Source organism: Sphaerimonospora thailandensis (assembly GCF_016863115.1).
GTDB lineage: Bacteria > Actinomycetota > Actinomycetes > Streptosporangiales > Streptosporangiaceae > Sphaerimonospora > Sphaerimonospora cavernae.
The window spans coordinates 1-57671 of sequence record NZ_BOOG01000044.1; the positions used below are offsets into that span (position 1 = coordinate 1).

Below are 57671 nucleotides of genomic sequence, written 5' to 3' on the forward strand. Positions count from 1 at the left end.
GGGCTCAATATATGAGCGCCCAAAACCTGTTGTCCTCTCCGACTCGGAAATCACCGTAGAACTTGAGCAGGGCATCTCCTTGCTTCCTGTTCTGCACCCCGTTCAGGGCCCTCGCGGAATAGTTCCCTTGAGCGTAACTGGCTCCCTGCTTGGTCGAAGCGAATGGATACTCATCGCACTGATTGCCCATACCCTTGGGCAATTTATCGTCCCTCGTGGAAGGTCGGTACGCCTGTGGCATGTAGTACTTACAGTAGATGATGTAGAACCTGTGCGGGTGCTCCTCCTTCTCCTCCGGAGTCTCCCCTGGGATCAGCCAGTGCATCGCTCCAGGCCTTCCCACATTCATATGCATCTCGATCTGTGAGAAGTGCTTCCTGTTCTGAGCGTTGGTGATGCCGGGCGTTCCGCGTGTCAGTGGATGTCCTGCGGAATCTTCCCTGGGCGCGGCCCAGTTCCCGGGAATCGCCTTGTCCTGGGGTGCCGGGCGCGTACAGGGTGGCGGTCTCGGTGTTGCGTTCCGGGATCTCCACCCGCTTGCCGGACCTGGCCGCCCTGCTCTTGGCCGCCTCGATGGCCTTGGTCAACCACTGGAGTTCTGCTGGGCGGCCGGGAGGTGTTCTCCTTGGCCGTCGGTTCGGGGGCGGGGTGGGTTCTTGAGCCCAGGAGGGTACGGCGGGTTGCCCAGGTTCCGTGTTCCAAGTGACACGAGACGGGGTGACCTACTCATGGGCGGACGAGGAAGATCGCCGCCTCCACCTGCTTGTTCCTCCTCTGTGAGGGGCGGCAGGGCGGGGATCCTGCCGATAGGAAGATCTTGAGTCATGAATTGGCCTAGATTTTCGGGGTAAGGGATCCGGCGTGGGAGTGGTGGGGTCGATGGGCAGTGTCATGCGGGGCGCCGCGGCGGGGGCCGTCCTCCTCGCCGCGGTCGGATGTACGGCCCAGGCCGACGCCGGAGCGTCCGGCTCCCAATCCGGGACGGCGCAGCCCACGCCGACAGAGTCCGTACGGAGTTCCCGGCAGGACATTCGCGTCACGGTGGACCCGAAACGGATCGACGGCGGCTCGACCAAATCCAACGACATCACGGCGACCGTTCTCATCACGGCGGCGTGCCCGCTGCCGCGGGGTGGCCCTGAATATCGGGCGACCGCCAGGTCCGACGCCTTCACGGGCCTCGTCACGCTGGTGCCGCCGGCACGGCGGCCGGGGAAAACCGGCACGGCGACGTTCTCGCCCACCCCCGCTGCCATCGTGCCGGAGGTGCGCGGCAGCGCGGTGATCAGACCGAACGCCAAGCCGGGTGGCTACCGGGTGCAGGTGCGCTGCGAGGCCACCAACGACATCGGCGATGCCAGGTTCCGCATCGTCGAGCCCAAGCCTGAGCCTGAGTCGACTCCGACCAAGACGAAGAAATATCCCACCAGTGCGCCGCACGCGGGTGGCGGCGGCACGGCCGCGGGTGGCCCGGCCGACGATTCCGCCCTGCCGATAGGCCTGACCATCGCCGTGCTGCTGGCCGCCGCCGGCGTCGGCGTCGTCGTGGTACGCAGGCGTTCCGCGACCCATCGACCCGCGCCCCGCCGACGTTCTGGGGACTGACCTTGGCGGTTCCCACCCGGTGGGTGGTCGTGGCGGGCATCGTCACCGGGTTCGCGATGTTCGTGCTGGCCGGTCCCCAAGATGACACCGAGAGCGGTGCGGCCCGGCCCCGCCGGGCGGCGTACGTCGTGCCCGAGCGGATCGACATCCCGGCGCTGAAACTCCAGGCCCCGCTGGTGAAGCTCGGTCTGACGGCGGAGGGGGATGTCGAACTGCCGCCGTTCGACAAGCCGTCGGCCGCGGGTTGGTACACGGGCAGTGCCGTACCCGGCGATCCCGGCGCATCGGTGATCATCGGACATGTCGACACCAAGACGGCGCCCGCCGTGTTCTTCCACCTGCGCGATCTGAGCGCGGGCGCCGCGGTGAAGGTGCTGCGCAGCGACGGCACGACCGTGTCGTACCGGGTCGATTCGGTGGAACGCGTGCCCAAGGAGCGGTTCCCGGCCGAGCGTGTCTACGCGGAGGACGGCCTGCGGCTGATCACGTGTGGCGGTTCCTTCGACTGGTCGCGGCATGAATACCGGGACAACGTCATCGTCTACGCCTCCCGGGTCGGCTCCGCCTGATCCGCGCGCGATCCTGATCCGGCGACTGCGAGATCACGGGGGGAGTGGGGCGGGAATGGGATGGGGTGGGGCGGGTGAAGGACTACGCTTGACGTTCGTGCTTGTCTTGGCCTTCGACACCGCGACCCCCGCCGTCACCGCGGCCCTGCACGACGGCGATTATGTGGTGGCCGAGTCGACCACCGTCGACGCGCGCCGCCACGGCGAGCTGCTCGCTCCCGCGATCGAACAGGTCCTGCGAGACTCCGGCGTGAGACTCCGGGACGTCACCGCGATCGTCGCGGGGACCGGACCGGGGCCGTACACGGGCCTGCGGGTAGGCCTGATGACCGCCACGGCGCTCGCCACGACGATCGGGGCGCCGGCGTTCGGGGTGTGCACGCTCGACGCGATCGCGTACGCGACCGGGCAGACCGGGCAGACCGGAGAGATCGACGGGCCGTTCCTGGTCGCCACCGACGCGCGCCGCAAGGAGGTCTTCTGGGCGAGGTACGGCGACGCGGTGACCCGCCTCGACGGGCCGCGCGTCGACCGCCCGGACGACCTCCCGCCGGACCTGCCCGTGGTCGGGGCCGGTGCCCGCATGTACGCGGAGACGATCGGCGCCGACCGGGTCGCGGGCCCCGAGCATCCGTCGGCCGGCGCGCTGGCGGCCCTGGCGGCCGGGCGGCTCGCCGGGCTGACAGTCGAGGAGGCCGCCGAACTCGCCGAGATGCCGGACGGCCGCATCGACTCGGTGGAGAAGGCGCGTGAGCTGGGCGTGCTCGGCCCGCCCCGGCCGATCTATCTGCGCAGGCCGGACGCCCAGATCCCCGGAGCGCCCAAGCGCGTGACGGCGTGAGCGTGGTGGACCTGTGACCGACGGCACTTCGGGGCGGAGCGGCACGGCCGGACAGACCGTCGTGCTGCGCCAGATGCGCATTGAGGACCTGCCCGCGGTGATGGAGATCGAGCGCGGCACGTTCCCGGCCGACGCGTGGAGTGAGTCGATGATGCGAGGTGAGCTGCGGGACCAGCCGCGCACCCGGCACTATGTGGTCGCGGAGGCGGGTGGGGAGATCGTCGGATACGCCGGGCTCGCGGCCGCGGCCGACCAGGCCGACATCCAGACGATCGCGGTCCTGGCCGGGCACCGCCGCTCCGGTGTCGGCGCCGCGATGATGGACGCGCTGGTCGCGGAGGCCGTACGACGCGGCGCGCGGTCGGTGTTCCTCGAGGTGCGCGCCGACAACGCTCCCGCACAGGCGATGTATGAGCGGTTCGGTTTCCAGCCGCTCGGGCTGCGGCGACGCTACTACGACGACGGGACGGACGCGATAACGATGGTGAAGGAGCTGGATCGAACGGGGGAGCGCCATGAGCAGGACTGACGAGCCGATCGTCTTGGGGATCGAGACCTCCTGCGATGAGACCGGCGTGGGCATCGTCCGCGGTCACACGCTGCTGGCCAACACGATCGCCTCCAGCATGGACGAGCACGCCCGGTTCGGCGGCGTGGTCCCGGAGGTGGCCTCACGCGCCCACCTGGAGGCGATGGCGCCGACGGTGGAGGGCGCGCTGGCCGCGGCGGGCCTGCGGCTGTCCGACGTCGACGCGGTCGCGGTCACCGCCGGACCCGGCCTGGCGGGCGCTCTGCTGGTCGGGGTCGCCGCCGCCAAGGCGTACGCCATGGGCCTCGGCGTCCCGCTCTACGGGGTCAACCACCTCGCCGCGCACGTGGCCGTCGACCAACTCGAACACGGCCCGCTGCCCAAGCCGGCGATCGCGCTGCTGGTCTCCGGCGGCCACTCCTCGCTGCTGCTGGTGCCCGATGTCGCACAGGACGTGGTCTCGCTGGGCTCGACCGTGGACGACGCGGCCGGCGAGGCGTTCGACAAGGTCGCGCGCGTGCTCGGCCTGCCGTTCCCCGGTGGCCCGTACATCGACCGGGCCGCCCGTGAGGGCTCGGGTACGGCTGTCGCGTTCCCCAGGGGGAAGTACGACGACGGCACGCTGGACTTCTCCTTCTCCGGGCTGAAGACGGCGGTGGCCCGGTGGGTGGAGGCACGTGAGGCGGCAGGAGAGCCCGTGTCGGTGGCCGACGTGGCCGCGTCGTTCCAGGAGGCGGTCGTCGACGTGCTCACCCGCAAGGCGCTGCAGGCCTGCGCGCGGTACGACGTCAAGGATCTCCTGATCGGCGGCGGAGTGGCGGCCAACTCGCGGCTGCGGGTGCTGGCGCAGGAGCGCTGCGACGCGGCGGGAGTGCGGCTGCGGGTGCCTCGGCCCGGGCTGTGCACGGACAACGGCGCGATGGTCGCCGCGCTGGGGGCGAACCTGGTCGCGGCCGGTGTGGATCCGTCCTCGCTGGACATCCCGGCTGATTCATCCCTGCCGATCACGACCGTTCACGTCTGAGCGACCACCGGTCAAACCAGGCCCCGGCCCGTGATCTTGCAGTCGTGAGTGCAAGATCACGGGACTGGGCGGTGGGGTATTTTATTTGATCACGGGATCTTGGCCGGCCGGCAGAGCAGGGCATATGGGCGATCTTCGATTCGGGTAAGGGCGATTACCGCCGATTTCGCCCCGGAAAGCCGGAGGTCTTTACGCAGTCGTTCGATATCGACCGCCGATCCGCGTTTCTTGATGGTGACGTTCCCGATGCCCCGTTCCCGCAGCGCCGCGCGCAGCCGTTTGAGTGAGAAGGACATGACGTCGGTGATCTCATAGCATGCCGCCCATTCGGTCACGACGGCGTGGTCACCGGTGATGTAGGCGATCCGCGGGTCGAGCAGGTGTCCTTTGACGATTTCGGCGACCTCCGCCACCAGATGCGCCCGGATCGCGGCTCCGTCGGGCTCGTAGAGGTACCGTCCCACCGGTCCGGCGGCCACCTCGGCGCCGGTGGGCGTCAGCGTCGCCCCAGACGGCAGCAGCGTCGCCCGCCGGCCCTCCGTGCCCGTACCGGTCCAGATGGCCGCCTCCTTCACCTCGCCCTTGTAGGAGACCCATTCGGCCTCCGCGCCGTCCGGGATGAACTCGTACGGGATGCCGGGGGCGACCTTCACACAGGCGGCAGGCGCCCGGGCGACCAGTTCGAGCACCGCCGGCCAGGCGGGGGAGTAGGCCATCGGGTCGAAGACGCGGCCCCTGGCGCTCCGCCTGGCCGGATCGGCGAACATCAGGTCATATCCGCGGGGATCGCAATCGGCGGCGTCCGCCGTACGGACCCGGACCGGGGCGGGCAGGCCCGGTGAGGGCGGGCCCGGTGAGGACAGGCCCAGCGCGGCGGCGTTGGCGCGGGCGACCTCGGCGGTGAGCGGGTCGAGATCCACCGCGTCCACCGGGCAGCCGGCGCGGGCGAGCGCGACGAGGTCGCCGCCGATCCCACAGCACACGTCGAGCACCCTCGGCCCCGTTCCCGGCCCCGCTTCCGTCGCGATGGCCGACTGCGAGCCGAGTGCCGCGATCCGGCGGGCGCGGTGTGCGGCGACCTCGGCGCGGGTGGCCTGTTCGAGGCCATGTGGGGTGAAGTACATGGCGGCCGCGTGCGCGCCGAACTTGGCCTCGGCCCGGCGGCGCAGCGTCGCCTGGGTGAGCGCGGCCGAGGTCAGCGCGGGGGAGTACGTCCTGCGCAGCGCCGTGACCGCGGCGACCGGCTCGGCGCCGGCGGCCACGAGATCCACGGCCTGGGCCAGGGCCCGGCGTCCTTCGGGCGCGAGTAGTTCGCGAAATGCGTCGAGGTCCACGCCCACCGACGCTACCGCTGATCGGCGGCTTCCGGTCATGCCCCATCTGACCTGCGAGGCGGGTTCGTGTTGACTGTCCGGGCGCACTTGCATACTGTTTCGTGTTGGCACTCACCCATAGAGAGTGCCAACTGCGACGAGACTGGTCTGACACCCGCGACGGCAGGCCGCTGGTCGCCTCTTCAGCTCATTCATCGCAATCTGAAGGGGAGGTCCGATCGTGACGACCGCCACCAAGGTTCCCGTTAAGCCGCTTGGCGACCGCATCGTGGTCCAGCCGCTTGAGGCCGAGCAGACCACCGCCTCCGGCCTGGTCATCCCGGACACCGCCAAGGAGAAGCCGCAGGAGGGCAAGGTCCTCGCGGTGGGCCCGGGCAACTGGGACGAGGACGGCGAGAAGCGTATCCCGCTCGACGTCAAGGAGGGCGACGTCGTCCTCTACAGCAAGTACGGCGGCACCGAGGTCAAGTACGGCGGCGAGGAGTACCTGGTGCTCTCCGCTCGCGACGTGCTCGCCATCATCGAGAAGTAAGCCGCGTACGGCATGCGGAGCCCCGGGTCACGTGCCCGGGGCTCACTGCTCAGAAGGAGACGTGAATGCCCAAGATCCTGGAGTTCGAAGAGGACGCGCGGCGCGCTCTCGAGCGTGGCGTGAACGCCCTCGCCGACGCGGTCAAGGTGACCCTCGGCCCGCGCGGCCGCAACGTCGTCATCGACAAGAAGTTCGGCGCGCCCACCATCACCAACGACGGCGTGACGATCGCGCGTGAGGTCGAGCTCGACAAGCCGTACGAGAACCTCGGCGCGCAGCTCGCCAAGGAAGTCGCGACCAAGACCAACGACATCGCCGGCGACGGCACCACCACGGCGACCGTGCTGGCCCAGGCGATGGTCCGCGAGGGCCTGCGCAACGTCGCGGCCGGCGCCGCGCCGCTGGCGCTCAAGCGCGGCATCGACGTCGCCGCCAAGACCGTCAGCGAGCGGCTGCTCGACAGCGCCCGCCACGTCGAGGACAAGAAGGAGATCGCCAATGTCGCGACGATCTCCGCTCAGGACGCCAAGATCGGTGAGCTGATCGCCGAGGCGTTCGACAAGGTGGGCAAGGACGGTGTCATCACCGTCGAGGAGTCCAACGCGATGGGCCTGGAGCTGGAGTTCACCGAGGGCCTCCAGTTCGACAAGGGCTACCTGTCGCACTACATGGTGACCGACCCCGAGCGCATGGAGGCCGTGCTCGAGGAGCCGTACGTCCTGATCCACCAGGGCAAGATCTCCTCGATCGCCGACTTCCTGCCGCTGCTGGAGAAGGTCGCCCAGACCAAGCGGCAGCTGCTGGTCATCGCCGAGGACGTCGAGGGCGAGGCCCTGGCCGTCCTGGTGACCAACAAGATCCGCGGCACCTTCACCTCCGTCGCCGTCAAGGCGCCCGGTTTCGGCGACCGGCGCAAGGCCATGCTGCAGGACATCGCGATCCTCACCGGCGGCCAGGTCGTCAGCGAGGAGGTCGGCCTCAAGCTGGAGCACGTCGGCCTCGAGGTGCTCGGCACCGCCCGCCGCATCGTGATCAACAAGGACAACACCACGCTCGTCGACGGCGCCGGTGACGCGCAGGCGATCGAGGACCGGGTCCGCGAGATCAAGCTGGCGATCGAGCAGTCGGACTCCGACTGGGACCGCGAGAAGCTGCAGGAGCGGCTGGCGAAGCTCGCCGGCGGTGTCTGCGTGCTGCGGGTCGGCGCCGCCACCGAAGTGGAGCTCAAGGAGAAGAAGCACCGTCTCGAGGACGCGATCTCCGCGACCCGCGCCGCGATCGAGGAGGGCATCGTCTCCGGCGGCGGCTCCGCGCTGGTGCACGTGTCCAAGGAGCTGGACGACCTGGGCCTGTCGGGCGACGAGGCCACCGGTGTCGGCATCGTGCGCAAGGCGCTGGTCGAGCCCGCCCGCTGGATCGCGGAGAACGCCGGCATGGAGGGGTACGTCGTCGTCTCCAAGATCTCCGCGCTCAACGCGGGGGAGGGCCTCAACGCCGCGACGGGCGAGTACGGCGACCTGGTGACCCAGGGCGTCATCGACCCCGTCAAGGTGACCCGGTCGGCCGTGCAGAACGCCGCGTCCATCGCCGGCATGCTGCTGACGACCGAGGCGCTCGTGGTGGACAAGCCCGAGGAGGAGGCCCCCGCCGCCGCCGGCGGCCACGGTCACGGCCACGGTCACGGCCACTGAGCCTCAGCCCATGATGCGCTGATCATCGGACCGCGGTCCGGTGACGCGAGCCGCGTACGGCTCCCGCCTCCCGAGGCGGGAGCCGTACTTTTTTCCGGCCACCACCGGCCGAATAAGCGGCAATTAGGGACAGGCCGTTGGAATGTTCCAATGTTTAGTGGTCGTCCGATTACTTATTGTTATCGACGCGTCAATGTGACCAATCCGTAGCCGTCAACCATGACGACATGAACGATCGTGGCGGGCATCATGCCTAACGTGACCGAGGGACGCGTCGCCGACGCCGCAACTGGGGTAAGGCTTGCGACGAGATCGGATGAGTCCGACCTCAGGGAACTGACGAGCCTCGCCGTACGGGGAGATCGCGCCGCGATCGAGTCTTTGCTGGGACATCTGCGCCCGATGGTGGTTCGTTACTGCAGAGCCAGGCTCGGCAGGGTCTCGGGTCACTATCACATCGCGGACGATGTGGCCCAGGAGGTGTGCATCGCCGTGCTGTCGGCGCTGCCCCGTTACCGCGACATGGGGCGCCCGTTCGCGTCGTTCGTGTTCGGGATCGCCTCACACAAGGTCGCGGACGCGCTGCGCAGTTCGGTGCGCTCGGCGGTGCCGACGCAGGACCTGCCGGACGGGCCCGACGAGAGGCCTGGGCCCGAGGAGACCGTGGTGCGTTACATCGAGGCGCAACATGCGCGGGCCCTGCTCTCGCGGCTTCCCGAACACCAGCGGGAGCTCCTGATCCTGCGGGTGGTGTCGGGGCTCTCGGCCGAGGAGACCGGTAATGTACTGGGCATGTCACCAGGTGCCGTCCGGGTTGCCCAGCATCGCGCTCTCGCCAGATTGCGGCAGATCGCCGAGCTGGAGTCGATTGCTTGACCGCCCACGTGGAGGACGACACAGCGCTCACCGACACCGTCCTCGATGCTCTCGCACGTCGCGAGATCGTGGAGTCGGACGCCGACCCGGCCGTCCGGCTGCTCAGTGATCCCGCCATCCGGCTTCTCAGAGCGCTCGTCGCCGACGTCGACGAGACGGGCGAGGTGGCCGACTACCGGCTCTCCTCCGTGTCGATCACGCCGTCCACGTAGCCTCTGGCGTACTCCCAGCTGACGTAGTTGGCCGGGTCTGGTCGATAGGCCGGTTCGTGCACCTGTGGCCGGCCGTTGTCGATCATCTGCCGTAGGTTGCCGCGGAGCAGGTCCCAGTCGAAGTAATGCTGGTCGCCGCACTCCGGGCAGTCGAGAACCAGGCCGAGCACGCCCTGAGGCTCCAGCAGGGAGCGGAAGACCTCCACGTCGGCCAGGTCGGTCAGCGCCTCGTCGCGCTCGGCAAGGGTCAGCGGCTCGGGGTCGTCCGGCGCTCCGAGCTCCCCTGCGGGGTCGTTGGGGTCATCCGCGAAAGGATCGCGGGGGACGTCTTCCAGCACGCATCCCACCCTATGGCTACGACCGACCCAGCGGTGGAAAGTGAGCCCCGGCCGACCGGAGTCGGAGGGGCCGAACATTCGTGGCGTGCGCCCGCCGACGACGGACTTCGGCGTCGGCCCATGCCGGCTGTCAGATTCGCGGCGGCACCCACCCCCATGTCCAAATATTTCTTGTAAAAATCCGGAAATGTGGGCCGCCGTTTCTGGGCCGGCATCTATTTGATCTTCATGTCATGTCGTTCGCCCTCGCCGTCGTCGTGCCGCTGACTATGGCCGCCGCACACGTTCAGCGGATTTCCGCGCAGGCATTGCGCATTGACGGTCCGTGACGCATTATTGACTTTGCGTAAGCACGGTGGCCGCGTCACTCGGGCGCGGAGGGGGGTTCGATGGCTGCGGCCGGTGCGATGCCCGTGAAGGTGGGGGGATCATTCGTGATCCCCCCACTTTTGGTTTGCGCGCGACCCATAGACTGACGTCGGTGCTGCGGAACAACCCTCCCGCCAAGGCAGGACGGGTTGGCGCAGGAGGGGTCGGCGCAGGAGGGTTGGAGATGGCCAAGTTCACCGAACCGGGGCTCACGTTCGACGACGTGCTCCTCGTTCCCGCCTATTCGGATCTTCAGCCGGGTGAGGCCGACACCACGACTCGTCTGTCGCGGAGCATCATGCTGCGCATCCCTCTGGTGTCCGCGGCCATGGACACGGTGACCGAGGCCCGGATGGCCGTCGCGATGGCCCGTCAGGGCGGCATCGGGATCCTGCACCGCAACCTCTCGATCGAGGACCAGGCCCAGCAGGTCGACCTGGTCAAGCGTTCGGAGGCGGGGATGGTGACCAACCCGGTGACCTGCTCTCCGGATGACACGCTGGCCGATGTCGAGCGGCTGTGCGCCACGTACCGGATCTCCGGTGTACCGGTCATCGACGCCGACGGCATGCTGGTGGGGATCGTGACGAACCGGGACATGCGGTTCGAGACCGACCACAGCAGGCCGGTCCGCGAGGTCATGACCGCCATGCCGTTGGTGACGGCCCTCGTCGGGGTCTCCCGTGACGAGGCCTTCCTGCTGCTCCGGCAGAACAAGGTGGAGAAGCTCCCGCTGGTCGACGAGGCCGGGCGGCTGCGGGGCCTCATCACGGTCAAGGACTTCATCAAGAGCGAGCAGTATCCCCTCGCCACCAAGGACGCCAACGGGCGGCTCATGGTCGGCGCGGCCATCGGCGTCGCGGGCGACGCCGAGCAGCGTGCGGCGGCTCTCATCGAGGCCGGGGCCGACGTCATCGTGGTGGACGTCGCCCACGGGCACTCCCAGGGCCTGTGCGACATGGTCGCCAAGGTCAAGGCCAACGCCAACGGGCGGGTGGACGTGGTCGCGGGCAACGTGGCCACCCGGGCCGGGGCCCAGGCCCTGGTGGACGCGGGCGCCGACGCGGTCAAGGTGGGCGTGGGCCCCGGCTCCATCTGCACCACCCGCGTCGTCGCGGGCGTGGGAGCCCCCCAGCTCACCGCGATCTACGAGGCGGCCCGGGCCTGCGCACCGGCGGGCGTGCCGGTCATCGGCGACGGAGGCCTGCAGTACTCGGGGGACATCGCCAAGGCGCTGGCCGCCGGCGCCGACACGGTCATGCTGGGCTCGCTGCTCGCCGGGTGCGAGGAGTCGCCCGGCGACCTGATCTTCATCAACGGCAAGCAGTTCAAGTCCTACCGGGGCATGGGCTCGCTCGGCGCCGTACGGAACCGCGAGCGCGGCGGGGAGTCCTTCAGCAAGGACCGCTACGCCCAGGCCGAGGTGTCCGGGGAGGACAAGTACATCCCCGAGGGCATCGAGGGTCAGGTGCCCTATCGCGGCCCGGCCGCGGCGGTGGCCCACCAACTCGTCGGCGGGCTGTGCCAGGGCATGTGGTACACCGGCTCCCGGACGATCTCCGAGCTGCACGAGAAGGCGCAGCTCATGCCCATCACGGCGGCGGGCCTCAAAGAGAGCCACCCGCACGACATCCAGATGACGGTCGAGGCGCCGAACTACCACCGGCGCTGACACCACGTTCAACGGCCAGGAAGAAGAGAACAGGCGGCGATGAGTCAGGTGGAGATCGGGCGCGGCAAGAGCGGACGGCGGGCGTACGCACTGGACGAGATCGGCATCGTGCCATCCCGGCGCACCCGCGATCCCGAGGAGGTCTCGATCTCCTGGCAGATCGATGCCTACCGTTTCGGCCTGCCGCTGGTGGCGAGCCCGATGGACAGCGTGGTCTCCCCGGCCACGGCCATCGAGATCGGCCGGCTGGGCGGCCTGGCCGTGCTGGACCTGGAGGGGCTGTGGACGCGCTACGACGACCCCGCGCCGCTGCTGGAGGAGGTCGCCACCCTCGATGAGGCGGCCGCGACCCGGCGGCTGCAGGAGATCTACACCGCGCCGATCCGGGACGACCTGATCGGACGGCGGATCGAGGAGATCCGCGCCGGGGGCGTCACGGCGGCGGTACGGCTGTCGCCGCAGCGGACCGTTCAGCACCACAAGGCCGTGATCGACGCCGGCGTGGACATCTTCGTGATCCGCGGCACCACGGTCTCCGCCGAGCACGTGTCCGGCCGGGCCGAGCCACTGAACCTGAAGCAGTTCATCTACGAGCTCGACGTCCCGGTCATCGTCGGCGGCTGCGCGACGTACACGGCCGCGCTGCACCTCATGCGGACCGGCGCGGCGGGCGTGCTCGTCGGGTTCGGCGGCGGCGCCTCGCACACCACCCGTAACGTGCTGGGCGTGGCGGTGCCGATGGCCACGGCGATCTCCGACGTCGCGGCGGCCCGCCGCGACTACCTGGACGAGTCGGGCGGTCGGTATGTCCACGTGATCGCGGACGGCAGCATGGGCGGGTCGGGCGACATCGCCAAGGCCGTCGCCTGCGGCGCGGACGCCGTCATGGTGGGGTCGCCGCTCGCCAGGGCGACAGACGCCCCCGGCCGCGGGTTCCACTGGGGTTCGGAGGCGCATCACCCCGAGCTGCCGCGCGGCAGGCGGGTCGAGTTCGGCACGATCGGCACGCTGGAGCAGATCCTGCACGGCCCGTCCGTCGTGGCCGACGGTTCCATGAACCTGATGGGCGCCCTCAAGCGCACGATGGCCACCGCCGGCTACTCGGACCTCAAGGAGTTCCAGCGCGTCGAGGTCGTCGTCGCGCCGATCCAACCCTGAGCCGATCCAGCCCTGAGCCGATCCGACTCTGGCGTGACGCGCTGAAACGCGTGGGCGGGCGCCCGGTCTCGTGGACCGGGCGCCCGCCGCTGTTCAGCTGGGCTGAGTGATCCAGGTGCCGCGCTTCATGACGCCGTCGACCTGGAGATCGTCGCCGAGCACCACGAGATCGGCGTCCTTGCCGACCGAGATCGAGCCGACCCGGTGGTCCAGGCCGAGGACGCGGGCGGGCGTGAGCGACGCCATCAGCGCGGCGTCGACGAGTGAGGCCCCCATTTCCCGAACGGTCCGCCGGAACGCCACGTCCATGGTCAGCGTGCTCCCCGCGATCGAACCGCCCCCCGGATCGCCCCCGGCCAGTCGCGCCACGCCGTCCGTGACATCGACCGTCATCGGGCCGAGCCGGTAGCGCCCGTCGCCCATGCCCGCGGCGCCCATCGCGTCGGTGATGAGCGCCGTACGGCCCGGGCCCGCCTGGTGCGCGGCGAGCCGCAGCATGGCCGGGTGGACGTGGACGCCGTCGTTGATGAGCTCGACCGTGATCCGCTCGTCCTCGAGGAGGGCGGCGATCGGGCCGGGAGCGCGGTGGCCGAGCTGCGGCATCGCGTTGTAGAGGTGGGTCGCGACCGTGGCCCCCGCGTCGATGCCGGCGATCGTCTGCTCGTAGCCTGCGTCGCAGTGGCCGATGGCGGCGATCACCCCCTCGGCGGCGGCGTCCCTGATGACGTCAAGGGCATCGGGCAGCTCGGGGGCGATCGTGAGCATGCGGACGTGGCCCCGGCCGGCCTTGAGCAGCGCCCGGAACTCCGCCCGGTCCGGCTCGCGCAGCTTCGCGGGGTCGTGCGCGCCGCACCGGGACTTCGCGATGTACGGACCCTCGAAGTGGATGCCGGCGATGACTCCCTGCTCGCACAGGTCGGCCAGGGCGGAGGCCGCCCGGGTCAGCGCCTCCGGCGAGGCCGTGACCAGGCTGGCGATCGAGGTCGTCGAGCCGTGCCCGAGGTGGAAGGCCGCGACGGCGGCCGCGGACTCCGGATCCCCGTCGGGATAGGACCCGCCCGCCCCGCCGTGGGTGTGGATGTCGACGAACCCGGGCACGATCACCCGTCCGCCGAGGCTGTGGCCGTTGCCGTTCCGGGGGCCTGTCCCACGCCCGATGTGCGTGATCCGCCCGTCCTCGATCGTGAGCCAGCCGTCGTGCACCTCGTCCGGGGTCACTACGCGCAGATCCGAGAGAGTCATGCTCATGCGCCCCATCTTTCCGCTTCCGTGCGGCATCCGCCGTACTGGGTGGGCTCGCGTGGCACGGATAGATTTAGGGTGATCGCAAAATATCTCGCAGTGTGGAGAGTCGATGTCGCCGACAGAGGTTCAGTTGCTGCCCGGCACCGTCGGCGCCGATGCCCTGGCCGAGCTGACCGATATGGTCAACCGGGTGTACGCGGCCGCGGAAGCGGGCCTGTGGGTGGACGGCGCCGCCCGTACGACGGTCGAAGAGATGTCGGAGCTCGTCCGTGCCGGGGAGATCGTGGTGGCCCGGATGGACGGCCGGATCGTCGGCAGCGTCCGGGTGCAGCAGCTCGAGGACGGAGTGGGCGAGTTCGGCATGCTCGCCATGGAGCCCGAGCATCGCGGAGCCGGCATCGGCCGGCAGCTGATCGAGTTCGCCGAACGGCTGAGCCGTGAACGCGGGCTGGCGACCATGCAACTCGAGGTGCTGGTCCCCCGGGATTGGCGGCATCCGTTCAAGGAGTACCTGAACGGCTGGTACACCCGGATCGGCTACCGGATCGTGCGCATCGGCTCCCTCGAGGAGACCAACCCGGACCTCGTCCCGCTTCTCGCGACCTCCTGCGACCTCCGCATCTACCACAAGAACCTCAGCCCCGCGCCTGTTGGCGGCGAGCCGTGACCCCCCTCACGGAGACCCGACCCGAGTAGGTGCCGAGCACGTCGAGGTATTCCTGAGTTCGGCCCTCTCCGGGCTGTCCTTCATGCGCTTCATCGCCGCGGGATGACCGTCCAGGTCGGACCTTTACCCGAAACGAACGGTGGTGTCCGGTACGGCGATGCCGTACCATCCGTCTCATATACGAAATCGTAGACGACACTCTCCGTCCCCCAACCCGAGAACAGGTCCCCTCATGGAGATGACGCTCGACACCTCGGCAGGATCCGCACGGACACCGCGATTGCTCACCCCGGGCCGGCTCTTCATCGGCGGGGCATGGCGTCCGGCATCGGATGACCGGGTGTTCGCCACGGTGGACCCGGCGACCGGCGAGGAGATCGGCTCGGTCGCCGAAGCGACCCGGGCCGACGTCGGCGACGCGGTCGCCGCGGCGCGGTCGGCGCTGCACGACCCTGAGTGGGCGGGCATGTCCCCGGCGGCGCGCGGGCGGCTGCTATGGCGGCTGGCCGACCTGATCGAGGCCAACGCCGACGAACTGGCCCGCCTGGAGACCCACGACCAGGGACAGCCGTTCGGCATCGCGCGGCAGATCTCGGTCGGCGGCACGGCCGAGCACTTCCGCTACTTCGCCGGCTGGACCACCAAGATCGAGGGCGCGACGATCCCGGTGTCGTTGCCGAACGTCATGAACTACACGCGGCGTGAGCCCGTCGGCGTCTGCGCATTGATCACCCCATGGAACTTCCCGCTGATGATCCTCGCCTGGAAGCTCGCGCCCGCGCTGGCCTGCGGCAACACGGTGGTGATCAAGCCGGCCGAGCAGACCCCGCTGACCGCGCTGAAGCTGATGGAGCTGTGCGAGCAGGCGGGCATCCCCGCCGGAGTCGTCAACCTGCTCACCGGCGGCCCCGACGTCGGCGCGGCGCTGGTCTCCCACCCCGGCGTGGACAAGGTGTCGTTCACCGGCTCGACCGAGGTCGGGCGCAGCATCCTGCGCGCCTCGGCGGACAACCTGGCCCGCGTCACGCTCGAACTCGGCGGCAAGACTCCGGTGATCGTGGCGGCCGACGCCGACATCGAGCGGGCCGTGGCCGGCTGCGTCCAGGGCGCGATGTTCAACAGCGGCCAGGTGTGCGCGGCCTATTCCCGCTTCTACGTGGACGCCCGCCGCGCCGACGAGTTCGTCGAACGGGCCGCCGAGATGGCGGGCCGCATCGTGCTGGGCCCGGGCATCGCGCCCGACACGGAGGCCGGTCCGCTGGTCAGCGAGGAGCACCTGCGACAGGTCGACCGATACGTGCGCGAAGGGGTGGCCGCGGGGGCGGAACTCGTCGCCGGCGGTGGGCGCGCGGAGGGCCCGCTCGCGGACGGGTACTTCTACCGGCCCACGGTGTTCAGCGGCGTCGATGACGGGATGAGCATCGCCCGTGAGGAGATCTTCGGTCCCGTGATGTCGGTGCTGACCTACGACGATCCGGATGAGCTCGCCGGGCGGGTGAACGACAGCCCGTACGGCCTGGCCGCGTCGATCTGGACCGACGACCTGTCGACGGCGCACCGGATGGCCGCCGATGTCCGGGCCGGGGCGGTGTTCGTCAACATGCTGCACACGCCCGACCCGGCGGCGCCGTGGGGCGGCTTCAAGAGCAGCGGCTTCGGCCGCGAGATGGGCGCGTACGCGCTGGATGTGTACACCGAGGTCAAGGGTGTCTTCATCAACCTCGACCCGCACTGACGACCTCGACTCGAACTGGACGAAAGGATGAGCATGGCGACGAACCGGGAGATCATCGAAGCGCATTACGCCGCCTCGGCGCGTGGGGATCTCGACGGCATGTTGGCCGACTTCGCCGACGACATGAGCTGGACCGAGATGGCCGGCTTCCCGTACGCGGGCACGTACGTGGGCCTGGACGAGATCCGCGAGCAGGTGTTCGGCCGGCTCGGCGCGGACTGGGACGGTTTCGACGCCACGCCGGAGCAGGTGATCGACGGGGGTGACGGCAACGTGGTGACGCTCGGGCGCTACACGGGCACATACCGGGCGACGGGCAAGTCGATGACGGTGCGGTTCGCCCATTTCTGGCAGGTGCGAGACGGGCGCATCGTGCGCTTCGAGCAGGTGACCGACTCCCACCTGGTGCGCCAAGCCATGCAGTAGCAGCAGGTCTGCGTAATAACCGACATTTGGGTAGATCCTTGGGAAAGGGGGAGTTAACCAGGATTCCCGGCGTGCTACTCGCGGGTAGATTTACCACGGCAGAGGCGAAAAGCCGTACAGAGGGAGCCCTATGTCGGTGAGGATGGGCGCGGCGCGGCTCGGCCCCGCCGAACGCGCCTCCGCGTTGGCGCGGATGGAGTCGCAGGAACTCGACCTGGTGGTGATCGGCGGTGGCGTCGTCGGGGCCGGGGTGGCCCTGGACGCCGCGACCCGCGGCCTGTCCGTGGGGCTCGTCGAGGCGAGGGACTTCGCCTCCGGGACCTCGTCCCGGTCGTCCAAGCTGATCCACGGCGGGCTGCGCTACCTGGAGCAGTTCGACTTCGACCTGGTCAGGGAGGCCCTGCGGGAGCGGTCGATGCTCCTGCAGCGGATCGCCCCCCACCTGGTGCGGCCGGTGCCGTTCCTGTTCCCGCTGACCCATCCCGGCTGGGAACGGCCGTACATCGGAGCCGGGATGATCCTCTACGACACGCTCGGCTTCTCCTTCGGCGCCGGGCGCGGGGTGCCCGGGCATCGGCACCTGACCAGGAAGGCCGCCCTGCGGGTGGCCCCCGCGCTCAGGCGGTCCGCGTTCAGCGGGGCCGTGCAGTACTGGGACGCCCAGGTCGACGACGCGCGCTACGTGATGACGATGCTCAGGACGGCCGCGACGTACGGCGGGCACATCGCCTCGCGCGCACAGGCGATCGGCTTCCTGCGCGAGGGTGAGCGGGTCACCGGCGTTCGGGTACGCGATCTGGAGACCGGCGCCGAACTGGACCTGCGCGCCCGCCAGGTCGTCAACGCCACGGGGGTGTGGACCGACGAGATCCAGCAACTCGTCGGGGGACGCGGCCAGATCCACGTCAGGGCGTCCAAGGGCATCCACCTGGTGGTGCCCCGCGACCGGATCCACTCCCTCACCGGGATCATCATGCGCACCGAGAAGTCGGTGCTGTTCGTCATCCCGTGGGGTCGCCACTGGATCATCGGGACGACCGACACCGAGTGGACGCTCGACAAGGCGCGCCCGGCCGCGTCCCGGGCCGACATCGACTATCTGCTCGATCATGTCAACTCCGTGTTGTCGGTGCCGCTGACCAGGGACGACGTCGAGGGCGTCTACGCCGGGCTGCGGCCGCTGCTCGCCGGGGAGTCGGAGGAGACCTCCAAGCTCTCGCGCAAGCACGTGGTCGCGCATCCGGTGCCCGGACTGGTCATGGTGGCCGGCGGCAAGTTCACCACCTACCGGGTGATGGCCGCCGACGCGGTGGACGCGGTGGCCCACGGTCTCGACCAGCGGGTGCCGCAGTCCTGCACGCACCTGGTGCCGCTGGTCGGGGCCGAGGGCTTCCAGGCGCTGTGGAACTCCCGCCACCGTCTCGCCGGCTCGTCCGGCCTGCACGTCGCCAGGATCGAGCACCTGCTCAGACGCTACGGGTCCATGATCGACGAGGTGCTGGCGCTCATCGATCGGGACCCCTCGCTCGGCCGGCCGCTGACCGGCGCCGACGATCATCTCCGCGCCGAGATCGTGTACGCCGCGACGCACGAGGGCGCCCGGCACCTCAACGACGCGCTGACCCGGCGCACGCGGATCTCGATCGAGACCTTCCACCGGGGCGTGGCGGTCGCCCAGGAGGCCGCCGAGCTCATGGCGGGACCGCTCGGCTGGGACGCCGACCAGATCAAGCGCGAGGTCGATTACTACACCAAGCGCGTCGAGGCCGAGCGGGCCTCCCAGGAGCAGGACTCCGACCAGGAGGCCGACGCGATCCGTCTCGGCGCCCCCGAGATCGTCCCCATAGCCTGACCCCGTGTCGAGAACACCATGCAGGCTCGGCAGCCACTGAAATACGGTTAAGCGAACTGTATTTCAGTAGCGAGGTGATCGCTCGATGGTGGCCAAACCGGGACACATCTTCGACCGGGACTGGGAGTGGGAGGCGCTGACCTCCTTCGCGACCGGGGCTCAGGCGGAGGTCGCCTTCGGCGTAGTCAGCGGCCGGCGCAGGCAGGGCAAGACCTTCCTGCTCAAGAACCTGGCCGAGGCTCTCGGAGGCTTCTACTTCGAGGCGACGGAGGGCACGGAGATCGAGCTGCTCCGCCTGTTCGGGATGGCGCTGGCCAGGCACACCGGCTCCCCGGTGGGCTACCCGTTCGCGGACTGGCGGGACGCGCTCACCTTCTTCTTCTCGCTGCCCAGGGACCGTCCGATGCCACTGATCATCGACGAGTTCCCGTATCTGATGAAGGCGAACCCCGCGCTTCCGTCCATCCTCAAGCAGGAGATCGATCTGCGCGGCCGCACACATGGCGGAACCAGCAACGCACGGGTGCTGATCTGCGGTTCCGCGCTGTCGGTGATGGGCAAGATCCTCGCCGGTCAGGCCCCGCTGCGGGGGCGGGCCCGTCTGGAGCTCGTGGTCCAGTCTCTGCCCTACCGGGACGCCGCCGAGTTCTGGGGCGTGTCGGACGATCCACGCCTGGCGGCGATGCTCCACGCGATCGTCGGCGGCACCCCGGCCTACCGGGACGAGTTCGTGCTGGGAGACCGGCCGACGTCGGCCGAGGACTTCGACGGATGGGTGGTCCGCACGGTCCTCGATCGGCGGACGTCTCTCTTCCGTGAAGGCCGCTACCTGCTGGCGGAAGAGTCCGACATCCGTGACCCCGCCCTTTACCATTCGGTTCTCTCCGCGGTCGCGGAGGGGAACAACACCTGGGGCGGCATCGCGGGGCACATCGGCTACAAATCATCCGATATCGCCCATCCGCTCAATGTCCTCGAGGGCTGCGGGCTGCTGGTCAAGGAGAAGGACGCCTTCCGATCGGGACGGACGCGCTACCGGATCGCGGAACCGCTCATCACCTTCTATCAAGCGATCATGCGTCCGGAGTGGACGGACCTCGGCCTCGGCCTCGGCGAGGAGGTCTGGCGTCGCTCCCGGCAGCGCTTCCTGTCCAAGGTGATGGGGCCGCATTTCGAGACGCTCTGCCGGGAGTACGCGTTGCGCTATGGCAGGGAGCACTTCGGTGAGGGCGGCATCGGCGAGATCGCGGCCGGCACGGTGGCCGACCCCGCGGCCAAGACCCAGATCGACGTGGACGTGGCCGTCCTTGGCCCGGCCTACCCCGGCGAGCCCCGGACGATCAGATCCCTGGGCGAGGCCAAGTGGGACAAGGTGATGGGCCTGCGCCACCTGGAACGCCTCCGCCGAGCCCGCGACCTGCTGTCGGCCAAGGGCTACGACACCTCCGGAACCGCACTGGCCTGTTACAGCGGCGCCGGCTTCGACGGCGACCTCCGGGCCGAGGCCCGCAAGGACCCCGCCGTCCTCCTCGTGGACCTGCCCATGCTGTACGGCCAGGCCTGACAAGGAGTGCGTCTGATCGACGAGGGGTGGGACCGGTAGGAACAACTTTCAGCGAGCGTGCTCGTCGGCGTGACCGAGATTCAGCGCGACCGGTAAGCATCCGCCCGATGCTGAACAGAGGCCACCTGGACCACGACCTGGCCATCGTCGATCAGATACAGCACGCGGTAGTCGCCTCGACGCGCCGACCACTGCGGGGCCAGAGGCTCGTCCAGTGGCTTGCCCACGCGATGGGGGTTGTCCAGCAGCGGTCCTGTGATGAACTCCCACACGGCAGGCACGATCTTAGCCGGCAGTCTCTCGGCGAGATCCTGCTTGGCCCGGCGGGTGAGCCGGAGCTCGTACCGCTCACTCACAGACGACCAGACCGGCGAAGCTCGGCTTCCACCTCAGCCTGGGAGTACACCCGTCCGGCCGCCAGGTCGGCCAGTCCCTCCCGGATAGCGGCCACTGTCTCGTCATCGGCGAGGATCTCGATCATCTCGCGCATCGTGTCATAGTCGTCTGCCGAGAGAAGCACGGCAGCGGGCACGCCGTTGCGAGTGATCGTGAAACGCTCGTGTGTGCTTCCTGCTGATTCGACGATGCCGGACAGGCGGGCACGTGCGTCCGCCAGAGGAACTACTGTCGCTGTCATGTACAGAATTATAGACAAGTCGGTGATGGGATTCCAGCACGGCTCCCGTCGCCCGGGCGGGAGCCGTACGACATCGGTCAGGTGAAGGGGATCCACGTCTGGTCGGCGAGGGTGTCGATGGCGCTGACCTTGAGGCCGAGGTCGGAGACCGTCCACACGCTGTCGCCGATGACGACGCAGCGCCGGATGCCCTGGTCGGCGGGGGCGAAGTCGGTGCGCTGCGGCTTCGGGGCCGCCGGGTGCTCGATCAGGCCGGCCCTGGCGATGCCGTCGTCACCGACCCGCAGGACCAGCGCCGCGCTCCCGTTCGGGCCGTCGCCGGTCCAGTTCATGAGCGGGAGCATGGCCAGGCGGGACGGCTCCCAGTAGAGGAAGGCGTGCGGGTCCCACTCGACCTCGGAGCCCGAGTCCCGCTGGTGGAAGCGGGACAGGAGCCGGGGCCGGGCCGGGTCTGCCACGTCGAACAGCGAAATCTGGGTGCCCTGCGCGCGGCCCTGCTTGTCCGCCTCCTGACCGATGCCGATCAGCCGCCCGGGACCACCGGGATGGAGGTAGGCCGAAAAGCCGGTGATCTTCAGCTCTCCGGTGACCTTCGGCGCGGCCGGGTCGCGCAGGTCCAGCGTGTACAACGGGTCGGTCTGCCGGAACGTCACCACGTAACCGAGGTCGCCGATGAAACGGACCGAGTAGATCCGCTCGCCCCGGCCCAGGCCGGTCACCTCACCCTTTTGAGTCAGTGTGTCGGCGTTCAGCACGTAGACGCCGCTCTCGCTCCTGCCGGGGCTCGCGCCGAAGACCTCGGCGCCGCTGGTCGTCGCCACCCGCAGGTTGCCCGCGTTCTCGGACAGTGAGTACTGGTTGAGCAGCCGTCCGGGCACGCTCCCCGAGGCGACGTACCGCGGCGTGCCGATCCCGCTGACGTCGAACCGGTGCACCTCCGTACGCTCCGGCGGTTCGGCCGCCCCGCTCGCACGTGCCTCGCCGGAGGCCGCCGGCCCGCCGAACCACCACCGGGGGTTGCTGGTGACGTAGAGGCTGCTCCGCGTGCCGTACACGGTGTCGCCGTCGGCGGCCACACTGATCGGCGCGTCTGCGGCGAGCCCGCCGTTCAGGTCGCCGTTCAGGTCGATGGTGTGGATGGTCAGCATCGAGGTTCCGGTGAACTCGGCCGGGTGGCTCACCCGGTCGCAGCTCACCCGCTCGGTACGGCTCGCGCCGCCGGACTCGATCTCGTACGTCGGCAGCCACGCGTCGATGGGCGCGGCCAGCACCGCTTCGCGGTTGCGCTGGAGCAGCTTCGGCTCGGGCGTCTCCGGCTCCTGCTGCGGGAAGACGATCTCCGGCTGAGATCGTACGACGATCCGTACGGTCGACCCGACCTGGCGGGCGTCGACGTGCGAGCCGTTGACGGTCATCGCGCCGAGCACCTTCGGCTGCGCCCCGGACAGGTCCACCAGCACATAGCGCGGCCCGGTCGGCCCCGGGCGGACCTTCGCCGTCGCACCGAACGGCAGGATGCCGCCGCCCTCGAACAGCACGAGCGCGCGGTCCCCGGAGACGAGCAGATCGGCCGGGGCCCAGCTCTGCTCCTCAGGAACGAGTCGCAGCGTGCCGGTGACCTGCCGCGTCGCGGTGTCGATCACGCGGAGCACACCCCGGTTGACGATCATCAGCCGCTTGCCGTCGGTCTTCACCAGGTCCGGCTCGTCCACCCCGGCCTCGTGCACGTTGGTGGTGGAGTACGACTGGCCGCCGGTGTCGGAAAGGGCGGTCGGCAGCTGCTTGCCGGCGGCCACGCTCTCCCGGGCGAACATCGGAACCATGGTGTCGAGGCCCCACGGCGTCACGTGTTCCGCCGTGGCGGCACGCAACCCGCTGAGCATCTCGTCACAGTTCGGATAGGAAACCAGCCTGATCTGGCCGGTCAGGTCCACCGACGTGGGCTCGGCCGGGCCGGATGGCGGTGCCGTACGGCCTCCGGAGCATGCCGCGGTCAGCAGCCCGGCGAGGGCGAGCACGCCCGCCGTACGCATCAATGTCCTCATGCCCCTACCACGGATAGGTAGATCCGCCGGTTCGCCGTCCCGTCGTCTTGAAGGTTTTCTTACCGATCAGTAGCCAGTTTTTCGACGCCGGAATATTCTTCCGGTATGGCTGCCACGATTCGGGCACTCGACGCCGCGTTGGTCGATCGGGTCCTCAAACATGTCGCCTCAGAGGGTAAAACCACGGAGATCCCGGCGCCCTTCACCGGGGAGCCGCTGGCCGAGGTCCCGGTCTCCACAGCCGAAGACGTCCGTACGGCCCATGCCCGGGCCAGGGCGGCGCAGGAGGCATGGGCGGCGCTGCCGATCAGGGAGCGGATCGAGCCGTTCCTGCGCCTGCACGACGCGATGCTCGACCGCCGGGCGGAGCTGCTCGACATCGTGCAGTGGGAGACGGGCAAGGCGCGGCGGCACGCGTACGAGGAGGTGCTCGACGCCGCGGGCTGCACGCTCTATTACGCGCGTCGCGCACCGGGGCTGCTGTCGCCGCATCGGCGGCAGGGCATCTTCCCGATCGCCACCAGGGTCACCGAGCTGCGCCATCCCAAGGGCGTGGTCGCTGTGGTCAGCCCGTGGAACTACCCGCTGGCGCTGGGCGTGAGCGACGTGACCCCGGCGTTGATCGCGGGGAACGCGGTGGTGCACAAACCGGACACGCAGACCCCGCTGTCCGTGCTGTGGACGATCGACCTGCTGGTCGAACTGGGCATGCCGCGCGACATCTGGCAGGTGGTGCTGGGCGATCCGGCCGACATCGGCGATCCGCTGCTGGACGGCGCGGACTATGTCGCGTTCACCGGATCCACCCGGGCCGGTCGGAAGATCGCCGAGGAGGCCGCCAAGCGGCTCATCGGCTGTTCACTGGAGCTCGGCGGCAAGAACCCGATGATCGTGCTCGACGACGCCGACCTGGAGGTGGCCGTGCAAGGGGCCGTCCGGGCCTGTTTCACCAACGCCGGCCAGCTGTGCATCTCGATCGAACGGCTCTACGTGCACGAGTCGATCGCCGACGCGTACTGCGACAAACTGACGCGGACGGTGCGGAACATGAAGATCGGCGCGAGCCTGGACTGGGACCTGCAGATGGGCTCGCTCACTTACCGGCGGCAGCTTGAGGCGGTGTCCGCGCACGTGGCCGACGCCGTGGACAAGGGGGCCAGGGTGCTGGCCGGGGGCAGGGCGCGACCCGATCTCGGCCCGCTGTTCTACGAGCCGACGATCTTGGACGGGGTCACCGAGGAGATGTCCGTCTGCCGCGACGAGACGTTCGGCCCGGTCGTCTCGATCTACCGCTTCGCGGATGAGGACGAGGCCGCCGAGAAGGCCAACGACACGCCGTACGGCCTGAACGCGTCCATCTGGACCGGTGACCTCGCCAGGGGGCGGGCGCTCGCCGCCCGCCTCAGGGCCGGCACGGTCAACATCAACGAGGGGTACGCCTCGGCCTGGGGGTCGCATGACGCGCCGATGGGCGGGATGAAGGCGTCGGGCCTCGGCCGCCGCCACGGGACGGAGGGACTGCTCAAATACACCGAGGGCCAGACCATCGCCGGCCAGGCCACCTGGCTGGGGTTCGAGCCGATCCTCGGCATGACGTACGAGAAGTACGCCGACACCCTCGCCGTCGTCCTCAAGACGATGAAGCGCCTCCACCTCAGATGAAATCCTGAAAGGCTCGACATGGACTACGACGTCGTCGTCATCGGGTCGGGGTTCGGGGGGAGTGTCGCGGCGCTCAGGCTGACCGAGAAGGGATATTCGGTGGGCGTCGTCGAGGCCGGCCGGCGCTTCGACGAAAGATCGCTACCGAAGAACTCCTGGCGGGCCAGGGACTTCCTGTGGGCCCCCGCGCTCGGTCTGAAGGGCATCCAGCGCATCCACGTCCTGCGTGGCGCGAGCGGCGTCATGGTGCTGGCCGGAGCGGGAGTCGGCGGCGGTTCCCTCGTCTACGCCAACACCCTCTACCAGCCGCTCGACCCGTTCTTCGCCGACCCCCAGTGGAGCCACATCACCGACTGGAAGGCCGAGCTCGCCCCCTACTACGACCAGGCCGAACGGATGCTCGGCGCGGTCATCAACCCCACGATGACCCCGGCCGACGAGGTGATGCGCAAGGTCGCCGAGCGGATGGGCGTGGGCGACACCTTCCATCTCGCCCCGGTCGGCGTCTTCTTCGGCGAGCCCGGCGTGGAGGCCGACGATCCGTACTTCGGCGGGGTGGGACCACGTCGACGCGGCTGCACCGAGTGCGGCGAGTGCATGACCGGCTGCCGGCACGGCGCCAAGAACATGCTGATCAAGAACTACCTCTATCTGGCCGAGAAGGCCGGGGCGAAGGTCCATCCCGAGACCACGGTCACCGGTGTCCGCCCGATGGAGGGCGGCTACGAGATCGCGGTCCGCCGTACCGGCCCGTTCGGCCGCACCCGCACGCTCACCGCCCGCCAGGTGGTCTTCGCGGCCGGGACGTACGGAACCCAGCACCTGCTCCATCGGCTCAGGGCGACCACGCTGCCCCGGCTGTCACCCCGGCTGGGCGTGCTCACCCGGACGAACTCCGAGGCGCTGCTCGGCTTCGAACGCCTCACCCTCAAGGGCGACAAGCTCAACCGCGGCGTGGCGATCACCTCGTCCATCCACCCCGATCCGCAGACCCACATCGAGCCCGTCCGGTACGGCGACGGCTCCAACGCGATGGCCGCGCTGCGCACACTGCTGGTCGACGGGGGCGGGCGGGCGCCGCGCTGGCTGAAGTTCCTCGGCGCGGCCCTCCGGCGGCCTCACCTGCTGCCCCGGCTGTTCAACCTCAGGCGCTGGTCGGAGCGCGCGATCGTCGCCCTGGTCATGCAGGCCAAGAACAATTCCATCACCGTCACAGCACGACGTGGCCGGCTGCGGGCCGGACCCGGCCACGGCGAGCCGAACCCCACCTGGATCCCCGCCGGTCACGAGGCCGTACGGCACGCGGCGGAGGAGATCGGCGGCATGCCCGGGGGCAGCTGGCTCGACCTGTTCGACATTCCCGCGACCGCGCACTTCCTCGGCGGCTGCGCGATCGGCGACTCGCCGGACACCGGGGTCATCGACCCCTATCACCGCGTGTACGGCTATGAGGGGTTGCACATCGTGGACGGCTCGGCGATCTCCGCGAACCTGGGGGTGAACCCCTCGCTCACCATTACCGCCCAGGCGGAGCGGGCCATGGCGTTCTGGCCCAACAAGGGTGATCGCGATCCGCGTCCCGCGCTCGGCTCCGGTTACGTACGGCTCTCGCCCATCGCGCCGGCCCGTCCGGTCGTTCCGGCCTCCGCGCCGGGCGCGCTCCGCCTGCCCATCGTGGAGATCACCCACAGCCCGGGCTCTGGAGCCGGTGATCTGTCAGGACCTTGGCAGTGACAGGGCGGGCATCTGCGGCTGGCGGAGATACTGCCCACGCTAGAGGTGCTCTGTCCATCAGATCTACCTGGGGAATGCGCTCATCATTGCGGTAGCCCGTCAATCTGGAAGATCTCAGCGTCCCAGGTGTGCTCGTTCATGCCGTCAAAGAAGGACTGCCAGGGGGTGGCCGAGAAAGCGTCGCGCAACTGCTCGAAGTTCTCCAACGTCTTAGTCGCTGGCCTGCCCTGCTTTCTGATCTTCTGTTGTACCTTCACCGGTGTCACGCCCAGCCTCCTGAACACCCGGGCCAGGACGGCGTTCAAGCCCTGTGCCAGGTCTTCGTAGGTGATGGTGAGCGCGTTGTCGGGCATCGATCGCTGCTGGGCAAGCACGGCCTCGGCGGTGGAGGCGAACCAGTCATGGCAGTGCTTGGCATCGAGAGCGAACGTGACGGCGCTCGGCTGTGAGACGGCCTGGTCCGCCTCCACCATCCAGTTCCCAGTGCGGAGCGCGAGCGTGTGGGACACCAGCTGTTCGAGAAGGTTCCTGCGATACAGATGCAGCCGGGCCAGGGAGGAATCCTCCGCCAACAGCTCCCATACCTCGCTCCACGCCCGGCCGCCGCGCCCGTGGCCGAGGTGGAGAGGGAACCCGGCGGCCTGTACGCCATGCTCCTCTCGCCACAGCATCCGAAGGATGCTCCGGGCCGGCGTGGTGAGATCATAGGGGAAGTGGTGGACGGCCTTGTCGTTGAACGGCTCCCAGGCGCAGCGCACCCCCGGATGCTGCTCCAAGCTCGTGCGGAGCAGGTGGGTGCCGGTGCGCGCCTGGCAGAAGACGACGAATCTGTTCATGGATGGGGTCCGCGACACGCCTCAGCCAGAGCCCAGCAGGTGTTCGCGATTGGCGAGGATGTACTGAATGTCCTCCCGGTAGGCGTCGGTGTGCCGTTCGTCGCGCTGGCGGTCGAACCAGGGATCGCCCAGTCGGATCTTCGTCTCGATATAGGCGGCGATGGAGGAGAGTCGGACGATGAGCAGGTCGAGCAGCTCAGCCGGGGTAACGCCGCGCCCGTAGGCGTCGGCGAACAACCGCAGCCGTGCGGCTTGGTCGGGCACGAGGTCCCAGCCGAACGCCTTGGTGGAGCGGGGCGCGGAGAGCGGGACGAATCGGTGGGCGGCGTAGCACAGGTCCCAGATCCGGTTCGACGGCCCGGCGAAGTCCCAGTCGATGATCGCTGCCACCCTGGCCCCGTCGTAGACGACGTTGTAGGGTCCGAGGTCGTTGTGGCCGATGCAGTCGACGTCGGCGGGGATCGTGGTGCGGTACTGCCAATTGCCGGGCTCGGGAGACACGAACCCGGTCGTGGCGTCATGCATGGCCCGGATGGTGCGGGCGACCTGCGTCAGCGCCTCGTCTGAACGCTGCTGCTCGTTGAGCGGGTAGGTGCCGGGTTGACCCGTGATGTAGCTGAGCGTCTCGGTCGCGTCGTCGGTGGACAGGAACTTCGGTGCTTGGGTGAACCCCACACGTTCGAAGTGGCGCAGCAGTGCCTGGACGTTCGGACTCCACGCGCCGGCGGCTCGCACCACGGTGTCGCCGTGACGCACGGGAGCGGAGTGATAGCCGCCGCGCAGTTCGTCGGTCATCGCCGGTCCTCTCGATGATCGGCACCCGGGGTGGGTGTCGGAAACAGTGATGTCCGCCGTGGCAAAGGGCATCGGACGGGATACGCCTCATGGTTGTCGATCTCGATCCGGACGTCGTCCAAGTACAGGACGGAGAGCCCTTTGCGAAGGCAGAAGTTCATCGCCTGCGCCCCGGTCTCGATGATCGGCTCGTTGTGGTCGTTGAGTGAAGTGTTGCAGAGCAGAGGCACGCCTGTCTGCGCGGCAAACGCGCTGATCAGCTCATACAAGCCGACGTCGTCGGAGGGAGAGACCGTCTGCACGCGAGCGGTGCGGTCGAGGTGGGCCACCGCCGGGATGAGGTGACCGCGATCCGGACTGACGGTGAACGTCTGCAGCATGTACGGGGAGATGCGGTCACCGTCGAACCATGTCGGCATCTGGTCGGCCAAGACGATCGGTGCCACCGGCCGCCACCACTGCCGCCTCTTCAGTGCGTTAAGCATGTCCCGTGAGGCTGGGGTCCGTGGGTCGGCGAGGATGCTGCGGTGCCCCAGGGCACGCGGCCCGACCTCCGATCGGCCCTGGACCCAGGCGACCGGCCCGCGGATCAGGTCCGCGACCGCCGTTTCCTTCGCGTACGGTGTCACCGAGGAGATGTAGGGGCGGAATTCGGCGATCATCTTCTCCGGCCGGCCGGTGTCTCCTCCCAGGTAGGCCCCGGGGAACTGGAAGGAGAACCCATCGGGAAAGCGGCGCAGGAACTGGGCCAGGGCGAGGCCGATCGACTGGCCGCAGTCGCTCACCGAGGGCGTCTCCAGGAACGTCGCGAACCCGAAGCGGTCCATCATCGCGCTGTTGGTCGGACAGTTGAGCGCGTATCCGCCGGTGATGGCGAGGGCGGTGTCGGCAGGGTCGATGTCGAACCGGTCAAGCGCACGTTCGATCGTCTGAGCGATCAAATCGACGCTCGTTTGCTGAACGGCCTTCATCACTGCGCTCGCGATGCTGTCGGCGGTCGAGAATCGATCGTCGATGTCCTCCAATCCTTCGTGCCCGGCTTGATCCACCAACTGCTCCAGCCGCCGGGCGATCTCCTCGTCCGCGTCGCGCCCATCTGCCAGGTGGCGGCTGTATATCTCCAGGCCCGTGAACGGATTGCCAATATCGGGAGCGAGCCTGGCGCTGCTCGCGGTGGCCAATGCCATCAGGGTTCCTTCGCGCATCCGGAAGGCCCGTGAGGCTGCGGAGTAGAGCTTCGCCGGAGAGGGGATCGGGAACAGTTCGAACGAACCGTGGTCGGCGTAGCCACCGACATACCAGTTCTGCGGCTTGCGCTGGACCACCGAGTCCGGGGTGTCGTCGACAGCCAGGCCGAGTACCCGGCCCTCGAAGAAGTGGCGGGTGTCGGAGAGCATTCCGCCCAGCAGGTGGCAGCGGCTGTGATACGGCAGGTCGGGCACGGCCGTGGCGACCACGTCATGGGCGCCCGAGCCCAGTCCGGGAGTCCCCCAGATGTCCTTGACGTCGCTGATCCGCAATCCGACGCCATGGAGGAGTTCGCTCAGCAACTCGTGGAAGGCCGACTTGTTCTTCAAGGCCACACCATGGTGCTTATAGCCGGAGATGCGCTCGAATTCCCAGACCGCCACCAGCTCCACCGCCGTCCCTCGCTTGAGCCAGGCGGACATGTTCTGGTCATGCCGGACCCATGATCGATTCTCGCCGGGGGCGCTTCCTGGAGGGGCGATGTACGCGGAGATGTAGAGCCCGTCTTCCATAGTGTGCCTCTCTTTCCGACTCGTTCTCACTGATGTCGCCGAGCGGTCAGCCAGCACGCCGGGAACATCGCGCGGACCGACAGGTCCTGCCTGTGCAGGAAGACCCTGCCGATTCGGCGTGCGGTCAGTCCGAGACCGGCCAGCAGCAGGATCAGGGCCTTGGAACAGAGGACCTCGCCCTTGCGTAGCTGCCTGGCCACGCGCAGCAGCGCGATGACGGCGCGTTCTGAGCGACTGTGTACGGACTCGTAGAAGTCCAACTCGTTGATGAGCTTGAGGATCGGAGCGAAGTCGACGATCTGGCTGCTCGACAGGCTGTGGCCTCCGATGTGAGTCACACTGACCGAGGTGTCGATCGCCACCCCCCAACCGGCCTTCCGCAGCCGGTGGCAGGTGTCGATGTCCTCGACATAGACGAAGTACCGCTCGCAGATCCCACCGATCGTCTCGATGGCCTGCGGACGCAGGACTAGGCATGCGCCGACCACCCAGCCGGTCAGATGTAGGTGCGGGGAGAGCTGCCGCGTGAGCACGTCGACCGGGGTCTCGTTGAAGACACGGCGGGTCTCGCTCCGCACGGTGCGGAATTGGTGCGCGGTGACCTGTTCGACGCCGTCCGCGGACAGCAGGACCGGAGACACCGCCCCGAGCCGAGGAGTGTCGCGGAGGACGGCGGTCAGCTTGAGCAGGTCGCCGGGGGCGATGAAGCAGTCCGGATCGAGAAGCACGACGGCAGATGGGCCGATGTCCTCATCTCTGAGATGCGCCAGCGCCTGATTCACCGCAGCTCCGTACCCTCGGTTGTGCTCGTTGCCGATCACTGCGTCGGCCAGTCCCAGTCGCTGGAGTGCCTGCACGGTGTCATCGCGGGAGCGGTTGTCCACGACGACGGTGTAGAACGGCTCGGCGTTCTCGCGGAAGGGGCTCAAGCAGCGTGCGACTGTGGCCGCCGAGTTGAGCGTGACCGTGATGACGGCCACCGGGCCGTCAGCCATGTACGGCCTCCTGGTAGATCTGAAGCATTCGGGGGAGCACCCGTTCCCAGTCGCCCTCCGCGAGGAAGTGCCGTGTCGACGGGGCTCGGGTCTGCTCGCGGAGTTCTGGGTCGTAGGGTGCGGTCTCCAGGACCTCCGCCAACCGGTCGCCGAATTCCAGGGCGCCATCGGCTGGGTCCGGCAGAAGGATCGCCGGGGTGTCACCCAGGGCCTGCGGTGTCCCGCCTACCGCCGTCGCACACACCGGCGTCCCGCACAGCAGAGACTCCACGTTCGACAGACCGAACGGTTCGTAGATCGCCGGGGACACATGGAGCGCGGCCTTGGAATAGAGCTGCCGCATTCCCCGGCGGCCGAGCCCGGATTCGAGCCAGACGACGGTGTGCCGCTCAGGAACCTTGGCGAGCCACGCACGAAACTCGGCCGCGTCCGCATCGGATTCAGGGGAACCGGCACGCGCCACGAGGGTTGTCGGCCGACGTAACCGCCGCAGCGCGGCGAACAGGTACCGGTAGCCCTTCTGCTTGCTGATGCGGCCGGTCGCCAGGACGAACGGGCGATCCCAGGGGAGGACCCGCTGAGGCAGCGCGTCACAGGCGTCGTCGTGGTACCACTGCGCAACCTCGTATGCGGGCGGAACCACGTGACTGCGTTCGATGCCGTAGTGCTTCGCCAAGTCCCGCGCGATCGCCTCCGACACGCAGATCACGGTTGACGCGGCGTTCAGGGCCGCCATCTCGGTGTCCACCGCCCGCTCGAACAGGTCGCCGTGTCGCGCGGCCCGCCATGGACGGTCGGCCTCGATCGAGTGCACCGTGCTCAGGTAAGGGCGACCTGACCGCATCGCCGCGATATGAGCCGCCATCGAGTGCGTGTGCACGACTTGCCCGAAGGTCTCTTGAGCGAAGGAGTCGGCCAGAGTGCGGTGGACCCGATACCGCTGCGACCGGGCAGGGGCCGGCAGAGGGATGGACGTGCTCTGCTCTCGGGGCGAACCCCTCAGCAGAGTCACGCTTACATCGGTGACCCGTGACAGATGGCGGTGCAGTTCGTAGACGTGGATTCCGGCGCCTCCGCGGACCAAGGGCGGGAATTCGCTGCTGACAAGGTGGATGTGCGGGACGGCGCCATCCCTTCCCCCGTTCATGGTTTCTCTCCGACCACGATGTCCTGGAAATCCAGGTAGCGGGCGTTCCCGCGCCATGAACCCCACTTGATGTCCAGGAGACGGATGCCGACCGAGTCGCACATCTCCCGGATGTCGCTCTCGCGGTAGTTGATCACGTGCTCGTCGCAGTCGTCGTGCTGGACGCGATATCCGTCGCGTTCGTAGGGGAAGGCGTAGCGGGCAGGAGCACCGATCGGCCCCACCGCGGCCGGGTTGTCGGGGCTCAAGAAGAACGTGCAGAGCAGTCTCCCGCCGGAGGCGAGGATCCTGCTGCATTCTCCGAGGTAGTTTGCGATCTCGCCGGGGAGCATGTGGGTGAAGACGGAGTTCGCCATGACGATGTCGTAGCGGTCGTCATCGGCGGGCAACGTGATCGCTGAGGCATCGTGAGATCCGTTCGGCGTGTAATAACCATTCCGAACGTCGATGTGGCGGAACCTCAGCTTCCTGTCCCGCGATGAGAGGTTCCGGCGACACCATTCGACCGCCGCCTCACGCGGGTCGACACCGATGTATTCACCGGTCTCGAGGTACCCCACCAGCGGCCAGGTCTTCCTGCCCAGGCCGCAACCTATGTCGAAGATGCGACTGGCGGGCGTGAGACCGGCCAGCGCCTTCAAGTGATCGAGATAAGCGAGCCCGTTCCGGCGGTACACCCATCGGCTCGATGGGCCTTCGTACATCATCTTCAGAGGCGGCCACGGCTGCCTGGGATACCGGAAGGAGACGTATCCATCGGCGACTTTCAGCGCGAGCCGGGCGAGTCGGGTGGGTCTGCTGCTCTCCAAGAAGGTCGAGTACCTGTTCATGAGGCGCTCTCCATGGTCAGCAGCGAGCGCTGCGCGACTCTGCGGTAGAGGCGCAGGTGCTCCTCGACGACGACGTCCTCGCTGAAGCGCTCAACCGACTTCTGCACCAGATCCGGTCGCAGGTAAGCGAGATCGTCCACGGTCATGGCCAGGGACTCCACGTCATGCCTGACGAACCCCGAGACGCCGTCCGCGACAAGTTCACTACATGCGCCGAGGTCGAGCGCGAGCACGGGCGTGCCGACAGACATCGCCTCCAGCATGACCAGACCCAGCGGCTCAGCAGGTCGGGAGAGGAAGAGCAAGGCGGCGCTGGTCCGCAACAGCAGCAGTCGAACAGGGTCGGCCACCTCGCCGACATGCACCAGTCGTCCGCCGAACCGGCTCCTGACCTCAGCGAACCACGTCTCGTTGCGGTGAGCGAGCGGTCCGGCGAGGATCAGCCGGCGACCCGTCGCAGCCGCGAGCCGGCACGCATCGACGATCCCCTTCTCGGGACGGACCTGTCCCAGGACCAGCAGATCCTTCGAGCGGGCTGTATCACGATCCAGTGACGGCGGCATGATGATCGGCCGTCCCCAACCTGCGAAGCCAACGTGCTTCAGGCCCCGGGCCTGGAACTCGGAAAGGTAGGCGAAACGGGCCGTCGGCGAAGCGGCGGGCAGTCGGTTGGTGTGCAGTGTGGTCACGACAGGGGTCGCGACGTACTTCTCAAGCCACTCGATCATCTCCGGATCGTGGTTGTGGACGACGTCGCACCGGGAGAGGACGTTGGCGTACCTCGCCATGTGCTCCGGATCCGGCGTTCCTCGACGCCCCACGTATGGCACCTCGAATGAGCGCGGCGACACGCGTGACCCCTTGGCGACCACGGTCAGTACCTCGACGCGCCGGCTCAACGCGACGGCGAGGCCCGCGACGATCCGACCGACCGCGCCGTAACCGGCCGGTGGAGTGTGCTCCCGTTGCAGGCCTATAAGGGCGATTCGCATTGGTGGTTCCGCCTCCTTACGACGTTCGATCTTCGATGCATGACAGAGCGCGACCTCGGCGATGTCCGATCATGCTCGACCCACCTCAGGGGCGCTGGGGCGAACCTGCTGGTCTGTCGGCTCGCCGTGCTGGCTTGCGGCCTTCACGATGGCGTCGGTCAGGCAGGGACCGGGCCCCAACACTGCCCAGATGATCTTTCCGTCGCCGAGGAGGTCTACTCCGACGTGCTCGGCAAGCTCGGCGACCAGGTACAGGCCGCGCCCACTGACGGCGTCAGGGGCGGGAACCTCTGCGGGGAAGTACGGCAGGGCGGTGGAGTAGTCACGCACTTCCAGCCGGACCCTGCCGTTGAGCAGGACCATCCGCAGCTCAAAGCGCCGGTCTCCAGCGTGCCGGACATTGCTGCACAGTTCGCTGGCGACCAGCATGCCTTGCTCCACGAGTGCCGACATTTCCCATAGGCGCAAGTGGGCCGCCACCTGGTGGCGGATCGGCCCCATCGCTTCGCTGCTGAACCGCTGATGCAAAGAGAACTGACCGTACGGGAGCGGCGGTTTCTCCCTGATTGCGGTATCCATCGCCCCTCCATGGGTGGCAGGTATACGGCAGGTCGTGTCGCACTCCGGGATCAACGCGGCAGGACCGGGGGTACGAGAAAGATGATGAAGGGAAAGCAGCTCTCGCGCAACAGATACGAGGAGAAAGTTTCTCCTGAGCAAGTGAGCGTGTAGCAAGATGCCGGATTGGGCTACCCTTCTCCCTGGGAGGTCTTCATGCCGGAGGTCAGAGCTACGGTGCGTCGTCGACGCCTGGGGCGAGAGCTGGAAGAGCTCCGCCATGCGCAAGGGCTGACCCTGGAGCAGGCCGCCGAGCTCCTGCAGCGGCCCAAGACCTCCCTCAGCAAGATCGAAAACGGCAAGCAGCAGCTGCCCGTCCGTGACGTGCCGTTCATTCTCGATAGCTACCAGCTGACCGACCCAGCGCGCCGCGAAGAGATCATGGAGCTGGCGCGCAAGGCCGCCCAGCGCAACTGGTGGCAGCAGTTCAAAGGCGTCGTGCGCGACCCTTTCGCCGACTACCTCAGCCTTGAGGAATCCGCCACCCGAATCTTCAAATGGTCACCGCTGCTCATCCCCGGGTGGTTGCAGACCGAGTTCTACGCGCGCCGTGTCGTCGCGGCCAGCCGCATGTGGCAGACCGACGAAGAGATCGACAAATTCGTCCAGTTGCGCCTGAATCGCAAGAAGGCGGTCATCGACCGCGACGATCCCCCCGAGCTGTGGGTCGCCCTGTCAGAGACGGCGGTACGCCAGCGCGTGGGCGGCCCCGACACCGCAGTGATGAAGGAGCAACTTGAGTATCTGTGTGACATCGCTGCCGACCGCCGCTACTCCCACGTCCAGATCGTGCTGCTGCCGTACGAGGCAGGTGAGCACGCGGGTCTGGAAGGCAGCTTCACCCTGATGCACTTCGACTCCGGCCCTGCGATCGTGTGCTTGGAAGCACTCACTTCGGCCCAATATCTTGAGGATGAAGACGCCGTGAAGCGATACACCACAGCCGCCGAGCACCTTCGCTCCGCCGCCCTGTCCCCTCGCGATACAATCGCGGCACTCAGTAAAATGATCAAGGAATTGTGACGAGATGTCTTCTCACCCCGCATCTGAGGCCATGACCTGGACCACGAGCAGCTTCAGCGACGGTGGAGCCAACTGTGTCATGGTCGGCCGCGGCGCCCCGGGCGTCGTAGGCCTGCGCGATTCCAAGTTCCCCAGCCTGCCGGCCATCGTGGTCTCCGCCGAGGCGTGGACACACTTCGCCGACTTCCTGCTGGCCGCGCCCGTCGACCACTGCCCTATCGAGGCCATCCCACAGGGCAAAACCGACCTCTATCAACTCGACCTTGCCGGAGCGACCTGGATCAGCGCCCCGAAGGGCCTAGTGAGCGACCGGGTGCAGATGGCGTCCTTGCCGGGCGGTGCCGTCGCGCTTCGCCACCCCGCTGATGGGGCGACATTGCGCTACACCCGCGCCGAATGGATCGCCTTCATGCGCGGCCTTAACGCCGGGGAGTTCGCCACTCAAGCAGCCGCCTAACACGCACTGCTGGAGTTGCCCCGGGCGAGCAGCCTTTGAGACGAAGCCCGATCAGGTCGGCCTGCACTAAGCCGCCCGGCCGTACGGTGACCATCTTCTCCGCCCTCCGGGCCGTACGGTGACCGGCCTTGGTCCGGCTCGGCTAATGGGCGACGGCGGGGGCGTCAGGCGGGCACATGGCCTCGCGGCAGGTGTTGTTCCTGACCACGGCCAGCAATGAGCAGAGCGTCTCCACCTGTTCCGGTGTCAGGCCGTGGGTCAGTCGCCGCTGGACCTCATCGGCGATCCTGCGCACCTCCGGGCGCAGCGCGTCGCCCTTGGGCGTCGTGCTCACGATGCTGAGGCGCCGGTTGGTGGGGCAGGGGGAGCGGCCCACCAGTCCGCCCCGCTCGAGGCGCTGCAGGCTCTTGGTCATCGTCGACATGTCGATGCCCAGGATCGCGGCGAGCTTGTTCTGGAACTGCGGGCCGTTCTCCCACAGCGCGATCAGCACCCGATCCTGTCCCGGGTAGAGGCCGATCTCCGCCAGTAGGGCGGCGTGCAGGACCCGGTGGCCTCGCGACGCCGCGGCCATCAGGCAGCTGAGGCTGTCGGGGTCTTCCTCACGCGACACCGAACATGCCGTCGTGTCGTGAACCAGCGGCTCCATCATTGCGGGCCTCACCATCTCGGGGCCTTCTTACGCTACCAGGGTACCGCTTGCATATTGGCCGACCAAGTTGTACAACAGTTCATGGCCAACCAAGTTGGTTGACCAAATTGGCCGCCCAAGAAAGGGTTTCGCGTCATGCTGTTCACGTCTTTCGACCTCGGCTCGCTGCACCTGCCCAACCGCCTGGTCATGGCGCCCATGACCCGTTCGCGGTCATATGTGGACGGGATTCCCTCGCCCTTCGCACCTCTCTACTACGCCCAGCGCGCCTCGGCCGGGCTGATCATCACCGAGGGGGTTCAGCCAAGCCCGGCGGGCAAGGGCTACATGGACACCCCGGGGCTGCACACCGACGAGCAGGTGGCCGGGTGGCGCGAGGTGACGGACGCCGTCCACGCCGCGGGGGGCCGGATCTTCGCCCAGCTCATGCACGCGGGCCGGGTCGGCCATCCCGACAACACCGGCGCGGTCTCCGTCGCGCCTTCGGCCGTACGGGCGGCCGGGCAGATCTTCACCCCGAGCGGGCCGCAGGAGCTCCCCGCCCCGGTGGAGCTGTCCACCGCGGAGGTGGAGGCGACCATCCGGGACTTCGTCGGGGCCGCCCGTCGAGCGATCGACGCCGGATTCGACGGCGTCGAACTGCACGGCGCCAACGGCTATCTCATCCACCAGTTCCTGTCGCGGAACGCCAACCTGCGTGACGACCGCTACGGGGGATCGGTCGCCGGCCGGATCAGGTTCGCCGTGGAGGCCGCCGGGGCCGTCGCCGAGGAGATCGGCCCGTCCCGGGTAGGGATCAGGATGTCGCCGGCCAGCGGCGCCCAGGACCTGGTCGAGGACGACGCCCACGAGGTCTACCCTGCCCTGGTGTCCGAGCTCGCCGAGCTCGACCTGGGCTACCTGCACCTGGTGGCGACAGGCGGAGACGACCTCAGCCGGCGGATCCGCGACCTGTGGCGAAACGCCCTCATCGTCAACGACCCGGCCGGCACCGATCCGGCCGTCACCGCCGCGAAGTGGCTGGAGTGGGGCGCGGACGTGGTCGCGCTCGGCCAGGCGTTTCTGGCCAACCCGGACCTGCCGCTGCGCCTTCGCCTCGGCGCTCCGCTCAACGAGCCCGACCTCAGCAAGGCATACGGCGGCGACCACCGGGGCTACACCGACTATCCGTCGCTCACCCTGCACCCCTCAGCCGTCTGAGCGGCCGCCATCGGGCGGGCTGTGTGGTGGCGGGTCGCCGATAAACTGGCATTGCCGCTCGCTGCCTTTGGGGGTCACTTTCCGGTGTCTGACTTCGACACGGTTCTTGTGGTGGATTTCGGTGCGCAGTACGCGCAGCTGATCGCCCGCCGGGTGCGTGAATGCCACGTCTACTCCGAGATCGTCCCCTCGACGATGCCGGTGGCGGAGATGCTGGCCAGGAAGCCCAAGGCGATCATCCTGTCCGGCGGCCCCTCCTCGGTGTACGCGGAGGGCGCTCCGCCGGTGCCCGCCGGCCTTTTCGAGACCGGGGTGCCGACGTTCGGCATCTGCTACGGCTACCAGGCGATGGCCCTGGAACTGGGCGGAAAGGTGGCCAGGACGGGGAGCGCCGAATATGGCGGCACCTCGCTCAGCGTGCTCCGGGAGGGCGCGCTGTTCTCCGGGCTGCCGGCCACCCAGTCGGTCTGGATGTCCCACGGTGACACCGTGACGGAGGCCCCCGCCGGGTTCATCGTCACCGCCTCGACCGAGGCGACGCCGGTCGCGGCGATGGAGGACGTCTCGCGTGGTCTGTACGGTGTGCAGTTCCACCCCGAGGTGCTCCACTCCGAGCACGGGCAGGCCGTGCTCAAGCACTTCCTCGAGGCGGCCGGCTGCCGTCCGGCGTGGACGATGCTCAACATCGTCGAGGACGCGGTCGAGGCGGTCCGGGCACAGATCGGCGACGGCCGCGCCATCTGCGGCCTGTCGGGCGGCGTGGACTCCGCGGTGGCCGCCGCGATCGTCCAGCGGGCCATCGGTGACCGTCTGACCTGTGTGTTCGTCGACCACGGCCTGCTGCGCAAGGGCGAGGCCGAGCAGGTCGAGCGGGACTTCGTCGAGGCGACCGGCGTGAAGCTGCGCGTCGTGGACGCCGCCGAGCGGTTCCTCAAGGCGCTGTCCGGCGTGACCGATCCGGAGGAGAAGCGCAAGATCATCGGCCGGGAGTTCATCCGGGTATTCGAAGACGAGCAGCGCGCGATCCTCGCCGACGGCCCGGTGGACTTCCTCGTCCAGGGCACGCTCTACCCCGACGTGGTCGAGTCGGGCGGCGGCACCGGCACCGCCAACATCAAGTCCCACCACAACGTGGGAGGCCTGCCGGAGGACCTGAAGTTCGAGCTCGTCGAGCCGCTGCGCACGCTGTTCAAGGACGAGGTGCGGCGGGCCGGTGAGGAGCTCGGCCTGCCTCCGGCGATGGTCTGGCGGCAGCCGTTCCCCGGCCCGGGCCTCGGCATCCGGATCGTCGGGGAGGTCACCCGCGAGCGCCTCGACCTGTTGCGGGAGGCGGACGCCATCGCCCGCGAGGAGCTCTCGCGGGCCGGCCTCGACCGCGACATCTGGCAGTGCCCGGTCGTGCTGCTGGCCGACGTGCGGTCGGTCGGCGTGCAGGGCGACGGTCGCACCTACGGTCATCCGGTGGTGCTCAGGCCGGTGACCTCCGAGGACGCGATGACCGCCGACTGGGCCCGGGTGCCGTACGACGTGCTGTCGCGCATCTCGACCAGGATCACCAACGAGGTCAGTGAGATCAACCGCGTCGTTCTCGACATCACCAGCAAGCCCCCCGGCACCATCGAGTGGGAGTGACACCCCCAGGAGGAAGGGGTGGATCTTTCGGTGTGGTTTGTGTAGGGCGGGTATGGTATCGCGGTGATTGTCGCTCAGCCCGATACCGCCTCGTCGACCACATCGGGTGGCCATAATGCCCGGCTCGGCTGGCTTGACGCGTTACGCGGGCTCGGCGCGTTGGCGGTGGTCGCCGAGCACACTCCGTGGTTGATGCCGTCGCTGCGGCCAGACTGGTTCAGCCTCGGCATCTACGGCGTTCTGGTTTTCTTCCTGGTCAGCGGCTACATCATTCCGGCGTCGCTGGAGCGCAGGGGCGACGTCCGGGCCTTCTGGATCAGCCGGTTGTTCCGTCTCTATCCGATCTATCTGCTGGTCGTCGGTGTTGTACTCGCCCTGGCCTTCTGGATGCCGGTGCGTCATTCCGTGCCGCGCCATCCCTCCGCGGTGGCCGCGCACGTGACGATGCTCTTCGACGTCGTGCATCAGGGTGGCATGGCCAACACGATGTGGACGTTGTCGTACGAAATGGTGTTCTACCTGATCGTGTCGGCTCTGTTCATGCGCGGGGTGCACACCCGCAGCGGGACGTTCGCCATCGTCTTCGGCGTGGTCGCGATCTGCGCCGGACTGGTGCTGTCCGGGCCGCTGCTCCCCGACCACTGGCCGGCCATCGTGTCATGCGTGCTCTTCGTCGCGGGCATGGTCTGCCTGATCTCCGGCCGATTCCGCGCTGTCGCGGCCTACACCCTGGGGTTGATGGCCCTCGGGCTGCTCTTGTTCGGCAGCTACGTGCCTTGGTTCGGAGCGGCGATCCTCGCCGTGATGTTCACCGGGACGGCCATCTACCGCTGGGAGCAGGGCACCGGCGGTCTCCTGCCGGTGGTGGTCTCGGCGGTCCTGGTGGCGGTCGCGCCGGTGTGGTCGATCCAGGCGGGCTGGTGGTGGGTGCGGCCCGGCGCGTGGATCACCACGTTGGCCCTTGCCGGCGGCACCTTCGCCGTCGGCATGGCCCTGCGCGGACGGACCGTGCCCGCGGTGCTGACCTGGCTGGGACTGATCAGCTACTCGGTCTATCTGCTGCACGTTCCGCTGATGGCGTACCTCAACGCGTCGGTGGGTGACCTGCGCGCCGCGCCGGTCGTCGTCCAGATGGCCCTCATACTCGGCTACCTCGCGGTGCTGCTGTGCGTGAGCTGGTTGACGTACCGTTTCGTGGAATCCCCGGCGCGGCGCCTCGGCAGGTCGTTGATCGGCCGCGGTGTCAGCCTTCGGTCCCGTCCGGGAACTCCGGGGTGTCCGAATCGTCCGGCGGCGTCTCGGGATACACCTCACCCGGGGTGAGCTCCTGGCCTTCGAGCAGCTTGGAGACCGTGACGAAGTGGTATCCCTGCTTGGTCAGCTCCCGCAGCACGGTGGGCAGTGACGAGGCCGTCTCCTTGACGGTCTCGTGCATCAGGACCACGGCGCCCGGCTCGGCGATCTCGAGGGCTTTCGAGGTGAGGAACTCGACGTTGCGATAGTCCTTGATGTAGTCCTTCGTGGCGACCGTGCCGGGGACCTGCACCATCCCGAACTTGGCCACGATCTCCCGGGCCTCGTCGGGATAGAGGCCGCCGGGGGCGCGGAACACCACGGGGTCCTTCCCCGTGGCCTTCTTGATGATCCGCTGGGTGTCCCGGACCTCCGCGTAGATCTCCTGGGAGGTCAGGTCGGTGAAGTACTTGTGGTCCCAGCTGTGGTTGCCGATCTCGTGGCCGTTCTTGGCGACCTGGCCGACCATCTTGAGGTTCTTCTTGACCCGATTGCCGATCATGAAGAACGTGGCCTTCGCCTTGTATTTCTTCAGGACCTTCAGCAGGGTCTCGGTGTGCTCCGCCGGGCCGTCGTCAAAGGTCAGCGCGATGCACTTGTACGTCGCGCAGTACGGCTCCTTGGCGGCCCGGCTCGCATGCGAGGGTGTGGCGATCGCCGTCGTCAGCACGCATGCGACGGCGACGGGGATCAATCGACGGAATGCCATGGTGGGGATGCTCCTCGGGGGATCTTTGGACCAGCATCGTAACGGGTTCGCCTGGGAGGCCCCGTAAACCTTCCGCCAAGAACAGCCGTATGACGGCCTATTCACCCCTTCCTTTCGCGATGCTGTCCCGGTCAATGTGACGCGGGACGGCCGGAGAGACGACCGGCCGATGACCAGAAGGAGGGCGGGTGACCCGAGACGCCGCCACCCGAGTCGCCACCATCCGGGCCACCACCATCCCGGGCGCCGTGCGAGCCGTCGGCCGGGACGCGCGTACGTGGGGTGCATGCATCGGGTTCGAGTCCTGCCCCGAGTTGCTCGACCGCCTCTTCGAGGGTTGTCCCGGCCCCTGGATCCGCCTGGCCGAGGTCGGCCCGGACCCGCTCGCCGGAACCGGTGCCGCCGTCGACGCCTCGGCAGAGGCCGAGCCGTACGACTCGGTCGTCATCGCGGCACGGGCCCTGGCCGACGTGCGCGGGGCCGTACCGATGCGCGAACTGCTGCCGCGGGCCCGGCGCGTGCGGGTCGTGGTGGCGGAGGTCCCGTCGTGGGCGCTCCAACCGCTGCCGGTCGCGGGGCAGGGCGCGACCTGGCGACACCTGGTGGATCTGCGGGTCAGGCGCAGAGCGCGGGGCTGGCAGGTGGACGCCAGGTTCGCCGAGCCGGTGGCAGCGGGCGAGGTGCTCGCCCATGTCGCGCACGGACTCTTCGGGGCGCGCCGCCACCTGACCCAGCCGGTGATCGGCCTGGCCGGGGTCGGGGCCGCCCGTTGGCGGCCCGGCGACCCCAACGCGACGCCGGCGCCGCCGCGGGGGCCGGTCCCGGAACGGCGCGACGCCCCCGGATGCGATCTCCTGCTGCTTACCACCGAGGAAGACGCGCTGCCCGAGGCCGCGCTGCCCACGGACACAGGGCATCGGGGCACGCGGCCACCGGGCGGCCCGATCGCTTTCGTCGCCCGTCGCCCCCCGGAGTCTCGGCATCCCGACCCGTGCCCCGAGATGCTGCCTCCGGTGGACGAGGCCGTGATCAACCCCATCGGATTTCGGCCGCAGCCGTCGATGCCGTTGGCCGCGCTCGTCGAGCACGGCCCGGACCTCACTGTGACCTGCGGCTCCGACACGCTCGTACGGCTTCCGCCGGGCGGCGGCCTCACCGACGTCGACGTCGCCCGGCTGCGCGACGTGCGGGGTGTGGTGGTGCCGGCCCTGGAAGGAAGACCCCTGGTCGCGGCCGGGATCGTCGCGGCCCTGGCGGCGGCCGGGATCCCGGTCGTCACCGACGCCGACGCCGAGCGGGACGCCGCCCTGGGGCCCGAGCTCGCCGCCGCGCTGGCGGCGGTCGAGCCCGGCAGGCTCGGTTCCGACCTCCACCGGGAGGAGATCAGCATCATGCTGCGCCGCCGCGCGCTGCGTGTTCACGGAGCGGTGGCCCGCTGGCGCGGCATCGTCGCGTCCGCCGGGCTGCCCGTGCCGCCGGAGCCGTCCGTCTCGGTCCTGCTGTGCACCCGCCGCCCGGAGATGATCCCGTTCGCCCTCGATCAGCTGAGGCTGCAGCGCGGGGTGCGGGCCGAGCTGATCGTCGGTCTTCACGGGGTGGCCGCGAGGGAGGCGGTGATCGATGGCGGGCCCTTCCCGGTCACCGTCATCGAGGCTCCGGCCGAGTGGTCATTCGGCGAGGTGCTGAACCGGATGGCGGCGGTGGCGTCCGGATCGTTCCTGGCCAAGGTGGACGACGACGACTGGTACGGACCCGATCACCTCGGGGACCTGCTGCTCGCGCAGCTCTACTCGGGAGCCGACCTCGTCGGCTCGGCCGCCGAGTTCGTCTACCTGGAACCGATCAATGTGACGATCAGGCGCTCCATCGGGACCGAGCGATTCGCCCCGCTGGTCGCCGGGGGGACGATGCTGGTGGCCCGGGCCGCGTTCGAGGCGGTGGGCGGGTTCCGGCCGCTGCCGCGCACGGTGGACGGTCAGTTGCTCGAGGCCGTACAGGCGGTGGGCGGGCGGATCTACCGCACGCACGGGTTCAACTACGTCCTGCGCCGCCGCGCCGCACGGGGACACACCTGGCAGCAGCCGCTGCCGTCGTTTCTCGGCTCCTACCAGGACCAGTGGCGCGGCCTGGCCTTCAACGAACTGATGGTGCGGAGATGAGCTGAATGACGATGTCATGGACACCGGCCCCTCTAATACCTTGGGCCACGCCGACCCCCACGGACCCGCTCGAGCCGGCGGGCCCTCGGACCCTTTCGAACCCTCTGATCCCGCACAACGATTACGGCGTGCTCGGCACACCGCCCGAGCCGGGCGGGTGGACGCCGGAACTGTCGGTGAGCGTGGTGATCCCCGCATACCGGGCAGAGCGGACGTTGCCGCTGACGTTGGCCGCTCTGGCCAGGCAGACCTACCCGGCCCACCTGCTCGAGGTCGTCGTCGTCGACGACGGCGAGGCGCCCATGGGACCCCTGCCCGATCTCGTGCCGTGGCGGACCCGGGTGATCCGGCCGCGTCCCGGCGTCTGGGGCAAGCCGAGCGCCTGCGCGGCGGGCGCCGAGGCGGCCGACGGCGACGTCGTCCACTTCCTGGACGCCGACCTCGTGCTGTTCCCCGAGCACGTGGAGGCGCAGATGCGCTGGCACCACCTCGCCGACTACCTGGTCGTACTCGGGCATCTGCGGTTCGTGCCCGGACTCGACGAGGTGCCCGTCGGCGAGGTGCTGGCGGCGATCGAGGCCGGCGCGGTGGACAGGCTCTTCGAGGGCGGCACGCCGCAGTGGACGATGCGGCGCTGGGATGAGACGGCGGATCTGCGGGAGGCGGGTCTTCATGCCTTCTCCGTCACCGTCGGCGCCACGCTCTCCGTCCGAGCCGAACTGCTGCGGGCGGTCGGCGGGATGGACCGCACGCTGGTGCTCGGCGAGGACACCGAGCTGGGATATCGGCTGGCCCAGGCGGGCGCGGTCTTCGTCGCCGATCGCGCCGCTCGCAGCCGGCACATCGGCGAGTCCACGGTGATGCGGCGCGAGCAGGACGTGAAGCGGCACAACTGGCCTTACCTGGCCGAACGGGTGCCCGCCTTCCGCTGGCTGCGCGGGCATCCCCACCGCCGTTATCTCGTCCCGTACGTCGAGGCCGTCGTGCGTGTGGGAGACGCCTCGTTCGAAGAGATCCGGGCCACGGTCGACGGTCTGCTCGCGAGCAAGCTCCCCGATGTCGCCGTGAAGATCGTCGGCCCGTGGGGACGGCTCGGCGACGGACGACGCGATCCGCTCGACGACCCGTGGCTTGACCTGCGTCTCGTCCGCGGATGCTATGAGGGGGAGACCCGGGTCGCCTACTGCGAGAGCCTGCCCGAGGACTGCGCTCCCGTCCCCTTCAGATTCCACTGCCCGCCGGGTTGGGTGCCCTCCCGTAACACGCTCGGCTCCCTCATCAAGTTCGCCGACCAGCGCTGCCTCGGCGTCGTCTCCGTCGCACTCGAGGAGTGGGAGCCGGCTGCGCCGGCGGGGGGACCTGAGATCGTGCACGCCCGGCTGGAGCGTACGGCGGCGCTGAACCGCGCCCGATGGTGTGCCCGATGGTGTGCCCGAGGGAGTGCCGACGGGAGTGTCGACGGAGGCGCCGCCGATCTCGGTGACCTGGACGATCTCGTCCACGAGATGTTCGGCACGCTGTGGGTCGCCGGGGACACGTGGGGCCTCGCGCGGGCCGGGACCGTCGCCGCGCTGGTACGGACGCCGCGCAAGATCCGAGAGCAGCCCCGGAAGGACCCGCCGAGCCGGGTTTCCGGGCTGCGCGGGGTTCGGGGGCTTCGCAGGGTTCGAGGGCTGCGCAGGGTTCGAGGGCTTCGCGGTGTCGCGAGGTTGAGCCGTACGGCACGGCTCGTGCGGCGCCGGCTGCGCGCCATGGTCAGCCCGGGGTGAGGGGGTTTCCGACATTCCCCGGCCCGTCACGGTCGCCACGGAAGTTCCGCCCGAGTTGGAAGGACCCGCCTGTGCCTCGCCTCAGCGTCATCATCCCGATCTACGAGGTGGAACCCTACCTCGCCGCCTGCCTGGAGTCGGTGGCCGCCCAGACCTGGCGTGACCTCGAGGTCGTCATGGTCGACGACGGGTCCCGCGACTCCAGCGCGCTGATCGCCGCCGCCTTCGCCGAGCGGGACCCGAGGTTCCGGCTGGTCAGCCAGGAGAACGCCGGACTGGGGGCGGCGCGCAACACGGGGGTGCGGCACGCCACCGGCGAATTCCTGGCGTTCCTCGACAGCGATGACCTTCTTCCGGTCCACGCGCTCGAATATCTCCTCGCCGCCCTGCTGCGTACCGGCTCCGACCTGGCCTCGGGCAACGTGCTGCGCTTCGACGGGCGGCGGACCCGGCAGTCGGCGCTGCACCGCGCGGTCTTCGCCCGGCCCGCCATGGCCACGCACGTCACCAGGCAGAGCGCACTCCTGCGCGACCGGTTGGTCACCAACAAGCTGTGGCGCAGGACGTTCTGGGAGGCGGGCGGGTTCGCCTTCCCAGAGGGGGTGCTGTATGAGGACATCGCGTTGGCGCTACGCGGCCACTTCCTCGCCCGAAGCGTCGACCTGCTACCCGCGCCCGTCTATCTGTGGCGGGTGCGTGACCGGTCGATCACCCAGGACAAGACCCGGCTCGGTCATCTGGAGGACCGGTTCGCCGCGGTCCGCTCGGTCCGGACGTTCCTGGCCGAGCACGGTATGCGGGCGCAGATCCACGCCTGGGACCAGACGGTCCTCGAAACCGACCTGACGAACTTCGTCGACGTGCTCGACCAGGCCGGCGGCGCGTTCCATGACCGGTTCCTCGAGTTGGCCAACGACTATTTGGACGAGGTGGCCGCGCCGGTGCTCGACGGGCTGCCCGCGCTGCGGCGGCTGCAGTGGCACCTGATCAGGCAGCGGCGGCTGGCCGACCTGCTCGACGTCCTGGCCTGGGACCGGCGGGTGCCGCCGGACGAGCGGTTCACCCGGCGGCTGTGGGGCTACCACCTCGACATCCCGCTGCTGCGGGAACGAGAGCCGAAGGTCCCCGCGGCCGTGTCGCGGGTGCGCGACGAACTCACCCCGCGCACCCGGATCGACGCGGTCAGATGGGAGGGCGGCAAGCTGATCGTCGAAGGCCGGGCCGCCCCCGACTGCCCCCGGCCCGTTCGGCGCTATCACCAGCAGATCTTCGCGACGCTCGTGCACGGCAGACGGCGCATCCGGGTCCCCGCCACGGTCATCCGTACCCGTGTTTCGGCCAAACCCAGATCACGGCGAGACTGGGGCGGCTTCCGGCTGTCGATCGATCCGGGGTCGCTGGACCGCCGTCCCGGACTGTGGCATGTCGAACTGCGCGTGATCCACCGGGGTCTCCCGCTGCGCCGCGCACGGCTGGCCGACTCGCGCGCGGTCTGGGCGGACCGGGCCGGGCAGCGGAGCACCGGCCGTGACTTCTCCGTGGCGCCGCTGCTGACCGAGACCGGCCACCTCGCGCTGCGCGCGGAACGGGAGATCGCCAGAGCAGTCACGCAGAGCATCCGGGACGGCAGGCTCCGCCTGGTCGGCCGCGCGCTTCGCGACCTCGGCCCGAAGCCCTCGCTCCTGGTCACGCGGCGGCCGGGCGGCGTTCCCCTCTCCTGCCCGGTCAAGGTCGACGGGTGCACCTTCGAGGCCGAGGTGGATCTGCGCGAGGTCATCGGCCGCGGCGCCCTCGGGAACGGCACTCTCGGGAGCCCGTACGAGATCCCGGGCATCTCGGGCATTCTCGGCGAGGAGCCGGCCGTGTGGCGCGTCGAGGTACGGACGGCGGACGGGGCCGTCACACCGGTCACCGCCGCCGACGATCTTTCGATCGGCCGGTACGGCACGGCGGGCCGGGAGATCGTCGTGCTGCCCGACCACTCCGGCTGCCTGATCCTCCGCGATCAGCCCGTCGCCGCGTTCGCCGACCTCACCGAGTGGCTGCCCGGGGGTGAGCTGCTCGTCGAGGGCGGGTTCGCCGCGCCGTACGGCCCGGCGGCGTTGGTGGTCCGCTCGACCGAGGGGACGGACGTACGGCTCGCACCGATCGAGGGAGCAGGCAGCCGGTTCCGGGCGCGGCTGGTGCCCGAGGAGGTCGATGCCCGGCGGCTGCCGCTGCCCCGCGGCCGATACGGCCTCGCGATCAGGGTCCGCGGCGACGATGGCGGCGACGGCGCCGGTGGTGGAGCCGGTGGCCTTACGCGGGATCTGCCCATCGAGCTGGACGCCGACGAACCCCTGGTGCACGAGACGGCCCGCCGCACGTTCGAGCTCGCCGCCGACGGCGAGGGCCACGCCCTGCTGACCGTGGGCAGCGACCTGTCGCCGAACGAGCGCGGCAAGAAGGCCCAGCGGGAGCTGCGCACGAAGGCCTACCCGGCGATGCGCGGCAGGTCACTGCGGCCCGCCATGCTGTTCAGCGGCAACAGGGGGACGCGGTTCGCCGGGAGTCCGAGGGCGATCTACGAGGAGCTGCGGCGGCGAGGGGTGGAGCTGTCGTTCCTGTGCGAGGTGCGCGACGGCCAGGTGGCGCTGCCCGACCCGGTCGAGCCGGTGCGGTCACGGGGGCGGGAGCACTACGAGGCGCTGGCCCGCTGCCGCTACATCATCACCGACCACGACCTGCCGCCCTGGTTCGAGCGGCGGCCCGACCAGACGGTCGTGCAGACGTGGCACGGCCCGCCCGCCGCCCTGGCCGCGCCCGAGGAGGGCCGGCGGCCGGTGCGGAGTGCCGGGCAGTGGACCCACGTGCTGTCGCCCGGCCCCTGGTGGACGCCGCGGCTGCGGGAGACCTTCGGTTTCACCGGCTTCGCCGGCCGGGTGCTGGAGACCGGCCTGCCCTGCGACGACGTCCTGGTCGAGCCGAACGGGGACGCGGTCGAGGCGAGGCGGCTGGTCAGGCGGAGGCTGGGCGCGCCCGAGGAAACGAAGCTCATCCTGTACGTCCCCGATGATCGCGGGGGACAGGGGGATCGCGGGGGGCAGGGTGATCGCGGGGGGCAGGGGGATCGCGGTGGCGTTCCGCTCGATCTGGAGCGAGTCCGGGCCGCCCTGGGAGACGGCCACCTGCTGCTGGACCTGTGCGCCTCGACCCACCCCGATCCGCACGAGTTGTATCTGGCCGCCGACATCCTGGTGACCGGTCACCCCGGCGCGATGTTCGACTTCGCCGCGACGGGCCGGCCGATGCTGTTCCATGTCGAGGCGAACGCGGGCGGCAACGGCATCGAGGATCTGCGCCCGGAGGTGCCCGGGCCCGTCCTGCGCACCGCGGACGAGGTGATCGAGGCGATCCGCGAGGCCGACGAGGTCGCCGAGAAGTACGCGAGCGCGCTGGAGGCGTTCGTCGCGAGATTCCGCCCGCTGGCCGACGGCGCCGCGTCCCGCCGCGTGGTCGACCTCCTCCTCAGTTGACGCGAGCAACCTGCATTCTTCCTGGTCTCGGTCAGGTTTGTCGGCGGGTGTCGGCAAAGGGGCCGGTGTAGGTGAAGGCCCATCGGTCGGGGCCGATCTGGCGGCGCCTGTAGTGGTCGGGGTGCCGGTAGCGGTCCCGGTTGTGGTATTGGCACATAGGCCCAAGTTTGGCCAGGTCGGTGCGGCCGCCCTCGCTCCAGTTGTCGATGTGGTCGACTTGGCACATGCCGGCGGGGAGGGGGCAGCCGTCGACCATGCAGGTGGTGTAGCGGGCGGCGATGGCGCGGCGTTGGGCGGGGGTGGCCAGCCGGACTTTACGGCCCATGTCCAGGACCTGTCCGTCGGCGTTCATGACCATCCGGACGAGGGCGGAGGTGCGGGCCAGACGGTGGATGTCGGTGATCGGCAGCAGTTGCCCGGTGGACAGCAGTAACCCGGGCAAGGTCCGCAACGCGGCCTGCAACTGCCAGTCCATAACTTCGCCGAGTCCCGCTTCGCATGACTCACGCTCGGGCGCCCTGTTTCCTGAGCTGTCCCGATGAGTCTCCTCCGGATGCGCGGACTCCTCCCGGCCGGGTCGCTCCCGGTCGGTCTGCGATCGCCAAGGTTCCTCCGCGTGGAGGTCCTCAAGGCCGGGCAGGACGTCTCCACCGTCGTATGGTGGGCCGTTTCGGGGGTCGTCAGCGATACCGCCCCGTGGGTGGTCACTATCCGCGTATGCGGGCTCGGGTTCATCCCCGGTGCCCGCGCCCATCCGCGTACCGGGACCGGGGCGCACGAGCCCGAAATGATCCGATCCATACCCGGGATCGCCGATATCAGGCGATCCGGGATCGGGCGCACCCGCCTGGCTGTCCACCGGGTCATGTGCCAGGCCGTCGTCCCGCTTGATGTCCTGGCCGAAGGTGCCAGGTGCGGTGCCACCAGATGCGGGGGGACCGGCTGCGGGGGTGTCGGCCGCGGGGGTGTCGCCGTCACCGGTCCCACCCGTCCGGGCAGCCGCCGTGTCGTCCGCAGCGTCGTCCGCCGTGTCGTCCGCCGGATCGGAGTCGTGGAGTCTGCCGCTGGCTTTCAGGTCACCGGGTGGAGGGGCGTCGGATGCGGCGCTGGATGGCCGCGCGCTGTCTGCGGACTCGTCGCCTTCACCGGTTCTGATCGTCGAGCCGTCGTCCTCCCGGGCTGTGGCGCCGGGTGTGGGATCGTCGGGGAGGGATTCGGCGTTGACCAACACCAGCAACTCCGCTGTGATCTCCTGCTCCAGGAGCGCGATCAGCGCGTCGGCGTTGCGGACCCGAAGAGGGCGGTCATCCCCCCTGGCCTTGGGCTTGGCATAGGCGTCCAGGAGCGTTCGCAGGCGAGCGGCGGCCTCCCTCGGCAGACGGAACTCGCCCTCCAGCCCGCCCGTGTCGGTCTCCCGGATGAGCAGGAACCTCGAGTCGTAGTCGGCGTTCGCGTCCTTGATCTCCCCATCGGGGTCCAGAACGGCCCGCAGGTACCGGCCTGCCTTCGCGATCTCATCCGGGCCGGCGGAATCGGCCAACTCCAGCAAGATCGTCTCAGCCTTGGCCGCGTCTTCATCGCTGAGCCGGGCGGTGGCCGCGCAGATCGCCGACACCACCCCCTCGGTCAAGCTCCCGGCCGAAAACCTTCGGCGAACCTCCGGTAGTCGTTCCAGTTCGGTGCCCAGGGCCACGATGTGATTGGCGTTGCGGCGGCTCATCCCACAGGCTGAGCGCAGCCAGGTCTTGGTGGAGGCATGCCCATGCTCACGAGCGGTCCCGGTGGCGTGTACCCGCGCGATGCGTGCCGCGATCGCCGCCTCCAACCGATCCCGCGCGAACACCAACTCCTCCACCTGCGCCAGACACTGCCGAGGTGAATCCGGCACCGGGGTCAACGCCAACGCCAGCGCACTCTCCCGGACCTGGCTCACCAGCGGCCATGAGGCTCCCGCATCACCATCCCCATCGGATTCGGCATCGTCCTGTTGACCATCCCGGGCCTGGCCGTCCCCAGTTCGGGCTTCACAAGTCTGGGCAGCATCACCGGCGGGGTGGGTGTCCTCGTCGACGGCGTGCCTGGTCTCACGGCCGACCGCAACGTCAGGCGCACGGCCAGGAACATGGCCGGCCGCGGGGCCAGTTATGGGAACGCTCTCACTGCCGCCGCACAGGTCGCTTCCACGTTCACCTGGACGCATACCGTTCGAGGGCACAGCGTTGGTGCGGACGGTGTCCGACGGCACGGCGTGGGGGAGTGTGATGGTTGGGGACATGCCGGGGGCGGTGGTAAGCCAGTCAGACCAATCGGCCCATGATGCGGCATCCGCCGACCCGCCGGAGAAATGGGCGACGGCACGTGCCGCCGCATCGGTTTCCACAGTCGCCCACCACTGCGGTCCCAGCAATGGCTCGGCATGGGAACGTGACAGATCTGGGTCGCACAGATCCCCATCGAATCGATCTGTGGTGAATCGATTCCCGGGTTTCGTCTCCCATGCCTCCGGCTGCACCGGTCTCCCTCCCCTCCAAAATCGAACGCCTGTAGCAATTCTTTCACACATTTTTCGTTATTGGCAACAGCTCGGCCTGGGAAATTCAATGAAATTACGAGAAGTGAATAGGTGTTCGTACATTATTTCCTTGATGTGTCATCTGTCGCGATAGGCCCTAATTTGGCGCGATCATCTGATGATCTCCATGAAGATCGTTAGCTCCCTCCCTTGGGTGCGTTCGCATACTGCGTTCGCATACGGGGTGCGCGGGGCAGCGTTCGAAGTTGGCCGGGTCGTTTGTGCCGCCGTTGGCCTGGGTGATGATGTGCCCTGCGTGATCGGGTTGTCCGGTGTGGCGTGTCTCCCGCAGGCCGGCCCTCACGCTCTGGGCAGGTGGTGCACGTGCATGGCGCGTCGATGGTTTTGAAGCGGCGGGTGCGGCACGTCCACCGCAGAGCAGGCCCCGCAGGGGCAGTCGCCCATGAGCGAGGCGGACATCGCCGAGCCTGCCGGGTCAAGGAAATTCCAAGCGACGGCAATGGGGTCCTCTGAATCGGCGGCGTCCGGTGACGTTGCGTAGGCATCCTGTCACTTGTGATGACGCCGCCAGAACGCTCAATGATCGACGCCTCTGCCGACGGTGAGGAGTATGTCGCGGCGTGTCTCGGTTCACTCTGCGATCACGCCGAGGACCCGGCGGGGCTGGCGCGGCTCGCCGCCGACCTCGTTCCGGTTCTGGCCCGTCTGGATCCGGAGGTCGTACGCGAACTGCCGGCGCTCAGGCGGCTCCAGCTCTTCCTGGTGACGCGCGGTATGTGGGAAGAGTTGGCGGAGGTGCTGCGGTTCGCCGAGTCGGACATCGCGGATCGCGGGGTGGTCCGGCGTGGGCTGCTGCGGCGACGCTGGTGTCTCGACTATCCGCTCCTCGGGGACGGCCGGATCCCCGCCGACCTCTTCGACGCGCGGCGCGACTTCGAGCTGCGCGCGTGCGTCGACGACGTACGGCACCGCGACGGCAGGCTCGTCGTCGCGGGCCACGCCTACATCACCCACCTGGACAGCCGCCGCAGCCGGATAGAGGTGTGGCTCCAGCATGGGGGCAGTCGTATCGAGCTGCCGATCCGGCGAATCTCCAGACCGGACGTGACCGCCGACTCCCGGCAGTCCGCGGTGAACCACGACGACTCCGGCTTTCTCGCCGAGATCGAGCTGCCCGCGCTGGCCCGGTCGGCCCGGCGGGCCGGCTGGCGTACGGGCCGCTGGGCGCTGCGTGCCCGGGTCACGGCCCGCGGCGTGACCCGGGCGGGCCGGGCGACCGGCGGCCGGCACGCGGGGGAGCGGACCTTCGACGCGGATGGCCTCACCGTGGTGCTGGCCCGGGACCGCGGGCTCATACTCCAGGATGTCGCTCCCCGCCAAGATGATCACGCCTGGAAGGGGGACAGGGCCACCGGCCTCCAGTGGACCGACGCGCACGAGCTGGTGTTGACCGGGACGGGCGACGTCGACGCCGATGTGATCATGCTGGTACGCGGGCACGAGCGGCACGCCTGGCCGGTCCACCGGGAGGGAGACCGCTGGACGGCGACCATCGGCGAGACCGCGTCCGGGCTCCCGCTGCGAAGCGGCACCTGGCGGGTGCTGACCGGCGGGGGGCCGGTGCGGTTGGCTCAGGCCCTGGTGGCCGACCTGCCTGAGCCGCATGGGACCGCGGTCCACGAGGTCTCCCTGCGGACCACCCGGTCCGCCGAGCTCCGCCTCGCCGTACGGCCCGGCCTCGGCCCGCACGAGCGCGGGCCGTATTCGACGCGCCGACGCCGCGAAGCGGCCCGCCGGCGCACCACCCGGCTCGTGGACGCGGCCCTGTTCGACAGCTACGGCGGCGGGCAGTACTCCTGCAACCCCCGCGCGATCTCTGAAGAGCTGGCACGGCAGCGCCCCGACATGGAGCTGGTCTGGGTGACCCGCGACGGGCAGTTCACCGTGCCGGCCCGCGACGGGCGGATGAGGGTGCGCACGGTCCTGTACGGCTCACGCGAGCACGAGGAGGCCCTGCACACCTGCCGTTTCATCGTGGCCAACCGGCGCACCCAACCCGGATGGTACGGCAAGCGGCCCGGCCAGATGTTCGTGCAGACCTGGCACGGCACGCCGCTCAAGCGGCTGGGCCGCGACCTCGCGGGCATGCGGTACGCCCAGCGGGTGCGCGAGGAGGACCTGGGGCGTCATGTCGCGGCCTGGGACGTGATGCTCTCGCCCAATCCGTTCTCGACGCCGATCCTGCGCCGGGCTTTCGGCTACGCGGGTGAGGTGCTGGAGTCCGGCTATCCCCGAAATGACCTGCTGTTCCGGCCGGAGCGTCGGCGGTCGGCGCGAGAACGTCTGGGCGTCCCGGAGGACCGCCGAGTGATCCTCTACGCGCCGACCTGGCGGGACGACGAGCTGATCCACCCTGATGGGTCGACGGCGTTCGACGTCGGCCGCGTCGCCGGGACCCTGGCCGAGGCGCTGGGTGGCAGCGACATGCTGCTGGTCCGGGCGCATTATCTGGTCGCCGACCGGGTCGCGTTCCCCGGCACTGCCCTTGATGTGTCGAGATTTCCTGATATGGCGGATCTGCTAGCCGCCGCCGATGTGCTGGTGACCGACTACTCGTCGTCGATGTTCGATTTCGCCGGTACGGGCAGGCCGATGGCCTTTCTCACCCCGGACCTGGAACGCTATCGGGACGAGGTGCGAGGTTTTTACTTCGACTTCGAGACCGAGGCGCCCGGGCCCATCGTGCGTACGGCCGACGACCTCGCTCAAGTCCTGAAATCCGGCGACTTCACCTCGTACAAAGCCAGATATCAGGATTTCAGCGAAAAATTCTGTCCATGGGATGACGGGCAGGCATCCGCGCGAGTGGTGGCGCGCATGCTCTCATGAGGCGGCCGTACGCGATCGCCGCGCCGGCGGGCCTCGCGCTCGTCGCCGGCCTGTGGGACCTGGCATCACCGCCGGTCTGGCGGGATGAGGCCGCTACCCTGAGCGCGGCCATCCGGACGCCGCATCAGCTGCTCCACCTGCTCCAGGCCGTCGACGCGGTCCACGGCCTCTACTACGGGCTCATGCACGTCGTCGTGGCGCTGTTCGGGACCGGCGAGGTGGTGCTGCGGCTGCCCTCGGTCGTCGCCGGGGTGCTGGCCGCGGCCGGCGTGGGCGCCCTCGGGCGGGCGCTGGGACACCGGCGGGCGGGCCTGTACGGCGGGATGCTGATGGCCACGATGCCGATCTTCTCCCGCTACGTTCAGGAGGCCAGGCCGTACCCGCTGACCATGGCCGCGACCATCGGCGTGACCCTGCTGCTGCTGCGCGCGGTACGCGGGCCGTCCGCCGCCGCCTTCACGCTGTACGGCGTCGCGCTGGCCGCGCTGGGCTACGTCAACCTGTTCGCGTTCCTGGTGGCGGGGGCGCACGGCGTTTATGTGGCGCTGTCGAGGGGGCCGGTGTGGCGCTGGTGCGGGGCGGCCGCGGGGGCACTCGCCGTGGTGGGGCCGCTGGCGTGGCTGGCGTCGCGGCAGACCGCCCAGATCGGCTGGATCCCCCGGCCGGGTCCCGCGGAGACGGGCATGCTCGCCGTCCAACTCTTCGGCGACGTCGGCGCCGCGCACCCGGCGTGGCTGGGCGTCGCCCCACTGGCCTGGGCGCTCGCCCTGCTCGGCATCGCAGATCGCATGCGGAGCGGCGGCGGACGCGATCTCCTCGCGCTGGCGGTGCCGTGGCTGCTCGTGCCGCCGCTGGTGCTGCTGGCCGTCTCGTGGGCTGCCCACCCCGTATACGTGTTCCGCTACGTGTTCTGCTGCCTTCCCGCGGCCGCGCTGCTGGTCGGGGCGGGGCTCGCCGCGCTGCCCTCTGTGCTGTCCCACGCCCTGGTCCGGTGGGCGGCGGTAGCCGTACTGGCGGTGGCCTGGCTGGGCCTGTCGATCCCGGGGCAGCTCGCCGCCCGGGGGCCGGACGGCCGGCAGGACGACCCGCGCCCGGTCATGGTGCTGCTCGCGTCGGCCGCGCGGCCGGGGGATGGAGTTCTGTTCGCCCCGGGCAAGGCCAGAAAGTACGCGGTGGTGTATCCGGGGATCTTCGAACGCCTCGACGACGTGGCGCTGGCCCGCTCCCCCGAGAGCGACGGCAGCTTCCGCGGCCGGGAGGTCGGCCGCCGCGTGCTGGCCGACCGCCTCGCCGGTGTGCGCACCATCTGGGTGGTGGGCCACACCGGAAAGGCAGCCCTTTCGAGCAGGCGGTTCGACCTGCTGCGCCGGTCATTCGTCCCGACCGGTCGATGGACCTTCCGCGGCCTGTTCGTCGCCCGATACTCGGCTGGATCGAGCCCCGGATCGAGCCCCGGATCGAGCCCCGGATCGAGCCCCGGATCGAGCCTCCGATGGAGCCCCGGCCCGAACCGTCCGCTCAGCTGAGCTCGAAGGGCGCCGGAGTGGGGAAGTACGCCTCCAGGAAATCGGCCAGCAGGGCGTCCTGCTCGGGCGTGGTCGGGGCGGTGTCGTTGAGGCAGAACACGTCGTGTCTACGGCGCGCCAGCATCCGATGCAGCTTGCCCGGGGTCTTCGGCACCGACAGGTCCACGTACGTGTAGTCCACGATCCCCGGCACCGCCCGGCCGGTGAGATAGGCGTAATAATGCGCCAGCGACGAGACGGCCGAGATGTCGGAGGTCGTGCGGAACGTGCTGCGCGCCGTCGCCTCGAACTCCGCCGCGAACCGTTCCTCCATTTCGTACATCAGCGACCTGCGCAGCGCGTACGGCACGTGCTTGAGCTTCTGCGTCAGCGTTCGGCCGGACAACTGCTCCAGGATCCGCCGGTTGTTCATGCCGGCCGCGTGGACCGGGGACTCCTCATGCTCCGGCGCTCCGAACGGGACGTGGACCAGGCTGAGGAAGAAGCGGGTCACCCCGTTCGCCTCGAAGAACGTGTGCGGTGACAGCGGGCGGCCGAGGAAGAAATCGTCGTTCAGGTAGAGGAAGTGCTCCGACAGCCCGTCGATGTGATGGAGTTGCGTCTCGATCGCGTGGGAGTTGAACACCGGCAACGCCGAGGAATCGGTGAAAATCTCCTTGTGGTCCACCACCGTCACCATCGGGTGCGAGCCGTCCAGCCACGGAGGCGTCTGCCCGTCGGTCACGATCCACACCCGATTGACCCAGGGGGCGTACATCCACAGCGAGCGCAGCGAGTAGCGCAACTCGTCACGGCTGGTGAACCGCGCCTCCGTCGTGGCCATCTCGCTGAGCCCGCCGAAAGCCGTCCGCGCCCCGCCGAGCGCCTGGTCGCGACGGGCGCGCCACGCCGGGTCGGCGCCGTCGACCCAGGTGTAGACGGCGTCGATCGGGAAGTCGATGTCGCTCAGCAGCCGCCGGGTGAACTCCGGCCGGGTCGGATAGACACGGGCGCGCTGGGCGGTCGACACGAGCGTGTTGAACAACTCCTCGCCGCCCTCCACGATCTCGCCGTCGGCCGGGACGACGTCGCAGGCGCCGTTCGGCCTGGGCGCCACCAGCGCGCCGCCCTCGCGTGACCAGAACTCCAGATCGCAGCCGTGCTCCGCGCCGAGCGCCAGCGTCCGCGACGGGCTGGTGAATTCGATGGCCAGCCGCACGATCGAGGCGTCCCGCAGGATGGCCGCCGCGCGCCGGATCGGGCGCATCGGCTCGGTGTCCGCCGTCCGCGGCACCTGCCTGCCGTACGGCTGCGGCACGGCGAGCAGCGGCAGGGCGCCGCACCGGGCGAGCGCGTCGAGCGCACGGACCCGCTCGCCGGCCTCGACCGCGACCACCGGGGGGCGACCGGGCACCGGCCGGACACAGAAGAAACCCACCCCGGCATCGGACAACAGCGAGCAGACCAGGTCGAGCGTCTCGCGCCGGGCCTGTAGCGGACTCGCATCCGCGCGGACCAGCGCCGCGCGCGGCGCGGTCTCCCACGATGGCAGCCGTCTCTGCAGCCGCCGACACAACGCAACAACCGCCATGGTCTCCCCCTTGAGCACGGACTGTAACCGATCCGCCACTCGTTTGGCGGTCGATTTACCTACTTCCCGCAACGGTCAAGAAGTCGCAACGAGATGGCCCACCTGTTTCCGATTTGCATGTGATCAGACACGCGCTGTAGTCATTCTTGCTGCATGGGACGTTTCACGCTCGACGACATCCTGGCGGCACGCAAGCCGAGAGACTCGTGGTGGACCGTTTTCATGGTCGATCCGCTCGCCTGTCGGCTGGCGTTGCTCGTGGCGAACCACACCAAGATCACACCTAACACACTGACCCGGCTGTCGATGCTGGGCGGCTTCGCCTCGGCGGCGGCGTTCCTCGAGGGCGCGCTGCTCCTGGGCGCGGTGCTGTTCTACCTGAGCTTCATGGTCGACTGCATGGACGGGAAGATCGCCCGGCTCAAGGGCACCGGCACGCCGTTCGGCCTCTGGC

At 69.1% G+C, this 57671-nt stretch carries 48 protein-coding genes (1 of these 48 running past the window's edge); 29 read left to right on the plus strand and 19 right to left on the minus strand.

The window, feature by feature from the left end; genetic code table 11:
- Positions 1 to 4: 4 nt before the first annotated feature.
- Complete coding sequence (locus tag Mth01_RS21440; protein ID WP_204017705.1) at positions 5 to 325, minus strand: NucA/NucB deoxyribonuclease domain-containing protein; 321 nt, start codon at positions 323 to 325, stop codon at positions 5 to 7.
- A gap of 554 nt (positions 326 to 879) precedes the next feature.
- Between Mth01_RS21440 and Mth01_RS21445 the strand changes: the two genes are divergently transcribed.
- From Mth01_RS21445 to tsaD, 5 genes are all read left to right on the plus strand, one after another.
- Positions 880 to 1605: a hypothetical protein gene (locus tag Mth01_RS21445; RefSeq protein WP_204017706.1), complete on the plus strand. Its 726-nt coding sequence runs from the start codon at positions 880 to 882 to the stop codon at positions 1603 to 1605.
- A 2-nt stretch (positions 1606 to 1607) separates the two neighbouring features.
- Positions 1608 to 2174: a class F sortase gene (locus Mth01_RS21450; protein WP_239089880.1), complete on the plus strand. Its 567-nt coding sequence runs from the start codon at positions 1608 to 1610 to the stop codon at positions 2172 to 2174.
- 97 nt (positions 2175 to 2271) lie between these two features.
- On the plus strand, positions 2272 to 3015 hold the full coding sequence (tsaB, locus tag Mth01_RS21455) for a tRNA (adenosine(37)-N6)-threonylcarbamoyltransferase complex dimerization subunit type 1 TsaB (protein ID WP_204017750.1): 744 nt from the start codon (positions 2272 to 2274) through the stop codon (positions 3013 to 3015).
- A 73-nt stretch (positions 3016 to 3088) separates the two neighbouring features.
- The gene (gene rimI, locus Mth01_RS21460; protein WP_204017751.1) at positions 3089 to 3544 is read left to right on the plus strand and encodes a ribosomal protein S18-alanine N-acetyltransferase; all 456 of its coding nucleotides are present in this window, start codon (positions 3089 to 3091) and stop codon (positions 3542 to 3544) included.
- A complete protein-coding gene (tsaD, locus tag Mth01_RS21465) occupies positions 3531 to 4568 on the plus strand; it encodes a tRNA (adenosine(37)-N6)-threonylcarbamoyltransferase complex transferase subunit TsaD (RefSeq protein ID WP_204017707.1) in 1038 nt (345 codons plus the stop codon). Before rimI ends, tsaD begins: the two co-directional genes overlap by 14 nt.
- A gap of 89 nt (positions 4569 to 4657) precedes the next feature.
- On the opposite strand, the gene Mth01_RS21470 is transcribed toward tsaD, so the two are convergent.
- Complete coding sequence (locus Mth01_RS21470; RefSeq protein WP_239089881.1) at positions 4658 to 5902, minus strand: class I SAM-dependent methyltransferase; 1245 nt, start codon at positions 5900 to 5902, stop codon at positions 4658 to 4660.
- A gap of 220 nt (positions 5903 to 6122) precedes the next feature.
- On the opposite strand from Mth01_RS21470, the gene groES reads away from it, so the two are divergent.
- From groES to Mth01_RS21490, 4 genes are all read left to right on the plus strand, one after another.
- Positions 6123 to 6434: a co-chaperone GroES gene (groES, locus tag Mth01_RS21475; RefSeq protein WP_055482820.1), complete on the plus strand. Its 312-nt coding sequence runs from the start codon at positions 6123 to 6125 to the stop codon at positions 6432 to 6434.
- Positions 6435 to 6499: 65 nt separating this feature from the next.
- Positions 6500 to 8125 (plus strand): chaperonin GroEL, encoded by a 1626-nt coding sequence (gene groL / locus Mth01_RS21480; protein WP_204017709.1) that lies wholly within the window; start codon positions 6500 to 6502, stop codon positions 8123 to 8125.
- 249 nt (positions 8126 to 8374) lie between these two features.
- The gene (locus Mth01_RS21485) at positions 8375 to 9001 is read left to right on the plus strand and encodes a sigma-70 family RNA polymerase sigma factor (RefSeq protein WP_204017710.1); all 627 of its coding nucleotides are present in this window, start codon (positions 8375 to 8377) and stop codon (positions 8999 to 9001) included.
- Positions 8998 to 9213: a hypothetical protein gene (locus tag Mth01_RS21490; protein ID WP_204017711.1), complete on the plus strand. Its 216-nt coding sequence runs from the start codon at positions 8998 to 9000 to the stop codon at positions 9211 to 9213. Before Mth01_RS21485 ends, Mth01_RS21490 begins: the two co-directional genes overlap by 4 nt.
- On the opposite strand, the gene Mth01_RS21495 is transcribed toward Mth01_RS21490, so the two are convergent.
- On the minus strand, positions 9174 to 9551 hold the full coding sequence (locus tag Mth01_RS21495; protein ID WP_204017712.1) for a DUF5319 domain-containing protein: 378 nt from the start codon (positions 9549 to 9551) through the stop codon (positions 9174 to 9176). The two genes, Mth01_RS21490 and Mth01_RS21495, sit on opposite strands and share 40 nt — an antisense overlap.
- Positions 9552 to 10104: 553 nt before the next feature.
- On the opposite strand from Mth01_RS21495, the gene guaB reads away from it, so the two are divergent.
- Together guaB and Mth01_RS21505 are read left to right on the plus strand one after the other, a co-directional pair.
- The gene (gene guaB, locus Mth01_RS21500; protein ID WP_275408999.1) at positions 10105 to 11592 is read left to right on the plus strand and encodes an IMP dehydrogenase; all 1488 of its coding nucleotides are present in this window, start codon (positions 10105 to 10107) and stop codon (positions 11590 to 11592) included.
- 39 nt (positions 11593 to 11631) lie between these two features.
- The gene (locus Mth01_RS21505; protein ID WP_204017713.1) at positions 11632 to 12750 is read left to right on the plus strand and encodes a GuaB3 family IMP dehydrogenase-related protein; all 1119 of its coding nucleotides are present in this window, start codon (positions 11632 to 11634) and stop codon (positions 12748 to 12750) included.
- 93 nt (positions 12751 to 12843) lie between these two features.
- Here Mth01_RS21505 and nagA read toward each other — a convergent pair whose 3' ends face one another.
- The gene (nagA, locus tag Mth01_RS21510) at positions 12844 to 13998 is read right to left on the minus strand and encodes an N-acetylglucosamine-6-phosphate deacetylase (protein WP_204017714.1); all 1155 of its coding nucleotides are present in this window, start codon (positions 13996 to 13998) and stop codon (positions 12844 to 12846) included.
- Between the two features lie 106 nt (positions 13999 to 14104).
- Here nagA and Mth01_RS21515 point away from each other — a divergent pair, with 106 nt between their 5' ends.
- The 5 genes from Mth01_RS21515 to Mth01_RS21535 all read left to right on the plus strand — a co-directional run bounded on the left by Mth01_RS21515 (position 14105) and on the right by Mth01_RS21535 (position 20239).
- Positions 14105 to 14662 (plus strand): GNAT family N-acetyltransferase, encoded by a 558-nt coding sequence (locus Mth01_RS21515; RefSeq protein WP_204017715.1) that lies wholly within the window; start codon positions 14105 to 14107, stop codon positions 14660 to 14662.
- A gap of 238 nt (positions 14663 to 14900) precedes the next feature.
- Complete coding sequence (locus tag Mth01_RS21520; RefSeq protein ID WP_204017716.1) at positions 14901 to 16397, plus strand: aldehyde dehydrogenase family protein; 1497 nt, start codon at positions 14901 to 14903, stop codon at positions 16395 to 16397.
- A gap of 33 nt (positions 16398 to 16430) precedes the next feature.
- Complete coding sequence (locus Mth01_RS21525; protein ID WP_204017717.1) at positions 16431 to 16823, plus strand: nuclear transport factor 2 family protein; 393 nt, start codon at positions 16431 to 16433, stop codon at positions 16821 to 16823.
- 130 nt (positions 16824 to 16953) lie between these two features.
- Positions 16954 to 18675 carry a glycerol-3-phosphate dehydrogenase/oxidase gene (locus tag Mth01_RS21530; protein ID WP_239089882.1) on the plus strand — a complete coding sequence of 574 codons (1722 nt, stop codon included), beginning with the start codon at positions 16954 to 16956 and terminating at the stop codon, positions 18673 to 18675.
- Between the two features lie 85 nt (positions 18676 to 18760).
- Positions 18761 to 20239: an AAA family ATPase gene (locus Mth01_RS21535; RefSeq protein ID WP_239089883.1), complete on the plus strand. Its 1479-nt coding sequence runs from the start codon at positions 18761 to 18763 to the stop codon at positions 20237 to 20239.
- Positions 20240 to 20319: 80 nt separating this feature from the next.
- Here Mth01_RS21535 and Mth01_RS21540 read toward each other — a convergent pair whose 3' ends face one another.
- The 3 genes from Mth01_RS21540 to Mth01_RS21550 all read right to left on the minus strand — a co-directional run bounded on the left by Mth01_RS21540 (position 20320) and on the right by Mth01_RS21550 (position 22921).
- A complete protein-coding gene (locus Mth01_RS21540) occupies positions 20320 to 20595 on the minus strand; it encodes a type II toxin-antitoxin system RelE family toxin (RefSeq protein WP_204017718.1) in 276 nt (91 codons plus the stop codon).
- Entirely contained in the window at positions 20592 to 20876 is a 285-nt protein-coding gene (locus Mth01_RS21545) for a type II toxin-antitoxin system Phd/YefM family antitoxin (protein ID WP_204017719.1), read from the minus strand. The genes Mth01_RS21540 and Mth01_RS21545 overlap by 4 nt, the downstream gene beginning before the upstream one ends.
- Positions 20877 to 20953: 77 nt before the next feature.
- Complete coding sequence (locus tag Mth01_RS21550) at positions 20954 to 22921, minus strand: beta-propeller domain-containing protein (RefSeq protein ID WP_204017720.1); 1968 nt, start codon at positions 22919 to 22921, stop codon at positions 20954 to 20956.
- 105 nt (positions 22922 to 23026) lie between these two features.
- Between Mth01_RS21550 and Mth01_RS21555 the strand changes: the two genes are divergently transcribed.
- Positions 23027 to 24583 (plus strand): succinic semialdehyde dehydrogenase, encoded by a 1557-nt coding sequence (locus Mth01_RS21555; protein ID WP_204017721.1) that lies wholly within the window; start codon positions 23027 to 23029, stop codon positions 24581 to 24583.
- An 18-nt stretch (positions 24584 to 24601) separates the two neighbouring features.
- Positions 24602 to 26317, plus strand: coding sequence for a GMC oxidoreductase (locus Mth01_RS21560; protein ID WP_204017722.1), 1716 nt, complete (start codon positions 24602 to 24604; stop codon positions 26315 to 26317).
- Positions 26318 to 26400: 83 nt separating this feature from the next.
- Here the strand turns inward: Mth01_RS21560 and Mth01_RS21565 are convergent, their stop codons facing one another.
- The 8 genes from Mth01_RS21565 to Mth01_RS21600 form a co-directional block, all read right to left on the minus strand.
- Entirely contained in the window at positions 26401 to 27153 is a 753-nt protein-coding gene (locus Mth01_RS21565; RefSeq protein ID WP_204017723.1) for a hypothetical protein, read from the minus strand.
- A 21-nt stretch (positions 27154 to 27174) separates the two neighbouring features.
- Positions 27175 to 27948, minus strand: a complete 774-nt coding sequence (locus Mth01_RS21570) for a phosphotransferase (protein WP_204017724.1) — start codon at positions 27946 to 27948, stop codon at positions 27175 to 27177.
- The gene (locus Mth01_RS21575) at positions 27945 to 29708 is read right to left on the minus strand and encodes a carbamoyltransferase C-terminal domain-containing protein (RefSeq protein ID WP_204017725.1); all 1764 of its coding nucleotides are present in this window, start codon (positions 29706 to 29708) and stop codon (positions 27945 to 27947) included. The genes Mth01_RS21570 and Mth01_RS21575 overlap by 4 nt, the downstream gene beginning before the upstream one ends.
- A 26-nt stretch (positions 29709 to 29734) precedes the next feature.
- Positions 29735 to 30703, minus strand: coding sequence for a glycosyltransferase (locus tag Mth01_RS21580; RefSeq protein WP_204017726.1), 969 nt, complete (start codon positions 30701 to 30703; stop codon positions 29735 to 29737).
- A complete protein-coding gene (locus Mth01_RS21585; RefSeq protein WP_308440825.1) occupies positions 30696 to 31907 on the minus strand; it encodes a glycosyltransferase family 4 protein in 1212 nt (403 codons plus the stop codon). The genes Mth01_RS21580 and Mth01_RS21585 overlap by 8 nt, the downstream gene beginning before the upstream one ends.
- Positions 31847 to 32680 carry a class I SAM-dependent methyltransferase gene (locus Mth01_RS21590; RefSeq protein ID WP_204017728.1) on the minus strand — a complete coding sequence of 278 codons (834 nt, stop codon included), beginning with the start codon at positions 32678 to 32680 and terminating at the stop codon, positions 31847 to 31849. Before Mth01_RS21590 ends, Mth01_RS21585 begins: the two co-directional genes overlap by 61 nt.
- Complete coding sequence (locus tag Mth01_RS21595) at positions 32677 to 33672, minus strand: glycosyltransferase (RefSeq protein WP_204017729.1); 996 nt, start codon at positions 33670 to 33672, stop codon at positions 32677 to 32679. Before Mth01_RS21595 ends, Mth01_RS21590 begins: the two co-directional genes overlap by 4 nt.
- Before the next feature lie 69 nt (positions 33673 to 33741).
- On the minus strand, positions 33742 to 34251 hold the full coding sequence (locus tag Mth01_RS21600) for an ATP-binding protein (protein WP_204017730.1): 510 nt from the start codon (positions 34249 to 34251) through the stop codon (positions 33742 to 33744).
- A 195-nt stretch (positions 34252 to 34446) separates the two neighbouring features.
- Here Mth01_RS21600 and Mth01_RS21605 point away from each other — a divergent pair, with 195 nt between their 5' ends.
- Both Mth01_RS21605 and Mth01_RS29875 read left to right on the plus strand, forming a co-directional pair.
- Positions 34447 to 35313, plus strand: a complete 867-nt coding sequence (locus Mth01_RS21605; protein WP_204017731.1) for a helix-turn-helix domain-containing protein — start codon at positions 34447 to 34449, stop codon at positions 35311 to 35313.
- Positions 35314 to 35317: 4 nt separating this feature from the next.
- Positions 35318 to 35770 carry a DUF397 domain-containing protein gene (locus Mth01_RS29875; RefSeq protein ID WP_239089884.1) on the plus strand — a complete coding sequence of 151 codons (453 nt, stop codon included), beginning with the start codon at positions 35318 to 35320 and terminating at the stop codon, positions 35768 to 35770.
- 142 nt (positions 35771 to 35912) lie between these two features.
- Here Mth01_RS29875 and Mth01_RS21620 read toward each other — a convergent pair whose 3' ends face one another.
- A complete protein-coding gene (locus Mth01_RS21620) occupies positions 35913 to 36422 on the minus strand; it encodes a MarR family winged helix-turn-helix transcriptional regulator (RefSeq protein WP_204017732.1) in 510 nt (169 codons plus the stop codon).
- A 135-nt stretch (positions 36423 to 36557) separates the two neighbouring features.
- Here Mth01_RS21620 and Mth01_RS21625 point away from each other — a divergent pair, with 135 nt between their 5' ends.
- The 3 genes from Mth01_RS21625 to Mth01_RS21635 all read left to right on the plus strand — a co-directional run bounded on the left by Mth01_RS21625 (position 36558) and on the right by Mth01_RS21635 (position 40577).
- A complete protein-coding gene (locus Mth01_RS21625; protein WP_204017733.1) occupies positions 36558 to 37622 on the plus strand; it encodes an alkene reductase in 1065 nt (354 codons plus the stop codon).
- Positions 37623 to 37673: 51 nt separating this feature from the next.
- A complete protein-coding gene (gene guaA, locus Mth01_RS21630) occupies positions 37674 to 39254 on the plus strand; it encodes a glutamine-hydrolyzing GMP synthase (protein ID WP_407695966.1) in 1581 nt (526 codons plus the stop codon).
- 63 nt (positions 39255 to 39317) lie between these two features.
- On the plus strand, positions 39318 to 40577 hold the full coding sequence (locus Mth01_RS21635) for an acyltransferase family protein (RefSeq protein ID WP_239089885.1): 1260 nt from the start codon (positions 39318 to 39320) through the stop codon (positions 40575 to 40577).
- Here Mth01_RS21635 and Mth01_RS21640 read toward each other — a convergent pair.
- Positions 40498 to 41256, minus strand: coding sequence for a polysaccharide deacetylase family protein (locus Mth01_RS21640; RefSeq protein ID WP_204017735.1), 759 nt, complete (start codon positions 41254 to 41256; stop codon positions 40498 to 40500). The two genes, Mth01_RS21635 and Mth01_RS21640, sit on opposite strands and share 80 nt — an antisense overlap.
- Positions 41257 to 41444: 188 nt before the next feature.
- Between Mth01_RS21640 and Mth01_RS21645 the strand changes: the two genes are divergently transcribed.
- The 3 genes from Mth01_RS21645 to Mth01_RS21655 all read left to right on the plus strand — a co-directional run bounded on the left by Mth01_RS21645 (position 41445) and on the right by Mth01_RS21655 (position 48699).
- The gene (locus Mth01_RS21645; protein WP_204017736.1) at positions 41445 to 43415 is read left to right on the plus strand and encodes a glycosyl transferase family 2; all 1971 of its coding nucleotides are present in this window, start codon (positions 41445 to 41447) and stop codon (positions 43413 to 43415) included.
- 128 nt (positions 43416 to 43543) lie between these two features.
- Complete coding sequence (locus Mth01_RS21650) at positions 43544 to 45184, plus strand: glycosyltransferase (protein WP_204017737.1); 1641 nt, start codon at positions 43544 to 43546, stop codon at positions 45182 to 45184.
- A gap of 71 nt (positions 45185 to 45255) precedes the next feature.
- Entirely contained in the window at positions 45256 to 48699 is a 3444-nt protein-coding gene (locus Mth01_RS21655) for a bifunctional glycosyltransferase/CDP-glycerol:glycerophosphate glycerophosphotransferase (RefSeq protein WP_204017738.1), read from the plus strand.
- A gap of 31 nt (positions 48700 to 48730) precedes the next feature.
- Here the strand turns inward: Mth01_RS21655 and Mth01_RS21660 are convergent, their stop codons facing one another.
- Positions 48731 to 50632 carry an HNH endonuclease signature motif containing protein gene (locus tag Mth01_RS21660; RefSeq protein WP_204017739.1) on the minus strand — a complete coding sequence of 634 codons (1902 nt, stop codon included), beginning with the start codon at positions 50630 to 50632 and terminating at the stop codon, positions 48731 to 48733.
- A 1179-nt stretch (positions 50633 to 51811) separates the two neighbouring features.
- On the opposite strand from Mth01_RS21660, the gene Mth01_RS21665 reads away from it, so the two are divergent.
- Together Mth01_RS21665 and Mth01_RS21670 are read left to right on the plus strand one after the other, a co-directional pair.
- Positions 51812 to 54121, plus strand: a complete 2310-nt coding sequence (locus tag Mth01_RS21665) for a CDP-glycerol glycerophosphotransferase family protein (RefSeq protein ID WP_204017740.1) — start codon at positions 51812 to 51814, stop codon at positions 54119 to 54121.
- Positions 54118 to 55647: a glycosyltransferase family 39 protein gene (locus Mth01_RS21670; protein WP_204017741.1), complete on the plus strand. Its 1530-nt coding sequence runs from the start codon at positions 54118 to 54120 to the stop codon at positions 55645 to 55647. Before Mth01_RS21665 ends, Mth01_RS21670 begins: the two co-directional genes overlap by 4 nt.
- Here Mth01_RS21670 and Mth01_RS21675 read toward each other — a convergent pair.
- Positions 55640 to 57217, minus strand: coding sequence for a stealth family protein (locus Mth01_RS21675; protein WP_204017742.1), 1578 nt, complete (start codon positions 57215 to 57217; stop codon positions 55640 to 55642). The two genes, Mth01_RS21670 and Mth01_RS21675, sit on opposite strands and share 8 nt — an antisense overlap.
- Positions 57218 to 57370: 153 nt before the next feature.
- Here Mth01_RS21675 and Mth01_RS21680 point away from each other — a divergent pair, with 153 nt between their 5' ends.
- Positions 57371 to 57671, plus strand: the 5' portion of a protein-coding gene (locus tag Mth01_RS21680) for a CDP-alcohol phosphatidyltransferase family protein (RefSeq protein WP_204017743.1). Its footprint extends 575 nt past the window's final position; only the first 301 of its 876 coding nucleotides appear in the window; the start codon lies at positions 57371 to 57373; its stop codon lies beyond the right edge, outside the window.

Bases quoted from the DNA above. Each gene is read 5' to 3' on its own strand.
- guaB (WP_275408999.1), top strand. From the start codon at position 10,105: ATGGCCAAGTTCACCGAACCGGGGCTCACGTTCGACGACGTGCTCCTC.
- Mth01_RS21590 (WP_204017728.1), bottom strand. From the start codon at position 32,680: ATGAACAGGTACTCGACCTTCTTGGAGAGCAGCAGACCCACCCGACTC.
- Mth01_RS29875 (WP_239089884.1), top strand. From the start codon at position 35,318: ATGTCTTCTCACCCCGCATCTGAGGCCATGACCTGGACCACGAGCAGC.
- Mth01_RS21625 (WP_204017733.1), top strand. From the start codon at position 36,558: ATGCTGTTCACGTCTTTCGACCTCGGCTCGCTGCACCTGCCCAACCGC.
- Mth01_RS21580 (WP_204017726.1), bottom strand. From the start codon at position 30,703: ATGGCTGACGGCCCGGTGGCCGTCATCACGGTCACGCTCAACTCGGCG.
- Mth01_RS21545 (WP_204017719.1), bottom strand. From the start codon at position 20,876: ATGACAGCGACAGTAGTTCCTCTGGCGGACGCACGTGCCCGCCTGTCC.
- Mth01_RS21550 (WP_204017720.1), bottom strand. From the start codon at position 22,921: ATGAGGACATTGATGCGTACGGCGGGCGTGCTCGCCCTCGCCGGGCTG.
- Mth01_RS21670 (WP_204017741.1), top strand. From the start codon at position 54,118: ATGAGGCGGCCGTACGCGATCGCCGCGCCGGCGGGCCTCGCGCTCGTC.
- Mth01_RS21505 (WP_204017713.1), top strand. From the start codon at position 11,632: ATGAGTCAGGTGGAGATCGGGCGCGGCAAGAGCGGACGGCGGGCGTAC.
- Mth01_RS21560 (WP_204017722.1), top strand. From the start codon at position 24,602: ATGGACTACGACGTCGTCGTCATCGGGTCGGGGTTCGGGGGGAGTGTC.
- Mth01_RS21555 (WP_204017721.1), top strand. From the start codon at position 23,027: ATGGCTGCCACGATTCGGGCACTCGACGCCGCGTTGGTCGATCGGGTC.
- Mth01_RS21675 (WP_204017742.1), bottom strand. From the start codon at position 57,217: ATGGCGGTTGTTGCGTTGTGTCGGCGGCTGCAGAGACGGCTGCCATCG.
- rimI (WP_204017751.1), top strand. From the start codon at position 3,089: ATGCGCATTGAGGACCTGCCCGCGGTGATGGAGATCGAGCGCGGCACG.
- Mth01_RS21640 (WP_204017735.1), bottom strand. From the start codon at position 41,256: ATGGCATTCCGTCGATTGATCCCCGTCGCCGTCGCATGCGTGCTGACG.
- Mth01_RS21440 (WP_204017705.1), bottom strand. From the start codon at position 325: ATGCACTGGCTGATCCCAGGGGAGACTCCGGAGGAGAAGGAGGAGCAC.
- Mth01_RS21585 (WP_308440825.1), bottom strand. From the start codon at position 31,907: ATGGCGCGGGAACGCCCGCTACCTGGATTTCCAGGACATCGTGGTCGG.
- Mth01_RS21530 (WP_239089882.1), top strand. From the start codon at position 16,954: ATGTCGGTGAGGATGGGCGCGGCGCGGCTCGGCCCCGCCGAACGCGCC.
- Mth01_RS21575 (WP_204017725.1), bottom strand. From the start codon at position 29,708: ATGGAAGACGGGCTCTACATCTCCGCGTACATCGCCCCTCCAGGAAGC.
- Mth01_RS21525 (WP_204017717.1), top strand. From the start codon at position 16,431: ATGGCGACGAACCGGGAGATCATCGAAGCGCATTACGCCGCCTCGGCG.
- tsaD (WP_204017707.1), top strand. From the start codon at position 3,531: ATGAGCAGGACTGACGAGCCGATCGTCTTGGGGATCGAGACCTCCTGC.
- Mth01_RS21535 (WP_239089883.1), top strand. From the start codon at position 18,761: ATGGTGGCCAAACCGGGACACATCTTCGACCGGGACTGGGAGTGGGAG.
- Mth01_RS21485 (WP_204017710.1), top strand. From the start codon at position 8,375: ATGCCTAACGTGACCGAGGGACGCGTCGCCGACGCCGCAACTGGGGTA.
- Mth01_RS21565 (WP_204017723.1), bottom strand. From the start codon at position 27,153: ATGAACAGATTCGTCGTCTTCTGCCAGGCGCGCACCGGCACCCACCTG.
- Mth01_RS21520 (WP_204017716.1), top strand. From the start codon at position 14,901: ATGACGCTCGACACCTCGGCAGGATCCGCACGGACACCGCGATTGCTC.
- Mth01_RS21445 (WP_204017706.1), top strand. From the start codon at position 880: ATGGGCAGTGTCATGCGGGGCGCCGCGGCGGGGGCCGTCCTCCTCGCC.
- Mth01_RS21605 (WP_204017731.1), top strand. From the start codon at position 34,447: ATGCCGGAGGTCAGAGCTACGGTGCGTCGTCGACGCCTGGGGCGAGAG.
- Mth01_RS21515 (WP_204017715.1), top strand. From the start codon at position 14,105: ATGTCGCCGACAGAGGTTCAGTTGCTGCCCGGCACCGTCGGCGCCGAT.
- Mth01_RS21620 (WP_204017732.1), bottom strand. From the start codon at position 36,422: ATGATGGAGCCGCTGGTTCACGACACGACGGCATGTTCGGTGTCGCGT.
- Mth01_RS21600 (WP_204017730.1), bottom strand. From the start codon at position 34,251: ATGGATACCGCAATCAGGGAGAAACCGCCGCTCCCGTACGGTCAGTTC.
- Mth01_RS21665 (WP_204017740.1), top strand. From the start codon at position 51,812: ATGATCGACGCCTCTGCCGACGGTGAGGAGTATGTCGCGGCGTGTCTC.
- Mth01_RS21595 (WP_204017729.1), bottom strand. From the start codon at position 33,672: ATGCGAATCGCCCTTATAGGCCTGCAACGGGAGCACACTCCACCGGCC.
- groL (WP_204017709.1), top strand. From the start codon at position 6,500: ATGCCCAAGATCCTGGAGTTCGAAGAGGACGCGCGGCGCGCTCTCGAG.
- Mth01_RS21570 (WP_204017724.1), bottom strand. From the start codon at position 27,948: ATGACCGACGAACTGCGCGGCGGCTATCACTCCGCTCCCGTGCGTCAC.
- nagA (WP_204017714.1), bottom strand. From the start codon at position 13,998: ATGAGCATGACTCTCTCGGATCTGCGCGTAGTGACCCCGGACGAGGTG.